This window comes from Alteromonas sp. S005 (genome assembly GCF_036864475.1).
Classification (GTDB): Bacteria; Pseudomonadota; Gammaproteobacteria; order Enterobacterales; family Alteromonadaceae; genus Alteromonas.
In genome coordinates this window covers 1-57,671 of sequence record NZ_JAZETN010000010.1, presented here as the reverse complement: position 1 = coordinate 57,671, position 57,671 = coordinate 1, and the positions used below count along the sequence as shown (strand labels likewise).

Sequence of the window (57,671 nt, the reverse complement as noted above, 5' to 3'; positions counted from 1 at the left end):
GCAGCACCCCGGTGTAGATATACGCCTTATTACCGGTGACCCTGCCCTTGCTATAGAAAAAGTTAAGAGTAAGCAGTGTGATTTATCTATTGCAATCTACACACCTGATATGCCAACAGATTTGCATTTCACAGCGCTTGATAACGTACCTTTGGTACTTATTGCCCCAAGAGAGTGGCGACTTACTCAACTAAGTCAGCTTGATTGGACCAAGCATCAGGTAATAATGCCTGAAACCGGGCCAACCCGTCGCACCGCCTATCACTGGTTTGCTGAGCACGGCATTCGCCCGAATGTTTATGCCTATGTAGGCGGTAACGAAGCAATTGTAAGCATGGTAGCGCTAGAGTGCGGTGTAGGTTTTGTGCCTAAAGTAGTGCTTGATCACTCCAGCATGGCTAATGCGGTGACCCAAATACCTGTTGAAGATATTGAGCCTTACGCGCTTGGTTTATGCTGTCTTCAAGACAAGCAAAACGAACCGCTTGTTAACGCTTTTATGCAGCTCAACATACAAGTGCGTGTTTAAGCTTGTGTTTTAACTACCCTAGCTGGCGCTTAGCTGTTTAATGAGGTTATCGAGGGCACGATAGCCCAGTGCTTCGGCAATGTGCGCCCGCGATACGGCGTTTGCCTCTTCAAGATCGGCTATGGTTCTTGCTACTTTTAAGGTGCGATGGAATACCCGCATAGACAAATTAAGCTGTTTAGCAGCGGCTTGTAGAAACTGCAAATCAGCGTCATCAAGTAAGCATATATCGGCTAATTCACCTGCGTGAAGGGCACCATTGGGTTTGCCTTGTCGTAGTCCTTGTTTGTGACGTGCCGAAATAACTCTCTCTCGCGTGGCATGTAACGAGTCGTCTGGTTTATTGGCAGGTTCTGGCAGATCGTAGTCTGGCAGTCGAGGCACCTCCACTTGTATATCTATTCTATCAAGGAGCGGGCCAGACAAGCGATTTAAGTAGTTGAGCTGCTGCTGTGGCGTTAACCGATTATCGTCAATATCCCCTGTCGGACTTGGATTCATCGCCGCGACTAACTGAAAGTTAGCAGGGTATGTCGCACTTCCTGAAGCGCGAGACAGATGCACGTCTCCGGTTTCAAGTGGTTCGCGTAATACATCCAGTGCTTTTCGCCCAAATTCAGGTAGTTCGTCTAGAAACAAAATTCCGTTATGAGCCAGCGAAATTTCACCCGGTACAGGGTTCGAGCCACCGCCAGTGAGCGCCACCGCAGAGCTTGTATGGTGGGGCGAGCGAAGGTGGCGAGTTAGAAAACGCTCTGCATGCAGCTTTTCGCCTTTCACAGAGTGAATGGCAGCAACTTCCAAGGCTTCTTCTTCACTCATATCCGGTAATAGCGACAGCATTCGACTGGCAAGCAAGCTTTTACCTGTACCTGGCGGGCCTACCATCAATAAGTTGTGAGCCCCGCTAGCTGCAATAATTAGGGCCCGTTTAGCTTGCTCTTGACCGATAATATCATCCCAACCAGTTGGGGAGTTGCGTGATGAGTGAGAAGTGAAAGGCTGCCCTTTGGCGAGCTTTTTGTTACCGGTAAGGTGTTCATAAACGGATAGAAGATCGAAGGCGGGAAACCGTGTTGCGTGGGAAACCAAGGCAGCTTCAACATCGTTATCTCCCGGGTACACAAGGGCTATATCTTCGTTCGCTGCCGTCATCACTACGGGAATAAGCCCGTTAACCGGTTTAATCTCACCGTTTAGCGCTAATTCGCCCACAAAGGCAATATTAAGCAGACTTATATCTGAAATGTAGCCCGATGCTGCTAAAATGCCAACGGCAATAGGAAGGTCGAACCGCCCTCCAAACTTCGGGATATCAGCCGGCGCTAAATTTACCGTTATACGCTTGGCAGGAAACTCGAAACCACTATTAATTAGCGCACTGCGCACCCGCTCACGGGCTTCTTTTACACTGGTTTCCGCCATACCTACCAATTGAAAGGCAGGCAGGCCATTAGCCAAGTGAATTTCCACACTTACCTCTGGTGCAGACACCCCCTGCCCCGCAAAGGTTTTAACAACAGCCATTCCCATATTGTGAAAACCCTCTCCTCTTACGCGCTCATTATTCGCCTTATTGAAATTTAAAAACTAAGGTGCGGCCAAATAGTCAGCGCACTAGGCATAAACTCTAGAGAGAGTGGAATGAAAATGTAACTGTACTAACGACGAGATTTATCGCGAATACTCAACGGCTTTGACCATTGGTTACCATGCTCGGCAAGGAACCTTAGATGCTAATGATGATCGCTGTAAAATACAGGCAGCTGCCAATGCCAGCGCATGGCGCCTAGCCTGAATAAAACGGTGGTCGCAAGAGCTGCAATACCACACCACTGGGTAGCAAGGTCAAATTCTAGTGCAATGCCATATACCACACCGCCAGCGATACAGGTCATCGCATAAAGCTCGCCGTTTAGTACCAGCGGTACTTCGCGACAGATAACGTCTCGTAACAACCCCCCAAATACGCCAGTAATGGTGCCCATTGCAACCGCCACTGCCATACCGGTATCGTTGGCTAAGGCTTTTTCTATGCCTACTACATTAAAAAGCGCTAGCCCAAAAGCATCGGCGATTAACAGGTAGTGAAAAGGGAAGCGTGGGCTGATTCGTAGCCAAACAATGGGTATAAAGGCAGCAATTAATGTGGTGTACAAGTAATCGGTATCGGCAATCCAAAAAACGGGTACATCTAACATCACATCTCGCAAAGTACCGCCGCCAATGGCTGTAGCGCTGGCAAGCACTACTACACCAAATCCATCCATGCGTTTTTGATAAGCCATAAGGGTGCCTGAAATTGCACACACGGCAACGCCTGCAAGGTTTAACCAGTGAAACCAATCGAACATGCTTATTACCCTTTTACTACTCTTAAGAACTCGCTATTTCTACCGCAAAAACTTGATCAAGCCGTGTGTTTCATGCTATTTCTTTGCATAATACCAATTCGCGGTTTACTGCGCATTGCTTGTAGGGGTAAAGCCATAACCCCAAACGAACAACATTTCATTTTTATAATGCCAAAGGAATACGGCATTGTAAGTCAAAGATATCATATAAAACAAAGCGCTACTGATCCGTGAGCAGTTGGGCTTTGTCGCCCTTCGCTTGAACGACCTAAGATGATTTAATACATCATCAGTATGACATGCAATTTTGAGTAAAACAGTGCGTATTGGAAAACAAGCCAAAGCATCACTGGTTTACCGCTGTTTTTAAGTTTCACATATAAGGTCTAGCATTAAACCCTAGCACCTAAAATTAACGGGAAGGATTTATGCCCAAGTTACGTTCTGCAACTACCACACAAGGTAGAAATATGGCCGGCGCTCGTGCGCTATGGCGTGCAACCGGAATGAAAGATTCTGATTTCGGCAAGCCTATTATTGCTATTGCTAACTCATTTACGCAGTTTGTACCTGGGCACGTTCACCTCAAAGACCTTGGTCAGCTAGTAGCGCGCAGCGTGGAAGAAGCTGGTGGTGTCGCCAAAGAATTCAATACCATAGCGGTAGATGACGGTATAGCAATGGGCCACAGCGGTATGCTGTACAGCCTTCCGTCTCGCGAGATCATTGCTGATGCAGTAGAGTACATGGTGAACGCACACTGCGCGGACGCCATCGTCTGTATTTCTAACTGCGATAAGATCACCCCTGGAATGTTAATGGCGTCTATGCGCTTGAACGTGCCAGTGATATTCGTATCTGGCGGCCCAATGGAAGCGGGTAAAACCAAGCTTTCGGACCAGCTTATTAAGCTTGATTTAGTTGACGCCATGGTAGCAGCTGCTGATGACAAAGTGAGCGATGCAGACACTGACGAGATTGAGCGCTCTGCCTGCCCTACCTGTGGTTCTTGCTCAGGAATGTTCACGGCGAACTCCATGAACTGCTTAACCGAAGCGTTAGGTTTATCATTACCGGGCAACGGCTCAATGCTGGCTACCCACGCAGACCGTGAAGGTTTGTTTAAACAGGCGGGTAAACAAATTGTAGAGCTTTGTAAGCGCTACTACGGCGATGATGATGAAAGCGTATTGCCACGTAACATTGCCAACTTTAAAGCGTTTGAAAATGCCATGAGCTTAGATATTGCCATGGGGGGGTCAACTAATACCATTTTGCACTTGCTAGCGGCAGCAATGGAAGGTGAAGTGCCTTTCACTATGGATGATATCGACCGCTTGTCTCGCAAAGTGCCTCACTTATGCAAAGTGGCGCCGTCTACACCTAAATACCACATGGAAGACGTACACCGTGCCGGTGGCGTATTGGGTATTTTAAACGAGCTAAATAAAGCGGGCTTACTAAATACCGATGTTAATCACGTCTTAGGCAAGCAGCTTACTGACGTTATCAGCGAGTGGGACATCACTAACCCCGAAAACAAAGACGCGATAACCTTTTTCCGTGCAGGTCCTGCGGGTATTCGCACTACTAAAGCTTTTAGCCAAGATTGTCGCTGGGATGAAGCCGATGACGACCGTGAGAATGGCTGTATTCGCTCTATCGAGAATGCGTTTAGCCAAGAAGGTGGCTTAGCGGTGCTTTATGGGAATGTGGCCGAAGATGGCTGCATTGTAAAAACCGCTGGAGTTGATGAATCTATTCTAAAATTCAACGGTACTGCCCGTATTTACGAGAGCCAAGATGATGCAGTGGCAGGTATCTTAGGTGACGAAGTAAAAGCCGGTGATGTCGTGTTTATTCGCTACGAAGGCCCTCGTGGTGGGCCGGGTATGCAAGAAATGCTATATCCAACGTCGTATTTGAAATCGAAGGGCCTGGGTAAGCACTGTGCGTTAGTAACCGACGGGCGTTTCAGTGGTGGTACAAGTGGCTTGTCCATCGGGCATTGTTCGCCAGAGGCCGCCAGCGGTGGCGGTATTGGCTTAGTTGAAGACGGGGACAAGATTGAAATAGATATCCCTAACCGGAGCATCAATATTGTTATTTCTGATGAAGCACTTGCCGAGCGCCGTGCAAAAATGGAAGCAAGCGATAAGCCTTGGAAACCGAAAGATCGCGTACGGGAAGTTTCTACATCACTTAAGACCTTTGCAGCGCTGGCAACCAGTGCCGACAAAGGTGCGGTGCGCGATGTCAGTAAGCTGGAAGACTTGTAATGGAAAACGAGCACGTTAGCGACCACGAGTATCTGAAAAAGATATTACTCGCTCCCGTTTACGATGTGGCGGTAGCTAGTGAACTGTCTTATATGTCGTTGCTTTCAGCGGAACTTGGCAATGAAATCTTTTTGAAACGAGAAGATCAGCAGCCAGTGAAAAGCTTTAAGCTGCGCGGTGCCTACAACCGTATTTGTTCGTTAAGCGAAGCACAACTGCAAGCTGGCGTTATTGGCGCATCTGCGGGTAATCACGCGCAAGGCTTAGCATACAGTGCAAAGATGAAGGGCATTCAAGCAACTATCGTTATGCCAGAAACCACCCCTGACATTAAAGTGGACGCAGTACGTCGCTTCGGTGGTGATAACGTAAATGTTGTCTTGCATGGCACGAGCTTCGACCAGGCAAGCAAACATGCCAAAGACTTGTGTGATACCCACGGCTATACTTTTGTGCCGCCCTTCGACAACCCAGATGTAATAGCTGGGCAAGGTACTGTTGCACGAGAGTTGTTGGAGCAAAACCCAAACCTGGATATTTTGTTTATTGCTGTTGGCGGTGGTGGCCTAGCCGCTGGCATTGCGGTGTACTTAAAGCAACTCAAACCCAGTATTAAGATTGTAGCCGTTGAGTCAGAAGAGTCGGCCTGTTTCATTGAAGCAAAAGCGCAAGGCGAGCCTACCGAGCTGGAAAGCGTAGGCATTTTTGCCGACGGCGTGGCTGTAAAAGTAATGGGGCAAGAAACTTTTCGTCTGTGTAACCGCTTAGTTGATGAAACCATTACGGTTACCAATGATGAAATCTGCGGGGCTATAAAAGATATCTTCGATGATACCCGTGTTATCGCCGAGCCTGCGGGTGCATTATCGGTAGCGGCAATTCGCAAATATGCCAAGCAACACGACCTTAAAGGTAAAAAGCTAGGCGGTATTTTATGTGGCGCAAACATCAACTTTCATACCCTGCGCTATGTGTCTGAACGCTGTGAATTAGGCGAGCAGAAAGAAGCGGTTTTTGCCGTTAAAATTCCTGAAACTAAAGGTGCGTTTAAACAGTTTTGTGAGTGCGTTGGCGCAAAAGCGATTACTGAATTCAACTATCGCTACGCAAGTGAGAGCGAAGCGCATATTTTTGTTGGGGTTAGGCTAAAAGGTGGTCAGCAAGAATTTGCGACACTACAACACGATCTTGAACACAAAGGATATGACTGCGTTAACCTCACTGATAACGAGTTAGCAAAGCTTCACGTCCGGCATATGGTAGGCGGCCGCCCGCCGACCATTTTAAACGAGCAGGTGTTCAGCTTTGAATTTCCTGAGCGCCCTGGTGCACTACTGAACTTCTTAAACACATTGGGTGAGCAGTGGAATATTACTTTATTCCACTATCGTAACCACGGTGCTGCGGAAGGCTTGGTATTGGCTGGTTTTGACATTGCGCCAGAAAGCCGGGATGACTTTAATCAGCATGTAGCTGAATTAGGCTATAAGGTCGAAGAGGTAACAGATAACCCTGCGTATCGCTTTTTTCTGTCGCAACCAGCGTAACGTTTTGTCGGCAATGCAGAAAAGCCTTTGATAGCAATATATTCAAAAGTGAATCATGGTCCACTTTAACCTGTTTTCGCTTTGTATTGCTTCACGTTAAGCGCAGGTTTACCGAGGAGCGATACAAAGCGGCACTATTACAGCCTCGCTATTTTAACCTCAATTTAAGAGGTACTGTCTCGGCGCCTATCGCGCTATAGACAGCGAGAGACACTATTTAGTTAGATAGATGGCTAATAAAAAACCCATGCTAATGCATGGGTTTTTTTACGCTTTTAAAAAAGCGGTAGCCAAAGGGCATACAATTTTAATTTGCCGTGTTTAACGCAACATTTTCTAGATGCTGAATCATCTCAGGCCATATCAGCGCCATCACATCAGCACGCAAAGCTTCACACTCTTCCGAGTATTTTAAGCTGCCGTCTTTTTCAGAATCTAACCAATGGTTATCTTTTAGTGCGCCGATGAAGCTAGAAAGCACGTTCTTATCGTAAAACTCAGGCGAGCTTAAACCATAAAGCGCTGATAAGCGCTCAGCGACCTGTTTACTTTCTCGCTCTAATGCACTGCGGCTTATCACCTTTTCTTTATCAAGAATTGTCAACACTACAGCATAACGCTGCAATGTTTCTTGCATACAGCGGCTTAATAACCAAGCAGAATGGAACTGTTTGCAGTGTGCATCTGGGGGTAAAAGCTCACCATCTTTTTGGCGCAACAGTCCGTTGTCTAACATGGCAGTGATCAAGGCATCAGTATGCGCAAGTGCTTCATCTTGCGTTAAATGCAAAAACAATTCTTTTTGTAGCAAAGGATAAAGCGCTGCAATGAGCTGGAAAATGCTGTTCTTGGTTGCGCCCTTCTTAGCGAAGATAGACGCCATGATAAGGCCTGGTATGGCGAACAAGTGCAAAATATTGTTGCGATAATAGGTCAGATATACAGCAGATTTAGGCTGAGGGCTGATCAAACGTCCGTAATCGTCTTCTTTAACATCAAAACGACCTAATTTTAATGTATCCCGAAGTAATTCTTGTGCCGATGAATCTGGAATAGTGGCATCATCACTGAAGGGCACTGTTTTGAACAAGTTCATGAAGTCATCCATGGCTTGTTGAAGTTCCACTTCACTCATTGTCTGCCTTTTAGAAGACAGCAGACATAGCGAAGCTAATGCCATGCCGTTAAGTGCTGCAGCGCGGTTAATGCGCGTCATGACGTTGTTAGCTAATTCATTAACTGCAGGCGTTAACCAAGCGGGCTTCTTCTCTGGTTCAGCATCGCGACAGTCGCGCCAGTTCGGTACATGACTTTCAAGGAACTGATTAAGCGCAATAGGCTCACCGAAGTTTACATAACCGTGCCCGTAATTTTTAAGTTTACGAATGGCAGAGAACACCTGAAGGTTAGATTCTTTTTTCTTCTTAGAGCCTTTAAGTTCGTTCAAATAGCTCTTCACTTCCATTACGTTTTCATAGCCAATGTAAACAGGGACAATACTAACAGGGCGGTTAACGCCTTTAAGCATTGCTTGAATAGTCATGGCTAACATACCGGTTTTAGGCGGAATTAGGCGACCCGTTCGGCTGCGTCCACCCTCGGGGTAGTATTTTACAGAGTAACCTTTGTTAAACAGCAACTCTAAATATTCTCTGAACACAGCCGTGTAAAGCTTATTGCCAGCGAAACTTCGGCGAAGGAAGAAAGCGCCTCCTCGGCGAAACATTTTTCCAACAGGCCAAAAGTTAAGATTGATACCCGCTGCAATGTGAGGCGTTACCATACCCTCATGATAAATCACGTAAGTTAATAACAGATAGTCCATGTGGCTGCGGTGGCAAGGCACGTAAATAATTTCGTGACCGTTAGCGGCTAGCTCACGTATGCGCTCAGCATGGCCTACGCTAATGCCGTTATAAATTTTGTTCCAAATGCGTGTGAGCAGTCTGTCACCAAAACGGATAAGTCCTTCGCGATAATCTGCAGCAATTTCGGTGATATAAGTTTGAGCCCGCTCTTTAGCCTTTTCATGGGTGACTTTTTTATTTTTTGACTCTTCGGCAATTGCACGGCGTACCGCATCTGAACCTAGCACACTGTTGTTGAGCTCTTGTCGCTCTAACAGTGTAGGGCCTGTCATACTCTGACGTTTTCGTTGAAAGTGAGTACTTGCTACGCGTACAAGCTTGTGGGCAATGCTTTGATCACTTCCGTGTTGATTTGACATTGCGCGTGCGGAGACAGCTTTAGAATAATTTATAAAGTTATCTCGGCCTAAAAATAGCACGATGAAAAGTTTACGTAGCCAGCTCGGTGCAGCATTGTCAGCAATTAAGTCGCTCAAGCCGGGGTTACCGCGCCCTGGTGCTCGGCCCCAAGTCACATACACAGGAACTACCTGTAGGTCGAGGTTTTCGTGGTCTCTGTGCAAGTGAAAAAGTTCAGTGAACACGTCTTCAATACCCGTATCTTTGGCTGACGAGCGAAAGAGAGGCTGAGTTTTACGTAAAAACAGAGTAGACGAATACTCTCTACCCGCCAGTGTAAGTGCGTCTGTTGGGCTCGGTAGACCTAGGTACTTGGTCGACATTCTCAGCGCAAGCTGGTCTGTCACTGAGTTAGTGGGAAGTAGATAGACAATGGGTTTGCTTTTATCTATTCCTAATTCGGTTTCAACGTTTACTGGAATACTGTGGGCTTTAACCAGTAACTTAACAGGATAATGAAATACCGACAAAAGGGCTTTTCGCATCCACGACATGAATTATGTAATCCTATGAAATAAAGACGAGTGAAGTGTAACACAATCGCATCGCAATCTCGCGATGGGCCAATGTTATTGATTTGCTTGTATTACAGACTCTCTACCTAGCTGTAAGTTCAAGAAGTTCAAAAGCGCCTGTGTTTTTATATTTTTCGGGGCATTTTCTAGGGTAAGGCTCACTGGCCTTTTTAGCAATGCAACATTAGCAGTATTTAAATTGCTATAAGCTAAGTCAGAAACTATTTTTATAAAGATAAATGAATGTGAGTTTGTAATAGTGGATGATCGAAAGCGATTAAAGACAATTGATGATATTTTGCTTGGTAATGATGTGCCGTTAGATCTTGACGATCTTATGGTTGTGTTAGCAGGAGCATACAAAGTACCTATTGCGCTAATAGGAATTGTTGGGGAATTTGAGGAGACATTCAAAGCACGGTATGGAACTGCACTTTCTAAAGTGAGTCGAGAGCATGCTTTTTGTAATCATGTTGTGCAAGAACGCAAACAAATTGTCGTAAACAATGCACATGATGACCCTAGGTTTAAGAATAATCCACTTGTGACTGGTGAACCGCACATCTGCTTTTATGCGGGAACCCCCATTGAAGTTAACGATGAAGTTGTTGGCGCCGTATGTCTTATTGATACGGTTCCTCGAGAAATTGAAGATAAATATTTAAAAGTCTTAGACAGAATAGGCGGACTTGTAAGCAAACACATTTCGCTTTCCAGAGAGCATGAGGCACTGAAGCGTGAACACGGACTGATCGAAAAGTCTCCCATAGTTTTGGCCACATGGCGGAGCACAACGTCCCTTCAGCTAGTTCATATTTCTCAAAATAGTGAGCGCGTATTGGGCATATCGGCGCAGGACTTACTCAGTGGCGCAGTCGAGTTTGGCGATGTGCTAACTCAAGTTGCTGAAAGCGATTTTACTTTTGCTATGCAGGCGCATATGGAAGGTGTTGAAACCCATTCATGCCGTCTTCAAATAGCCACGCCCACGCGTACCATTTGGGTAAGTATGATCTCAACGGCGAGTTTTCGTGAGGACGGGATGCTGTATTCAGTGCAAGCATTTCTTTTCGATACCAGCGATCAAAAATATGTTGAAGACAAACTTCACACAACAAACCAGCGCATGCGGCTCTTATTGGAGGCCTCTGAATTAGGTACGTGGGATTGGAATTTGGCCGCGGATGTAAATCAGGTTAACAAACGTTGGTGTGACATCGTCGGTCTTGAATATGAGTATTACGATACTAGCTCTCGCTTTTTCAGGCAGCTAATCCACCCTGCGGACTATGTAAAAGTAGAAAAGCAATTAAACGAACACATCACTGGAAAGAGCAAGGTTTTCAACACCACTTTTCGCATGAAACATACCAATGGTTCGTGGGTCTGGGTTGAAAGCTATGGAAAAACCGTGGAATTTGACATTACGGGTAAGGCTATCCGCGTTGCTGGTATTCATCGAGACATTACGCAAAGAATGGAAAGCGAGCTTCACGAGAAAAAGAAAACCCAGCTACTGCAATTTATCAATAAGACCCGTGCCTCCTATCTTCAGAGCAACGACTTAACTTTGGCCTGCCAAACGGTATTACCGGAGCTTATTGATATCTCAGATAGTCAGTTTGCTTTCATTGGCCAAATGAAAGGGGAAGGCGATGATTCAAAGCTGTTTATTCACGCCATTTCTGAAATAGTGTGGGACAGCACCAGTTTCACACAATATAACGAGTACAAAAAAAGGAACCTATATTTCAGTAGCTTCGACAACCTTTTTGGTACCACTATTTTAACCGGTGAAGTAACGATAAGTAATACTTCAGGGACCCATCCAAACTCAAAAGGGGTGCCGAAAGGACACCCGCGCATTAGTCGATTTTTAGGGCTGCCGATCAAGGTCAAAGATAGAGTGGTGGGCATGATTGGTTTAGCCAACAAATTTGAGACATACAATGTAGAAGATGCAAAGTTTTTACAGCCTCTACTCGATGCGTTAGCTGGCCTTTTCTATGCGGTAGAATTAGAAGATGCACGCGCCGTCGCAGAGGAAAAGCTACGGCAATTAGCTATGACGGACTCGTTGACGGGCTTGTACAACCGAAGGGCATTTATTGATGAATGTATAGCATTTTCGAAACAGCATTTAAGTGCCTGCGTTGCGATTGTTGATATTGATTATTTTAAGAAGGTAAATGATACCTACGGACATGATGCGGGTGACCAGGCGCTTATTACGCTTGCAAGGAAAATAGCTAAACAAAACAGCGAGCCGAATGTGGTTGCCAGACTAGGTGGTGAAGAGTTTGCTATTGTGAGAATGGGTAAAAATAAAAAAGAAATTAATACACAGTTAGAAGCGCTTCGTATCGCAGTGGAAGAAAGTCTTGTTACCTACAAAACCGACACAATAAAGCTTTCTATTAGTATAGGTGCAACCTTTATCGATAATACCTATGGCGCAGATTTCAGCGCGCTTTTATCTGCGGCAGATAAATGCCTCTACAAAGCAAAAGAGCAAGGCCGAAATCAAGTAGTATGGGATGATGACTGAGAATTTTTCTTTGTTAAAAGTCTTAGAGCCATGCTTATCCTTAAAAGTGATGATTGTGTGGTAAACAAAGATACGCTATAAGAAGATAATATTTCACTGTAGTTAACAAAATTAGGCGTGTTTTGAGCTTTTGACTAATGAAAAGCCATCATGCCTTACAAATCAGGGACGACGCATGAACACTTCGCGCTTGGGTTTTTCTGGCCTTTTTTCTGTTATAGCTCTAACGGCTTGTGGTGGCGGAGGAGGGGCTGACTCGTCTCCTAACCCAACGCCTGCACCTCCTCCTGAGCCTACCGCGTTAGAAATTCTGTCGAATCCATTAGACTACTCTACTGCACAACTAGATTCTGCAGCTAAGAGCTACGCTGACAATGGTTATACGGGCGCAACAAAAGTGGCAACAGCCGATCTTAGTGCTGTGCAAAACGTCTATGTGGCACTTTTCGGTGAAGATATCACGAGTTCACCTTATTTAGACCTGTTCGAGGTATCAGAGCTTGTAGATGCCAACGGCAATATTGAGGGTACCACACCGTGTTCGGATTCAGGCTCTATTTCTTACTCTGGAAACCTGAACTTGGAAACGGGTATAGGAACAATAGTTGTCGATTATGACCAATGCCTTCACTACTACCTAAATGCGTATCACGACGGCCAACTTTCAGTCGCTATTACTAAATCAGACGACGACAACTTTGAGGCCACATCATATTTCACGAGTCTTTCGGTAGGAAGAGGTAGCCAACGCGTAACGCTAAAAGGGCTAATGAAAGCTGATTTAAGCTACGACTCACGCACGGGTTATTACAACGAAGAATACACACAATATCTGACTGCTACGTTTAACGGCGAGACCTACAAAATAAACGCTACCTCTTTTGATGGTGTGAGAAGTATTAGTTACTCCTCTGAATTTGAGGGGACAATATATATCGGCTCTAAAGGTAAACTAGAGTTTTCTTACTTGTCTGAGGAAGGAGGGCTACCTTATGCTTACCAAGGTTCCCTTGTCGTAAAAGGCGATAAAACGGCAGGCATAGATTTAATGCAGGGCGCGGTTCGCTATGGTGAAGATTCCGACGGCGATGACACCTATGATGTTGGCGTGTTTTTCAGCAGTATCGAGACCTTTGCAAGCAGCAATATCGCGAATATTGTTCTATCCGATATAGAAACTATTTCAGCACCTCCCGTTGCAGGTGAACCTTATTACTTTGCTTATGACCCTGTTTACACGTCTGACGATATAACCGTTGATGAGGGGTATTATTACGACTCTGATACGCCTGAATCTGATTTGTCAGTATCCTACCGTTGGTATATTAACAACGTTGTTTTAGAAGGCGTTAGCGGTAATACATTGCCTGCATACAACGCGGTGTTCGGCGATGAACTTAAAGTAACTATGGTAGTGTCCGACGGTGTTAACGTTGTTGAGTCGCAACCATTGTTTATTACTATTAGTGACTCCCCAATGACACTTGCCGTTTCCAATATGCCTGAATCGGTAGCTGCTGGTGGTTACGTCGAGTTCACTGTGAGTATGACGGACCCCGATCAAATTAATAGTGACTCTGCAGGGCAGCTTGTATCAGCGCCTGAAGGCGTAACCCTCGATGATGAAGGCTTATTGACTTGGCAGGTACCTGAGAGTCAGTTGTTCAACGAGCAAACATATATTTTTAATTTTGCTAGCTTAGATGGCGAGGAGAATTTACAAACCCTAGAGATCAAGGCTTACGCAAATAAAGCCCCAGCGTACGCACGCGTAACGGCGATGACACCAATTTATAATCACGGATTTGCAGTCGCTTCATCTAATGGTGTAAAAGAGCTTGTATCAATTAATGAGCGAAATGTGGGTACTTTTTCGTTAGAGGGAAATTCGCTCAAAAATACCTACGTATACCCCTATAAATTGCCCACTAAAGGTGAAATTAGGGGCGTGCATTCCCAGGATGTTGACGGTGACAATAACGATGAGATCTACCTTCTTACACAACAGGGTTTGTCTGTTATAAAAGACCGTGAAAGTAATGCCGAAGCGGTGTTCGTTGTAGAAGGAAGTATAGTTTCTGGATTGTTTTATGACATCAATGGCGATGGAATTGATGAAGTCGCTTATTTATACGGTGATGACTATTATGATCCGAACGCGATTGTCATTGTTGATGTTCAAACGGGTGAACAGTTACAGCAGTATGATATCGACGGCGTTAATAATATTGCTTTTGGTAATGTAGATGATGACGCTTCGATAGAGATGGTGACGAACAACGGTTACGTATTTGACATTGACAGTGGTACCAACCAATGGCTGTATGGCAGCGGGTTTAGCAACATGTTTGTTGTGGTGGGCGATATGAATGACGATGGTGTCGATGAAATCATCGGTGCTGATAGTTGGAACCATATCTCAATTTACTCAGCAGTATCTAAAAACAGTTTAGCCACGCTGGAACATCCAGACATTTGCGATATAGCCTACACCAATGAAAGCTCAGCTGCTAAAGGGCTCGTGGTGGTATCCGAATGTCAGTGGGGACAGGTGAAAGGCTTTGCATTCGATGCGGGTCAAATTTCTGAGCAGTGGGCTATCGCTCACAACACGTACAGCGCTATGTCACTTCTTATCGATGATTTAGATAACGACAATGTGCCAGATATCATTTGGACTGGTGACAACCAAGTTTTAGTCGCACAACAGAACGCTAGCGGTGAGTATGCATTGGCAGATATTGAAAGTGCGCCGCGCGCTTATAAATATCACGCTGCAGGCTGGGCTCCCTACGGTGACAATGACGAAAGAGCTGTCTTTGTCAGTGACACAAGCAATTACGATTCATCTATTCAAATTTTATCAGTAAACAAAGACGATGAGTTTGCGATAAGTGGCGAAGTTGGTGAAGACGCCTATAACGACAGCAAGCCCGTTGTTACAGACTACAATAATGACGGTGTGGGTGAGTTATTTATAGGGGCGCTGGACTATAATTCGTCGTTCAATGTGGTGAGACTTTCGGATAATTCTGTTCAGTGGACACTGAGTCAAAATCACAACAGTCAAATATCATTTATTGAAGCACTAGATGTGAATAGCGACAGTTACGCTGATGCAGTTGTCGTGGAAAACGATCGACTTAAAGCGTTTGATATTGAAAATCAGGTGCTAATTGACGCGATCAACAACGATTTTTCAATCAACGCGCTGGCTGTTTCAGAAAGTAATGGAGTGCATTATTTTGCTGTCGGGGGGTATCGTTCGTTAAAGCTCTATAAAATGCAGGACGGTGAGTTTGTTGAGTTAAATGAGTTGGAAACTACTTGCGATCAACTGCTCACAGTAAATTTTGATAGCGATAGTGACCTTGAGTTTGTGTGTCTGGACAGAGATTATTCAACGATCAATGTGTATGACGTGACAAGCGAAGCATTAGCATTGAAAGAGACTATAGCGCTGTCTTTTTACCCTCAGAAGATAGCAGCTATACCAACGACATCGTCTAACCAGTCGATCCTCGCCATCCATCAGCCAGATGATTACGACTATTCGTATGATTACTATGACAGCATCGGGTACCAAGTAGTTGAGATTGATAATAAAGGGCATGCGGTATGGCACAGTCCGCTATTGGGGCTGCAAAACGTTGATGGTATGCGTACCCGCAAAAACAGTGATGGAGAGTTGGAGCTACAAATAGGTAACTCGGACATGGCCCTTCTGGCAAAATAAGGATACTGCACTTGTCGCAGACTCATGCGTGTAGCAAAAGACGCGGCAAGTGCTTGTTATTTGTTTTTAGGTGTATATACTTACAGGAACTGTATGAACAGACAGGTCTTTTATGCGCCCACTCACAGCTCGACAAACTGAAGTTTTAGAACTTATTAAAACAACCATGCAAGAAACGGGAATGCCGCCTACACGTGCGGAAATTGCTCGTCAACTTGGTTTTCGTTCTGCCAATGCAGCAGAAGAACATTTGAAAGCATTGGCGCGTAAGGGCGTAATTGAAATCTTACCTGGTACCTCCCGTGGTATTAAGCTCAATATCCCCCTTGAGGATACAGCATCAGAAGAAGAAGGTTTGCCTCTAATCGGGCGCGTAGCGGCTGGTGAGCCAATTTTGGCGCAAGAACATGTCGAATCGCACTACAAAGTCGATCCTGCTTTGTTTCAGCCTCAGGCAGACTTTTTGCTTCGTGTAAACGGCATGAGTATGAAGGACATCGGTATCTTAGATGGTGATCTCCTCGCGGTGCATCGCACGACTGATGTCCACAATGGTCAGGTCGTTGTGGCGCGGGTGGATGAAGACGTTACGGTTAAGCGTTTAGAAAAACGCGGTCGTGAAGTCCTACTTCATGCTGAAAATGAAGAGTTTTCGCCAATTAAAGTAGATCTTGCCAGCGAGCCTTTTGCCATAGAAGGTATTGCCGTGGGTGTCATAAGAAACGCCGACTGGATGTAAGGTTTTAACATCTTCAGCAAAAAGCGGCGCCCTAGCCGCTTTTTTAATGCCTTTTGTTGCTATATTTCTGCTAGTTTTCTTAAGTTAGCAGCGCGCAATACCTCGTCCAATCATGACCTAAAGTATAAATATTAAGCAGCACGCAAAAGCCATTCTGCCTGTGAATGAATTTTTAGGTATGCATTCATTATTTGAAAATTTGTTTGAAAATAAATATCGATAGCACGTTACTCGTTGATTTTTCGCTCAAATGATTGCTCGTAAGCTCACATGCCTTGTTCAAAATGCGCGTTTGATTTTACCCCGTCTCAACAGCTACCAATTTACTCCTTTATTCAAAGCGTAACGTTAGGCTGCCATTGCAAATGATTAAAAATTGAACGCTTCGTTAAATTTTTAACAGAAAAGACTAGACGGCACGGAATTATTGCGCAATTCTTAGACAAAGATTAACAAAATAATAACAATGACTCTAAATTTGTTTTACAAGTTGAGGTTATGGGTCAATCGTTCGCAAACCATTTGGTAGGGCATCGCGCAAAAAAATCAGCGTTTTTGGTCTTGCTATTACGGAGGTGCTGAGTGAAACAACTAACGACCATTATTGCAAAATGGTGTTCTAGTATACCTATTTTGCTTCTTTCCCCATTGCTTCTTGCGCAAGAAGCTAGTGAAGAAGTTTCTTCACTCAATTTAAGACGTGGTGCAACCGATATCAGCGGGCAGGTTTATGACCTTCATATGCTGATGTTCTTTATATGTGTAGGGATTGCGGTTGTAGTGTTTGGGGTTATGTTTGCCTCAATGTATCTACATCGTAAGTCTCGTGGAGCTAAGCCCGCTAATTTTCACGAAAACGTGAAGGTTGAAATTGCGTGGACCGTTGTTCCTTTTCTTATTCTAATCTTTATGGCTGTGCCTGCGGCGAACACCCTTATAGCAATGGAAGATACGTCTGAGCCTGACATGACCGTGTTGGTAACCGGCTCTCAGTGGAAATGGCACTACAAATATATGGACAGCGACGTAGAGTTTTACTCTCTGCTTGCTACTCAGCGTGAGCAAATAGAAAACAAATTTCAGAAAACCGACAATTACTTACTGGAAGTTGATCGTCCGTTAGTCATTCCAACAGGGAAAAAGGTGCGTTTTCTTATTACATCTGACGACGTTATCCATTCGTGGTGGGTCCCTGATTTCGCCGTCAAAAAGGATGCAAATCCAGGCTTTATTAACGAGTCTTGGGCTAAGGTCAACGAGCCAGGCATTTATCGGGGGCAATGCGCTGAGCTGTGCGGAAAAGACCATGGTTACATGCCAGTCGTGGTTATCGCTAAAGAGCCCGCTGAGTTTGATAAATGGATGGGCGAACAAGAAGAAATTGTTCGTAAAGCCAAAGAAGAAGAGCAGCGTCTACTTTCTATGAATATGTCTATGGACGAATTAATGAAAGAAGGCGAGCGCGTGTATAACGCTACGTGTGCAGCCTGTCATATGCCAAATGGTGAGGGGTTACCAGGTGTATTCCCAGCACTTAAAGGCAGCAAGATGGCGTTAGAAGATCAACAAGGTCACATCGACATTGTCCTACATGGTAAGTCGGGTACGGCTATGCAGGCGTTTAGCAAAATGCTTAGCCTTAAAGAAATTGCAGCGGTAGTCACTTACGAGCGCAATGCGTGGGGTAATAACACTGGCGATATGGTTCAGGCCAAAGACGTCAATGCAGTGGCAAACGGAAACTAGGAGCAGAAAAATGAGCAAAGCAACTGAAGTTATTTCGCCAGATACCTCTGCGCCTCACAGTGGTCACGTACATGGCGATCACCTACATGATGACCATGAGCACCACGATCATATTCCCAAAGGAATAACGCGCTGGCTGTTTACTACTAATCACAAAGACATTGGCACACTCTACCTGTGGTTTGCCTTTATTATGTTTTTAGTTGGCGGCGCAATGGCCATGGTGATCCGCGCTGAATTGTTTCAGCCCGGCCTACAAATTGTTGAACCAAATTTCTTTAATCAAATGACCACGGTGCATGGGCTTATCATGGTTTTTGGTGCCGTAATGCCCGCTTTTACGGGGCTAGCAAACTGGCTTATCCCGATGATGATTGGCGCTCCAGATATGGCGTTGCCGCGGATGAATAACTGGAGCTTCTGGATTTTACCTGGCGCTTTTTTAATTCTGCTTAGCTCACTATTTATGGAAGGTGGTGGCCCTGCTTTCGGGTGGACTTTCTACGCGCCGCTTTCAACAACCTACAGTGGCGATTCTACCGCGCTGTTCGTGTTCTCGGTTCACATTATGGGTATTTCCTCCATTATGGGCGCGATTAATGTGATCGTGACTATTTTCAATATGCGTGCGCCGGGTATGACCTGGATGAAAATGCCGCTATTTGTGTGGACGTGGCTTATCACCGCATTCTTGCTTATTGCCGTTATGCCTGTACTTGCCGGTGCGGTAACCATGGTATTAACGGATAAGTTCTTCGGAACGAGTTTCTTTGATGCTGCAGGTGGCGGCGACCCAGTTATGTTCCAGCACATTTTCTGGTTCTTTGGGCACCCTGAAGTGTATATCATGATTTTGCCTGCTTTCGGCATTATCTCGCAAATTGTTCCTACCTTTTCCAGAAAGCAGCTATTTGGCTATGCGTCTATGGTGTACGCCACAGCGTCTATCGCACTGCTTTCATTTGTGGTGTGGGCTCACCACATGTTTACCACGGGCATGCCAGTGTACATGGAGATGTTCTTTATGTTTGCCACCATGCTTATCTCGGTTCCTACTGGGGTTAAGGTGTTTAACTGGGTAGCGACCATGTGGCGTGGTTCACTAAGCTTTGAAATGCCAATGATGTTTGCTATTGCCTTTATTGTTCTGTTTACCATTGGTGGCTTATCAGGGCTAATGCTGGCGATAACACCTGTGGATTTCCAATATCATGACACCTACTTTGTTGTGGCTCACTTCCACTACGTTCTGGTAACTGGGGCAGTCTTTTCAATTATGGCGGCCGTGTATTACTGGCTGCCTAAATGGACAGGCAAAATGTACGACACTACCTTGGCTAAATGGCATTTCTGGTGCTCCTTGATATCGGTAAATGTCTTGTTTTTCCCTATGCATTTTGTTGGTTTAGCAGGTATGCCACGTCGTATTCCTGACTATGCATTACAGTTCGCTGATTTCAATAAATGGATAAGTTTGGGTGGTTTTGCTTTCGGCTTATCTCAGCTGATCTTTCTTGCCCTGCTTATCAAGGCGTGCAAAAAGCAAGGTGAAGCAGTATCGGCGCAAGTTTGGGATGGCGCCGAAGGGTTGGAATGGGAAATTCCATCACCTGCGCCTTACCACACGTTTGAAACACCACCTGTCGTGAAGTAACGGTAGGTGGCGTTTGTGAATTAGCCATTCTTGTAAAGCGCTAAACAGCAGCGGTAAGGATGGCATTCACATAGTGCTGACAGTGGAGTAAATAAGCGATTATACAAGCGTTTAACAAGCTTCACTATTGAAGTTACCCGGAGGTTGCGTAATGTCACAGCAAAGTGCAAATAACAAGATGGTTATCAAGCTTGTTGCTATTGTCATTGGCATGTTTGGCTTTGGCTTCGCCTTGGTCCCCTTGTATGACGTCTTTTGTGACGTAGCGGGAATTAATGGCAAAACTGAGAACACGGCAGCAGTTTACCAATCAGTTGAGATTGATGAGTCACGTGAAGTGACCGTAGAGTTTATCACTCGCACCAATACTGGAATGCCATGGGAGTTTCGCGCCGAAACTAAGCGTGTGAAGGTGCACCCTGGCGAGCTTAACACGGTATCGTTTTATGTGAGAAACCCTGCATCAAGTAATATCGTTGCTCAAGCAATTCCTTCTGTATCCCCCGGCACAGCGGCGCTCTACTTAAACAAGACAGAGTGCTTTTGCTTCAATCAACAGCCATTAGAGGCGGGAAGTGAGGCCTACATGCCCATGCAGTTCTACGTCGACCCGCAGCTACCCGAAGATATAACATTTTTTACCTTGCAGTACACACTCTATGACGTCACAGCGCGAGCCAGTGACCTAACGACAACACCGAATCCCTTTATGGCTTCAACCCCATCAACTGGTGAATAAGCAGAAGGGATAAGGAGAAGAAAATGCAAACCGAAGTACAGAATCACGAATACCAAAAATACTATGTACCCGCACAAAGCCCATGGCCCATCGTAGGCGCCGTGGCGCTGTTTCTTATCGCCGTTGGCGCAGGCAATTATGTGGTGCAGGCAACTAGAGGTGAAACCGGTTATGGGGGACATATCCTCTTGGCAGGAATAGCCGTGCTGCTAGTTATGCTAGTGGGCTGGTTTAAAAACCAAATTGATGAGTCTATGGCCGGGCTTTACAGCGACCAGCTAGGCCGTTCCTATCGACAAGGGATGAGCTGGTTTATTTTCTCTGAGGTGATGTTTTTCGCCGCGTTTTTCGGTGCGCTCTACTACGCAAGGTTTATTTCGGTTCCGTGGCTGGGTGGGGCTTCAAACAATGCTATGACCAATGAAGTCTTGTGGCCGACTTTTGAAGCCATGTGGCCGCTGGTATCAACGCCAGGAGGCATTACCACTCAAGAAATGAGCGCTGCTGGGCTACCGACTATCAATACAATTATTCTGCTCATTTCATCTATTACTTTGCACTTCGCCCATGTGGGGTTAGAGCAAAACAAGCGCAAGCAATTAACGCTAATGCTGGGTGTCACTATTTTACTTGGGTGTGGGTTTTTGTTTTTGCAGGTAGAGGAGTATATACATGCGTATCGCGATCTAGGGCTTACGCTTCAGTCAGGCATTTACGGTAACACCTTCTTTATGCTGACCGGATTTCACGGCATGCATGTGACTCTTGGCACCATCATTTTAATTGTACTGTTTTTTAGAGTATTAAAAGGTCACTTTACGCCAGAAAACCACTTCGCCTTCCAGGCGGGAAGCTGGTACTGGCACTTCGTAGATGTGGTGTGGGTCATGCTCTACATCTTTGTTTACGTCCTTTAGATATAAAGCCTCAAACTCAATACGGTCTTGGGTTTGGGGTAATTAAACCCGTACCAATAGCGATAAGAATGATAACAACGATGATGGCTGAAGTGAGCACACGTCGACCAATATACTTACTCATTGGCCCCTTAGATGTGTCGTTTTTGATCATGATGCGCATCGCCATGAACAAATTCACAATCATGTACAGCACCAAAGCAATAAGGATTATTTTTATCAGCATACTTACCTCTATTTTTATTCTCATTATGCAGGGTGCGAGATAATCATGTCCTCTCACACTCGCCATATTATTCCTTGGTTACTTACGGGCTTTAGTGTGGCGATTATGTGCGGTTTAGGTTACTGGCAACTAGATCGCATGGTCCAAAAGCAACAACGTTTAGCTAGCATAGCGCAAAAGCAAAGTAATGGAACCTTGAGTTTAGAAGAGGCACTGATTCACACTGACCCAAGGGATATCACCGTTTCTTTCAGTGGTTCACTAGATGCAAATCACGTATTGCTGTTAGATAACCAGATACACAACCAGCGTGTAGGGTTTGATGTAATAGCGCCGGTATATACTAATGCCGGATGGCTTTTAGTGAACTTTGGTTGGGTGCCCGCGCCAGATTTAACTCGCACCTTACCGGATATAAACTTTACCAGCGAACTACGCGATTTTACCGGCGTCATCAGTGTGCCGGGAAATAACCCTTTAGTTAAAGAAACTAATATGGCCTTGTCGCAAAGCCCCGCTCTTGTTCAGCACATCGAATTCCCTGCATTAAACGACGCTTTAGAGCGTAAATTTTTACCTTTTATTCTTCAACTTACTACGCCTGACCCTGCGTTTATTCGCGAACATCAGGCCGTTGTAATGTCTCCAGAAAAGCACCTTGGTTATGCAGTCCAGTGGTTTGGTTTAGCCATTGCCGCTGCGGCAATTGGTGGTTTTGCAATTAGCAAGAAAGGACGTAGTTATGAGTAACACTGCTTCGAAAAAAACATTAATTATTATGGTAGCTGTGTTTGTTTTGCCCGTCGTTATGGCAAAGCTTGCACTTGACAACGATTGGTTCACCAAAGGTGCTACTAACAAAGGTCAGTTGCTAGCGCCAACTATCGACATGAGTGCACTTTTAAAAGATGCAAAGCCCAAATGGCGTCTGCTTTATGTCATGCCTAATGAGTGTGATGCAGTGTGCGAAAACGCACTCTTTAGCATTAACCAAGTGTGGCTCGCGTTGGGTAAAGAGTCAGACCGAGCCCAAGCGGTGGTTGTTACTACAGCTTCAAGCGATCAAGGGGCGGTAGCCGCCTTAGCGGACTATCCTTTCGTAGAAACTTTGCCGGTGACCACAGCTACCGAACTTGCCTCTAGCAGTGTCTATATCGTCGATACCCAAAATAACGCTATGCTTTTTTACGAGATAAAAGACGATAGAAAAGACGCAGTGATGGAAAGCCGCAACATGCTGGCAGACATGAGAAAGCTATTAAAGCTATCACGCATAGGATAAACGCTATGAAAAAGTTAACCCTATTCAGTATATTTCTAGCGGCTGTTGTTATTATTTTGGGTGCCTATACCCGATTGACCGATGCAGGGTTAGGCTGCCCCGATTGGCCTGGGTGCTACGGTAATTTAACTGTGCCTTTAAGTGAAGAAAAGGTGGCACAAGCCAATGCCGCCTACCCTGAGCGTCCAGTTGAAGCATTTAAGGCGTGGAATGAAATGATTCACCGCTACTTTGCAGGAACGCTGGGGCTATGTGTGCTAGCTATTGCGGTTATCGCCGTTCGGCAGCGCGATAAAGGGAGGCCCGTTAAGCTGCCGCTTTTACTTTTGGGACTCATAGTATTTCAGGCGGCCCTAGGCATGTGGACAGTGACGCTCAACCTGCTTCCCGTTGTCGTAATGGGGCATTTATTGGGTGGTTTCTCTGTGCTTTCTTGCTTGTTTATTCTTTACTTGCGTTTGCGCGAGAGCGCCAACGATGAACTTGGGTATAAAGAGCGCTCCACTGTGTCAGCGTTACATGGCGATGAAGCTGGCAATTCAGCACAGGCAAAGACATTTCAGCGAAACCTTAAATTCTTTGCTTTTATTGGGCTTGGTGTACTTGTTACGCAGATTGCGCTGGGAGGCTGGACTTCCGCAAATTATGCAGCCTTAGCTTGTACCGAAATGCCGGTTTGTGAAAGCGGATGGCAGGATAGAATCGATATCGCAGGTGCATTCAGCGTACCTGACGCAGACAACTATGAATTTGGCGCTCACGATTACGGCGAGCGGGTCACTATGCATATAGTGCACAGGTTTGGCGCAGTGATTACGTTTTTATACTTGTTAGCATTGGGTATAAACGTGTTAGTTAGCCGTTCCGCCACCAATAAACAAAAGTATGTGAGCGCATTTATGTTGGTTGCGCTGTGTACTCAAGTGGCTTTGGGGCTTAGTAACGTTGTTTTTATGCTGCCACTGGCTGTCGCCGTCATGCATAACGCGGTTGCAGCAGTATTGCTCCTATCCTTGCTAAACCTTATTTTTACCGTTTTCCGAATTCTGGAAAACGATCAGGTTTTCGATTTAGAGAAGCAAGGTAACGCGCCATTCTCGGTGTCTAAACCGCTGCAAGGCGCTTTTAGAAACCAGCAAGCTCGAACTTCATCACTACACGAATCTGAATACGCATCTTTACGCGACTCTTATCAAGATCCTATGAGCGGGTCTACGTCCTCGCACATTCTTCCTAAAGCCCCAGGAGGTTTCCATGGCTAAATCGGTCTCTTTACATGCTCGTACTTCCCGTCAACACGATACAGTAACGTGGCGCGATTATTACGAAATGACTAAGCCAAACGTGGTTATGTTGCTGTTGTTAACTGCGCTGGTGGGCATGTGTTTAGCCACGCCTACATGGGTAAATGCAACCGTACTCATCTGCGGCCTATTGGGTATTGGTATGTTATCCGCATCTGCAGCTGTAATTAATCACGTTGTCGACCACAAAATAGATAGCGTCATGGCGCGTACGTTTAATCGGCCTGTCGCCAAAGGCAAAGTCAGTGTAAATAATGCGCTTTGGTTTGCCGGTATTTTAGGTGTTATAGGGTTTGTGGTATTGGCTTTGTTTGTAAATATGCTCACCGCTTGGTTGACCTTAGCGAGCTTAGTTGGGTATGCGTTCATCTATACCATGTATTTAAAACGCGCTACGCCTCAAAATATTGTGATCGGTGGTTTGGCAGGTGCTGCACCGCCACTTTTAGGCTGGACGGCAGTCACCGGGGAAATACATGCCCATGCACTACTTTTGGTACTGATTATCTTTACTTGGACCCCGCCCCATTTTTGGGCCCTAGCCATCCATAGAGAAAAAGACTATGCCAAAGCGAAGGTGCCTATGCTGCCGGTAACACACGGTGTTTCATTTACGAAAACGTCAGTATTGTTATATACAGTGTTACTAGGGCTTGTGTGCTTGCTTCCCTACCTTACAGGTATGAGCGACCTCATTTATTTAATTGGCTCAAGCGTGCTTAATATTGGATTTTTATATTATGCATTAAAACTAAAATTTGATGCTCAGCCTCAAACGGCAATGAAAACTTTTAGGTTCTCTATTATTCATCTCATGGTATTGTTTGTAGTATTACTCTTAGATCACTACATTCCATTGAGTTTATGAACCAACGAACTATTGTCGGTCTTGTTGCATTTTTAGCGTTATGTGCGGGCATTGTAGGGGCGCTTTATATCGCGCCCCCAAGTGTTGATAGTCAGCCTGAGTACTTTCAAACCTATCCTGAGCCAAGAGCATTATCACCTTTTGAGCTAACGTCACATGCAGGTGATGTATTCGATAACGCCTCGCTTAAAGGACAGTGGAGTTTAGTATTTGTAGGCTATACATTTTGCCCGGATATTTGCCCAACAACTATGGCCGAGCTAAGCGGAATATACCCTGAACTAAAAGCGTTAAATACTGTCAAACCAATTCGAGTTGTATTTGTATCCGTTGATCCGAATCGTGATTCAATAGAAAGACTTTCAGAGTATGTAAGCTATTTCAATGAGGAATTCATTGCGGTTACTGGAGAGCATAAAGTGCTATTCCCGTTCGTACGTAATTTAGGGATGATGTATGCTATCGCTGAAAGTACCGACAATCCCAACTATTTAGTTGATCACAGCGCATCAGTCGTACTTGTCGACCCAAAAGCTAGAGTGATAGGAAGATTCAAACCAAAAAGAGAGCCTGGAAAGCTATCGATAAGTGATGCCCAGCAAATATTGGCAGATATGCCGATAATTACCTCGAAGCAGTAGTATGGAAATAGAAATTAGGCAAGGTTTGGCATCTGATGCCGCGCAAACTACGCCGCTCATATTAAATGCGGCACAGTCATTATTAACGTCTATTTTTGGACATAATAAAAATAAAACGGCCGATGGTTATCTCTCTCATGCTTGGGAATTGGGTGGCGGTCAGTATGGCTTCAATAATCATTGGGTGGCATGCACTGGAGACGAAGTGTTAGGTGTGGTGACTGCCTGGCATAGTAAACTAGGTGCAGCGTTTGATAGGGCAACCCTAGACAGTATAACGTCATACTTTACGCTTGATGAAGCTATGACAGTACTCATGCGTAACCAAACAGTAGCGGTGAACCTTACGCCCCCCACCAATACAGAGCTTATGATTGGTCATCTCTCGGTAGAAGAGAGTGCTCGCCGTACGGGGGTAGGCTCAATGTTGATAGACGCGATGCACGAACGAGCGAAAAAGTTAAATAAACGTAAGCTTGTGCTTGATGTTGAAGTATCAAACGTGTCTGCCATTCGTTTTTATCAACACCATGAGTTTGAAGAAGAGTCGATAAATAAAGGCTTTATACGCTTTGCCCGCAAAGTGTAGGTAAACGTTTTCTTATATAAGCGCGAGTTCATTGATGAGAACTCGCGCGAGCCCTACATCAGACTAATTCCGTTTCAACATTTCTAATTTGCTTAGTCAGGATAATTGCCACTTTCATCTGCTACAAAGAAAGGCACAGAGTACCAATAATAGCGACCAGCTTGTTTATTGGATGGTGCTGTGCAGTTCACCCGTGAGCGACCTACGGGAAGCGTCTTATTTAAGGCGAATGTAAGCACATTACCTTCAAGACTGGTTGAGATGGTATTGCCCCCGAAAAAACAATTAACCTGAGAAAGGCGCACATCTTTACTGTCTATCGTCAAGCTTATAGGTGAAGACAAGGTCCGTGTCGTCATGCGAGGGTTTTCGTGTGAACTGTGTGTTACTGGCATTGCCAGACTGTTTAGTTTGGTCTTAAGCGTTGCTAGATTAGCGTAAGGGCCTGCTGCTGGAAACCGTGGAAGGGCCTGCATGTCGCTACTTGGGCCTACAGCCCCAGAGTGTTGGCCGAACCCAATATAACCTTCAGTTTCGAGCTTATTGGCAAGCGCTGTATTGTATTCCCCAAAGGGGTACGCTAAATATTTAAGGCTTATATTTAGCTTGGCTTCTATCTTCTTTTCAGCACTTTCTACGTTTTCCCACACTTTTTCCAGCCATGCGGGCTCGCCCATCGCTTGCTCACCGTTTAGCATGTGAAGATGATCTAGCGTGTGATTGGCAAAAACAACACCATCGTTATGCATTGCCGTCACTTGCTCCCATGTCAGTTGCTTCGGGCCTACGCCAATTTCATCAGGGTTGATAAAAACCGTGTACGGGAAGCCCAAGTCTGCCAGTATTGGGTGAGCATTGTGTAAGATATTCGCGTAACCATCGTCAAAGGTGATTGCAACTGCTTTCTCTGGCAGTGTTTTGTTGTGTTGTATGGCTGAAACAACGTCTTGAAGCGACACCACGGTGTGATGTGCATGCAAGTATTCCATATGAGATTTAAATGCTTCAGGTGAAATGCTGGTACTCGCTGGTGTAGATGAAGACACATGGTGATAAAGCAAGATAGCGGCGTTGGGCGCAGTGTTTATACTCGTCTTGCTAATTTCATCGCCCTGTTCTTTCGTATTGGATGCTCTACTCAGTGCAGAGTATTCGCCCGAATCTGATGCAAAGCTAGACGCGCTCAATAATACACTGCAAAAGCCCATCAACATTGAGGATAAAAGCTTCAAACCCGTGGATGGCTTTGTTCTTTTTTGAATTAGATTGTTGTTTTTCATATCATCATCCACTGAGTGCCTGATCAAATTCAATAGCATGGTAAACTCCCAAATAAAAGCGACTTGCCCAACGTGATACTTAAGCAAGCAAGTACGCTTTTTACTTATGCTGCTGCATAGGCTGCATAGGCTGCATAGTATATAGCGAAACTTACCCTTTTTGAGATCATTTATGTCCCGTGCCCAAGTAACTCAGCGCTCCTTTTTTGACGATCATACTCGTCTGTTAGCGTTAGCGCTTCCCATGATCTTAGCGAACATTACTACGCCGCTTTTAGGCTTAGTGGATACCGCGGTCTTGGGCCATATGTCGTTACCTGCAATGCTTGCTGGGGCCTCAGTAGGCGCACTTATATTAACGCAAATATACTGGGTGTGTGGGTTTCTTCGCATGTCTTCAACAGGTTTGAGTGCACAAGCGAAAGGCTCACCCAATAATACGTTAGAATCTGCCAAAGTATTGTGGCAAACGGTGGCTGTGGCATTTTTGTTGGGTGCAGTAGTACTTGTTCTGCAATCACCCATTCTTTCTTTAGGATTAACCTTAACTCAACCTAATGACGAAGTAGCTCTGCACCTTCAAAGCTACTTTTCTGTGCGCGTATGGGGCGCGCCTGCTGCAATGCTTAACCTTGCGTTAGTAGGGTGGCTGGTGGGGCAGCAAAAAACGCGCAGCGTAATGACTATTCAAATTGTGGGAAATTTACTGAACGCTGCACTTGATGTGGTATTTGTATTTGCTCTGAATATGTCAGTAGCTGGCGTGGCATTAGCCAGTGTGATAGCTGAATATACTATGGCCATAGTGGCGCTTATTGTGGCATTTAAACACGTTGGCGGTGTTGCGGTTAGTGCGTCTTGGTTTAATCGGGCGGCCCGCAAGGTGCTAATGAAGTTAAACGGCGATATGTTACTACGTAATCTTGCACTGCAAGGCTGCCTAGCATTCCTCACTATTCAAGGGGCCCGTTACGGTGAAACGTCGGCGGCAGTCAACGCTATACTTATGCAGTTCTTTGTTTTAATTGCATTGGGGCTTGATGGCATTGCCTATGGTGTTGAAGCACTGGTGGGGGAAGCTAAAGGGGCGTCTGACAGCGGTGAAATAAAGCGACGCACCTATCAAGGACTAGCCTGGTCGAGCGTTTTTGCTCTTATTTATAGCGTGATATTTTTCGCAGGTGGTGAGGCTATTATTACGTTGCTTACTGAGCATGGTGACATTGTAGACGCTGCGCTACCTTATCTTAGTCTTATGGTGTTACTTCCTTTATTAGCCCACTGGTGCTTTTTATACGACGGCGTGTTTGTTGGTCTTACCCGAGCAAGCGCGATGAGAAATACCATGATAATAAGTGCGTTAGGTGTGTATTTCCCTGTTTGGTACCTTACGCAAGACCAAGGTAACGTTAGCTTGTGGTATGCTTTACTTGCCTTTTTACTTGCTCGCGGCGTGACATTGGCTTGGAGTTTTTATCGATTAGATAAGTGTAGTGAGTTAGCCTCATCAAAAAGCTAATTCCACCGCGCTTTTATTTAGCGCTTATTTACCTGAATTTTGCCCAGCCTTCCTCTACTCAACACGCTTTTGCACAATGATAATGGTGTGAAGCTCTGGGTGTTGGTCGAACTCAACATGACGAACAAAGCATCCCGCATCCATTAATAATGCTATGTATCCATGCAGCCCGAGAGAGGCATAATAAACTTCAGGGCCCATCACTTTGTTTGTGTGCTCTCCACTTTCTGTTGTGCCCCCACAGCTAAAAAGTAACACGCCATCGTCGACTAAGTGATCCACCAGTTTTTTTAGCAAAGGTGCTTGTTGCGCTAAGGGAATATGCCAAAAGCTATCCCATGCGCTAATGAACGAATAGTGCTTAGTTAATGTGAATGTGCAAACGTCGGCGCAATAGAAGGTGTGGGCAGGTAACTGCGACTTAGCTATAGCCAGCATATCGTTAGAAACATCGATGCCTTCGTACGTTAGCCCATTACTTTCGATAATGGGAACAAAGCGATTTGTACAGCCGCAACCAATGTCTAGTGCGTAGCCGTATTCCTGTGTTTTTCTTTTACTGTGCGCATCTCCCTCATTAGGCGCTCTACTATGCACTCTATCCTGCTCTGATTGTGGGGTGTGTGGCAGAAATGACAGGGCTTTTTGATAGGCAGTTATGCCATTTTTTTGATTAAACTCGGGTCGAGTCCAGCGGTGAGTTATGGTGTCGTAGGCCTTGCCAGTTTCTTCAGGAGTCATATGCTATCTGTTAGCTGAAATTTTACTACTTTAAGGTTAATTCATCTAACCAAAATGTATAGTGGGAAGTGCATGCCGGGAGGGGAAAGACGCTACCTGCCTTGGTCATAAACTGCCAACAGATAACGCCCATACTTTTTCGCATTATTTCAGCCTATTAGGCCGCTCAATATAAAATCAGGTACGATGCGTTCTATTTTCTTACTATGTGCGTAGCGCAGAGTTTATTACCTGAAGGATCTCGCAGGTAAGCGAGGTATAATTGGCGTTCGCCATTTCCCCGGATGCCTGGTGGGTCTTCACATGGAACTCCCCCATTCTCGCTTCCAACTTTATGCCATTCATCTACAATGTCCGGTGTACGGGCTGCAAGACCAAAGGTTGTTCCATTACCGTGTGTCGCTTCCTCGCCATTAATCGGCTTAGTTAGGGCTAAAATACCTTTGGGCGTGTAGTAAAACACGCGGCCATATTCATCAAAAACGCCTGGCTCGTAACCCAATACCCCTAAAATAGCGTCATAGAATTTCTTAGACGCCTCAAGGTCGTTTGCACCTAACATCACGTGGCTAAACATAGTTGTGTCCTCTGAAAAAGTAGGGGTAACCCCTTTTATCAAATTAGGTTATTCGCGCCCTGCTTTAGTGTCTTTATTGCGCTAAAGCGAAGTTCACCGCAGCTGAAGCATGGATAGCTGTAGTGTCGTATAACCTAACCTTGGTATGCTGTTGTTGCACTAATAACGCAATTTCTGTGCAGCCTAGAATAATGCCTTCAGCACCCTCAGCCGCTAGCGCGTTAATTACTTCAATATACGCCTCACGAGAATCAACACAAATCACGCCCTTGCATAATTGTTCATAAATAATGTTATGAATTGTGTCTCGTTGTTGTGCATTTGGAATAACAACCTCAATATCAAAAGCCTCTTCAAGACGGGATGTATAAAAGGTTTGCTCCATGGTAAATCGCGTACCCAGCAGCCCGACCTTTTTAACTCTGTTTTGCTGCAATACACGGCCCGTGGCGTCGGCAATGTGAATAAGCGGAATGGTAATATTTTGCTCGATATGAGCGGCCACTTTGTGCATGGTATTGGTACAAATTAATATTGCTTTTGCACCTGCTGCCTCTAAATGCTTTGCCTCATGAATTAAAATATCGGCAGTTTTATCCCATTCGCCTTTATGTTGAAGCTGCTCTATGTAAGCGAAATCAACGCTGCTTATTATCATCGGGGCACTGTGCAGGCCGCCAAGCTGTGCGTTGACGCCGCGATTTATAGCTTGGTAATAACTGACCGTAGACTCCCAACTCATACCGCCAAGCAGACCTAGCTTCTTTAGTTTGTTTTCCACGATTTGGCTTCCTTTTTCAAACACTAAGCACAAACGCTAAGTTACAGACAAAATGCGTCCGCTACTAGTGGCAGGAAGTTGGCAAGTCATACAAAAAACAAATTATAACGATGTTATGTTTTGGTGGCATAAACAGGTGCCCTTGCGCTTTCTGAATATTTTAATACTAAAAAGTGTTTGGAATTAAGTAGATAAGTTCAATGACTAGAACTTAGGCGGCGGCTTCTTATTTTTGATGAACGAGAAACGCTGAATGAAAATGCCCCAGTAACCTAACATGGCAATAGCAAAGCCAAGAAATAGCACTAAAAGGCTTAGGTAGCGCAGCGCGACATGAAGTTCGCTAAGAGTAAATAACAGCAAGACGCCGACAACGAAAATAGCTAAGCCTATTTTGAATCGTTGCCAGCTCTTGAGTGGATCTTGCGTCAGCATAGGGACAGCATGGTAAAGTGCACCTAAATGAGCGCAGTATTGCGCTTAGTAGTAAGAGTGCTCACCAGCTTGGTGTTCAGTTGCATCGCGCACGCCTTTAAGCTCGCCAGCAAACTGTTCAATCATTTGCTTCTCTATACCTTCTTTAAGCGTCACGTCTACCATTGAGCAGCCATTACAGCCACCGCCAAATTGAAGAATAGCGTAGCCATCTTCAGTTAACTCGGTCAGTACAACATTACCCCCGTGGCTAGCAAGCTGCGGGTTGATTTCTGACTCGATCATATAGTTGATTCGCTCAACCAAAGGGGCATCGTCAGCCACTTTACGGGCTTTAGCATTAGGCGCTTTGAGCGTTAATTGAGACCCCATTTGATCGGTAACATAGTCAATCTCCGCTTCATCAAGGTACGGCGCACTTTCTTCGTCCACCACGGCATCAAAACCGTTAAACGGAAGGCGAGTATCCGTCTCTTCCACAGCATCTGGCGGACAATAGGACACGCCACACTCAGCTGACGAGGTGCCTGGGTTTACGACGAATACACGAATATTCGTGCCAGACTCTTGTTTACTCAACAGTTTTACGAAGTGAGCCTGGGCTTCTTCTGATATAGTTATCATCAGCAAGTCCTACATATTTTGAAAATTTGAATTATTGTATCAAATTTACCTGAGTAAAACAGTCAGGTATTAATTAAATAAATTATTCCAGTGAATCGAATTTGTTAAGAGCGACGTACTTCGGTATTACTCTCAACCATAACAACAAGACGGGAAGCGCTATGTTAGCGAAACTTAAAAACTCCGCCAAAAATAACCCATTATCACTTACAGTATTGTTGGCGCTTGGCACCATCGGCTTTGGGGCGACAACCAGCCAGCAAGCATTGGCACAGCCAGCCTTATCATCAGTGGTTACTATTACCCCTGATAAAGGCGGGCAGCCAGTTACAGCATACTTACCAAATACCGTATCCTACAACCCAGCTATTCCTACGCCTGAATCTGTACTTGGTGCCAGCATTGGTGAGTGGCACGTACGTCACGACCAAGTCGTCAACTATATGCAGCTTCTTGCCGAGAAGTCTGACCGCATCACTATCGAAGAAACCGGTCGTACCCACGAAAATCGCCCGCTTTTGTTGATGACAATCACCGCATCTTCAAATAGAAACAATGTTGAAGCCATGAGGCAGCAGCATATTGATGCCATGGAAAGTGGCAAAAAAGTAGGTAGCGACGCGCCCTTGATTTTTTATATGGGTTACAGTATTCACGGTAACGAGCCTTCCGGTACCAATGCCTCCCTTGCGCTGGCTTATTACTTAGCCGCCGCTGAAGGTGAAGAAATCGATGCCTTGTTGAACAACAATATTGTGCTGTTTGATCCGTCTTTCAACCCCGATGGACTCTCTCGTTTTGCTCAGTGGGCAAATATGCATAAGGGCAAGCAGTTAGTTTCTGATAGCCGACACCGTGAACATGACGAGGGTTGGCCGTCAGGACGAACCAATCACTACTGGTTCGATCTCAATCGCGACTGGTTATTGCTGGCGCACCCAGAGTCGCAGGCGCGTATTAAACAGTTTCATAAATGGCGGCCTCATATTCTGACCGATTTTCATGAAATGGGCACAGACAGTACCTATTTCTTTCAGCCCGGCGTACGCTCGCGCAAAAACCCGCTAACGCCGGACGAGAACGTTACCTTAACTGAAGCGCTAGCGCATTACCACGCGGCTGCATTTGACGAACAGGGCGAGCTGTATTTCACCGAAGAAGCATTCGACGACTTCTACGCTGGAAAAGGGTCTACCTATCCAGATTTACACGGCAGTGTAGGTATTCTGTTTGAGCAAGCCAGCTCGCGGGGCCACCTTCAAGACTCTATAAATGGCAAGCTTGCTTTTAAAGACACCATAGCTAATCAAATTACCACATCTCTTAGTACCTTTAGGGGCGCATTGGCAAATAAGGCTGCGATCCTTGATTACCAGTCGGGCTTTGTGAAGAGTACGCAGTCTTTGGCTAAGCAAGACGCACAGGCTGGATTTGTGGTAAGTGCATCGAATGATACCGCTCGGTTTAACGCATTTATCGCATTACTTGAGCAGCACCACATTGAATATGAAGTGCTTACAAAGAACTTTGACGTAAGCAAGGTTAGTTACGAAGCTGGAAAGGCGATATTTGTTCCTACAAGCCAACCGCAATACCGTCTAGTAAAGTCAATTTTTTCTACGCAAACCTCATTTGAAAATAACACCTTCTATGACGTTTCAACGTGGAATTTGGCTCTGGCCTTTAACTTGGATTACGCGCCTTTAGACAAAGGCGATGTGCGAAGCCTTACGCTAAGTGACAATACTTCTTTGGCACAAATAGCACTTAATGATATTCATGAAGACGCTTATGCCTATGCGTTTTCATGGCAGCATTACTATGCGCCTGCCATGCTTCAAACCTTGCTGGAAGCCGGTGTGAAAGTGCGCAGTAGTGAAAAAGCGTTTTCCGCTATTAAATACGATGGCAAAAATGTAGACCTACAGCCCGGTAGTATTGTGGTGCCTAAAGGTTTGGGGCAGCCCGAAAACTTAGCAGCCATTTTTAGCAAAGCGCAACAACAACTTCAGGTACCTGTGTTTAGCTTGCGTAGTGGGTTAACGCCGACAGGTAACGATTTAGGCAGCCGGAGTATGGCGCCCGTGGGCTTACCGCAGGTATTAATTGTAGGTGGTGAAGGGACAAGTGAATACGAAGTGGGAGAAATGTGGCACTACTTCGATACAAAAGTCGGCTTGTCTGCAAGCATCGTAGAGCAACAACATTTACTACGTGCGCTTAATGACCCTAGCATTGCATACACTCACATTCTATTTCCAAGTGGTCGCTATAGCTTTACAGAAAATGACAGAGCAAGAATTGAAGACTGGGTGAAGGCCGGTGGCGTGATCGTAGGCCAAAAATCTGCACTGCGTTACTTTGCTAAACACAAGTGGCTAGATGCGGAGGTTGTCAGTAGAGAGACCATAGATAATGCTTTTGATGAAAGCGATTTAAGCTACGAAGATGGTTCCTCGCTCTATGCTAAAAAGCTTGTGGCAGGTGCTGTATTTGAAGCCGATATTGATAATACTCATCCGCTTTTTTACGGCTACAGCGATGACACGCTACCTATGTTTAAAACGAACAATATGATCGTTGAAGCAAGTAGTTCGCCGTTCGTCACGCCAGCACGCTACACCGACGAACCACTCGTAGCAGGGTTTAGTGATAAAAGAATGGTTGCGCTAATGGCTGAGTCAACTGCGGTGACGACTCAGAAGATGGGGCGTGGAGTTGTCATTGGTTTTACCGACAACACGCAGTTTAGAGGCTACTGGTACGGCACGAACAAAATGCTGGCCAATGCAATTTACCAGTCGCACTTTATCCGCTAAATCAGTTTATAAGGCGCGGTGAATGCCGCGCCATAAAAGCGCATCTTTTCGTATTCTTCTTCGAGCATCATGCCCTTTGATATAAGCTGCTTTTTGGAGGCGGCGTGAATGCCGCCGCCCAAACTTGTATTTGAATTTTGGGGTAGCGCTGCTTAAGTCTTTTACTTAGTGTGTTCACTGTCACGCCTGTGGTGAGCACGTCATCTACAATCGCAACGGTAAAATCGCTGCCATCTTTATCACATTGCGCTGCCGCTATTTCGTCGTCGATACACTGTTTCGATAGACTAAATACACGGTTTGCGTTCTCTGCTCTGGCTAGCTTTGATAAGTGATGCTGCACACTAAAGCCTTTGCGGCTAGCCCACGCTTGATTAATGGGTATATCTAGTTCGCAGCTAAAGCCGTCACACAAAAGCGTAGCTTGGTTGTAGTGCCGCTTTGCAAGCCGCCATGCACTAATTGGAACCGGAAGCAATACATCTGGCACTGGTAGAGTGCACTGTCGCTTTTTATGGACAAACCAGTTACTTAATACTTTCCCTGCCGTCAGTGAATGCGTAAACTTCAACTGGTGAACCAGCGATGACATGGGCCATGTGTGGAGTCCCAGCACGGATAGTGCGTCGTAGTGGCTATGCTTGACGTGGCCCGCCACAGGGCCGTATTGAAGTAGGTTACTCCCATGTAATGGGGCTTCGAAAAAAAACATGTCATCTTCACACCAGTGACATACTGGCGTAGGACTTGCCTGATAACATAGCAAGCATGAAAGGTTCATAGTGTTGATTCCATCAACTTCCTTGAATTGTCGAACGTCGACCTGTTTTCATCATTTCGTGTTTTTTCAAAAAGCACGTGTCTGCCTAAGGAGGTGTAAATGGAAATTTTGCATACAAACGGCGAGCTTGTCACCCGTACTCAGGGTACAGGCGTAGATGTAGTATTTCTTCATGGGTGGGGTATGAACAGCGGGGCGTTCACATCCTTTATTCCATATCTTAGTGATAATTTTCGCGTTACTACCATTGACCTTCCTGGGTTTGGCGAAAACGCGGGAATCGTGCCCTCACCTTACAATGTAGAATCACTTGCCCAAGCTGTTGTAGATAAACTGCCAGAGCAGTGTGTCTTGGTCGGATGGTCATTAGGGGGATTAGTAGCCCAAAAGCTCGCGTTATTAGCACCAGAAAAGCTCACAGGACTGGTTACCATTGCTTCAACGCCTCGTTTTATAGCCGGACCATGCTGGCCGGGCATTGCGGGTGACTTACTTACTATGTTTGAAACGCAGCTGGAGAAGAATTACCAAAAAACACTGGAACGATTTTTGGCAATTCAGGCTATGGGCAGTGAAACGGCTAAGCAAGATATTAAGTCAATTAGAGAGCAGGTTACGCAGTTTCCAGAACCTGCAGAGGAAGCGCTTAAAAAAGGGCTACGAATACTCTCTACAGAGGACATGCGACAAGATGTAGGGCGAATAACTACGCCTACATTACGATTGTATGGCAGATTAGACAGTTTGGTGCCTACAAGCGGTATAGACCGAATTTGCGAACTGCATCCGCAGGCGGATACGGTGGTGCTGCCACACGCTTCTCACGCCCCGTTCATTTCTCATCCTCAGCAAACCGCCGATATTCTATTTCGCTTTGCAGCAGGTATTTACCAACAGAAAGCGTCTTGAACTAGCGTCTCAACAGGCTTCAAACCTATCTAAATTGGTGGTTTGAAGCTTTTTCTTTCGTCACAGCCAAATAAAAGTCGCCAGCTAACAATAAGTTAATGGCAGTGCCTGATACACGCCTTTCCATTTGTGTGAAATTGGTCAATAATTACACATGAGAGGTTAGAGGTAGTGTATGACAAGTGTTGATGGTTTAGGTGTAGGCTCTGCATTTGCAGCGGCTCAATATGGATTACAAAGTGCAAGCGATGGCGTATCGCAGGCAGCGGCTAATATTGCTCAGCGGACGGCTGAAGATGCTGTTGCTCCCGCTCAACCTACTGTGGCTACCAGCGAAACAAACAACACTTCTTCTAACTCAGCTTCTAGCACTACCCGTTTAACCGACGATTTAATTGCGCTAAATGTAAACGAGCGCAATGCCCAAGCTTCCGCCAAAGTTTTAGGGGTGGCCGACGAGATGCTTGGAACTATCATTGACGTATTGGCTTAGGTGGAGCTGCTACGGTGAATATTGTAACGCCAATCCTTACCGCCATTGCTTATCCCACGGCGAATGTAAATACAGAATCTGCCCGCAGAGATAACGTGCAGCGGGAAACTATTCCCCAAGCGTCAGATTCCCAGCAAGGTGCTTCTCAAAAAGGTTTAGGTTCTGAAACTGATAAGGCTAAAAGCCCGGGTCAGCCGCCAGCTCCTGTCACCTATGAACGTCCTCAAATACAAACCGAGCTTCAAGCGGCTTTCCAAAACGTGTTTGGACAAGAAAAAGACAATGCTCAGGACGAGAGTGCCGGTAAGCAAGACGCGAAAGACAGGCAGCAAGCGCAACAAGAAAAGCAAGAAGCCGCGGAAATTGAACAGCTAAAAGCCCGTGATCAGGAAGTAAGAGTTCACGAACAGGCGCATGCGGCAACAGGTGGACAGTACGCTGGTGCACCGCGCTATGAATACACTACAGGCCCAGATAACAAGCGCTATGTCACCGATGGCGAGGTGTCTATCGATGTTTCGGAAGAAAAAACACCAGAAGAAACCCTGCAAAAAATGGAGCAGGTGCGCGCCGCAGCGCTCGCTCCAGCTGAGCCTTCCTCACAAGATTTAAAAGTAGCCGCAGAGGCCTCTCAAAAAGCCACAGAGGCACGAAGCGAGATTGCCAAAGCACAAGCTGAGAACCTATCAGCAGGGGAAACCGCAACAGCGCAGACTTCAACTGATAGTGTTAATAAAGCTTCAGGTATTGAATCTATCACTGAGTCCGAAATTGGTATAAGCCCTGCGACAGGGACGGCTGCAGACGAAGTGTTGGACGTTGCGTCTAACACCGCAAACGCTATACCTTCGCAAGGTTTAGAGGCTAACGCGGCTGACGCCATGCAAACAAGAATAGGCCGCATTCAAAACGCCTATTTGCAAGCCTATACTCCGTCAAGAGAAGGCTTATCGCTGCAAGCATGATACCGTAAGTTAGCGCTGGCTGCTTCACGCTACGCCAGCACTTTATTGACGCAGAATAACTCACGAACTAGCTCAAGGAAATTTCGGAGCACGGCCTTTTTATTGATGCAAAGGTCTCTGCAAATAAGCAAGCATTAATAATCCAATATTGCCTTTGTAAACGGATATTTAGGTGAACCGCCAGTGATATCTGATAGCACCGAATTCATGGTATCTACATCGCTATCGAATCCACCATGGGTTGTAGCTGCCGTCGCATCACCCTCTTTTCCTTCGCTGTACTTGAACGTTACGTTGGACAGTGGCTGATTAAACACGGCCATACCCAATAATGGCATCTCTGGTTTGGCTTCAAAGGCATTTGATACTAAATAAAGCAGCGATTTTTGGTAAATACGCGCCACGTGATCATCTTTTTCTAACGCTTCAGATAAGTTATAAATCGTAGTCGACTGGATATGTTCTCCCTCTATAAACTCAGAAAGCTTTTCGTTGAATAGAGAATAGCTGATGGCCGGGGCCATTAAATGCAGGCTTTCAACTTTTATATTTTCATCAGCTTTGAATAACCTTGATAGACTGTGAGCATGAAAAATAGAGCCTGCAGAATGGCCCACAACGTGCAGCTGTACCCTTGGGTTGTTTCTAAGATAGTCGGCTAACTTCGTTAAAAAGTAGGTGCCGTCGGACGTGGTGCGGGAAAAAGGCGTACAAGCGTCTGATTTCATTTCACGCCACAGCGCGCCGCCTACTTTACGTGTTGCCCATTCTAAAATGCGGTCGGTGTAGTCGGTAAATGCTCCAACTTTGGTGCTAATTTCTTTATTTTTAAAGCCTAAAATGTCTTTTAGCTCTTCAAGCATACCTGTGTCATACATGAAGTGAATGGGATATACATCGTTTTTGAGAAAGGTGTCTTTCATGGCGGCAATGCGTTTAGCCGAGGCTTTAATGCTATTCAGGCCACCGTGAGCGTACAGCATTACATGTTGATGACTACTGTCAGCAAGCTTTTCAATAATGGCATCGACGTGGTTTTTATTGCTCCAATATTTACTTCTGGTATCAAAGTGCCCATCATCAAAATGAACGAAGTGATCTTGAATGCTTACCCGAGGTGTGGAGCGAGAAAACAGCCCCTGTGCAATAGAGCGCGTAACCTGATGGTAGGTACCCGTACCTGAAATAGGAAGTGCGAGTTGTACCACCCAAGCATCCATAACATTTAACGCCCAGTCATCGTATCGCCAGAGTGCCAGCCCTGACTTTTTCCAATCCGTACCCCACGAGTTCTGAATCCAAAAGCCTTCATCGTTGTAGCCAACTATGGCGAACGCATGGCCGCCCATGGGTTCAGGCCTTAAATTTATTACATCACCCTCACTATCTTTCCAACCTTCATGGATTCTGGCAGACACAAAGATGACACCCACTTCATTAAGTGCAGCATGAAAATCGCTAATTTCCCGTTCAAGCCGATAGTATGCGCCGAGTCTATGATCACTGGCGTTATCAGCTATGGCGAGGGTCATTTCAAACTCGTTGCTGTGATTAATATCTTTCGTTAGTGAATCGCTACACACCCCGCTGTTATACCAGCCTTTAATAGCGCCGCGGCAACTAGAGCCATCATAGGCTTCGCCCAACCATTCATCGTGACGCTTTGCCATGGCGTAGAGCATCCATGGGCTCACGGTATGTTTTCGGCCTTGTTGGCGATAGATAAAATTTATGGTGGCGGCCAAGGCAAAGCCTGTACAGGCGCCGTCTTTACCTTGGTCTAATATAACCAAGTTACCTGGCGGGTCGATAAAAGGTTTAAGTGGGGTGAGGTTGGGTTGGTAATAGCGATCCCGAAGGTCTGGATAGTCTGCGCTGACATTCAGCATACTTTTTGAAACAGGTAAGTTCATAGCATCATCCTCTGATTAGAGCTGGTGATCTTTGCTGTACAACCAGATGAAACTTGCGTTCATCAAAAGTCGGTAGCCTTTAACTCATTATGGTCGTCCGAAAGTACTGCCTGGAAAAAGGCTGAGGTCAAATGAGCAACATTACCTTCGTTAAACGCGAATAACATACGAACTTCGGTTTCGGTGTGACCCACACCTTTTCATTGTTTCGGTATCTTAATGCTTTTTAAGCAAGCATTGGTGAGCGCTAATACTCTCCATTGCACCATGACTAATGTAGCAAAAGCGAAAGGATAAATGGAAGAGCAATAAAAAAGGCCTGTCTTGCGACAAGCCCTTTATAAGACAAATTAAGCGACGATAAACAGCTAAGGTTTACTTTTTCGCTTTAGCAAACGCGTCAGCAAAGGCATTGCCCATGGCGCTATTTTGAGGCTGACTGTTGCGATTGCCGCCTCCCTTATTTGAGCGCGGATTTGCTTTACTGTTAGCACGTCCAGCCCCTTTGTTTTGAGCTTTACTTGAGCCTTGGTTATTCGCGCCCTTACCTGAAGAGCCATAGCCACCGGCATTATTACTTTGGCTTGGTGTATCGTCTAAGCGCATGGTGAAGGAAATACGCTTGCGCGGTACGTCTACTTCCAGCACTTTTACTTTAACAATATCACCGGCTTTAACTACCTCGCGAGGGTCTGAAATAAACTTGTTAGTCAAGGCAGAAATATGTACCAGTCCGTCTTGATGCACGCCCACATCAACAAATGCGCCAAAGTTAGCTACGTTGCTCACCACGCCCTCTAAAATCATGCCTGGTTTAAGGTCGTTAATGGTTTCAACGCCTTCTTTAAACGCGGCAGTCTTAAACTCTGGACGCGGATCGCGGCCTGGTTTATCTAGCTCTTTTAGAATGTCTTTAACAGTTGGTAAACCGAATGCATCGCTGATAAATGTATCTGGCGATAAGCTTTTGAGTAGCTCGGTATTGCCGATGATGTCGTTAACCGCAACAGCGGTAGTATCAACAATCTTGTCGACCACTGGGTATGCTTCGGGATGAACCGCAGAGGCATCAAGTGGGTTGTTGCCGTTTACAATACGCAAGAAACCCGCCGCTTGCTCGAAGGCTTTAGGCCCTAAACGCTCAACTTTCAGCAGTGCTTTACGGTCTGGGAAAGCGCCATTAGTGTCTCTGAAGTTAACAATGTTGTGCGCTAAAGTTTTGTTTAAGCCTGATACATAGCTCAATAGCGCAGGCGATGCGGTGTTAAGGTCAACGCCAACAGCGTTTACACAGTCTTCAATAACACGGTCTAGCGACTTGCCTAACTGGCTTTGGCTTACATCATGCTGATATTGGCCTACACCAATGGCTTTAGGCTCAATTTTAACTAGTTCTGCGAGTGGGTCTTGCAGGCGGCGTGCGATAGACACGGCTCCACGAATTGAAACATCCAGATCAGGCAGTTCTTTAGAGGCAAGCTCAGACGCTGAATACACAGAAGCGCCAGCTTCACTTACCATAATTTTCTGTGCTGTAAGTTCGCTATTGTTCTTAAGCATTTCACCGACAAGTTTGTCGGTTTCACGAGAACCTGTTCCGTTGCCAATGCTAATTAAGTCTACTTTGTATTGTTTGCACAAGGTTGTTAGCGTGCGAATAGACTTATCCCATTGGTTTTGCGGTGCGTGTGGGAATATGGTGTTGGTCGCTACAACCTTACCTGTACTGTCTACTACCGCTACCTTAACGCCGGTTCTCAAGCCTGGATCTAAACCCATAGTAGTTTTGGCACCTGCAGGTGCAGCCATCAACAAGTCGTTTAAGTTTTTAGCAAATACTTCAATGGCTTCTTCTTCAGCACGCTCTCGAAGGGCGCTGAATAGCTCAGTTTCCATGTGTAAACCAATTTTGATCTTCCACGTCCACTGTACAACCTGGGCTAAGAAATCATCAGCGCCCCGGCCGCGGTGCATGATATCGTAGTGGCTAGCGATAATGTGCTCGCAATGAGATGGGCCTTTTTCTTCTGACTGCGGGTCGGCATCTAGCTGAATATGAAGCATGCCTTCATTGCGACCTCTAAACATGGCCAATGCGCGGTGCGATGGTACCTTTTTGTATTTTTCGCTGTGTTCAAAATAGTCTTTATATTTAGCGGCTTCTTGTTCTTTACCCGGTACAACCGTACTTTTTATATGTGCATTTTCAGTAAGGTAATGACGCACTTTAGCTAGCAAGGAGGCATCTTCAGCAAACCTTTCCATAAGGATATAGCGAGCACCCTCTAGCGCGGCTTTAGTATCAGCCACGCCGTTGTCTGCATTTACAAACTCCTGCGCTTTGCTTTCAGCGTCTGTGTCAGGGTTGCTAAATAAGGCATCGGCCAGCGGCGCTAAACCAGCTTCAATAGCAATTTGCCCTTTAGTGCGTCGGCGAGGCTTATACGGTAAGTACAAGTCTTCAAGGGTTGTTTTGCTGTCAGCACTGGCAAGGCTGCTTTTAAGCTCGTCAGTGAGCTTGCCCTGCTCTTCGATAGATTTAAGAATAACGTCGCGGCGCTCTTCTAGTTCGCGTAAGTAGGTCAAGCGCTGCTCTAGATTACGCAGCTGCGTATCATCAAGGCCTTGGGTTACTTCTTTACGGTACCGGGCTATGAAAGGTACGGTTGCCCCTTCATCGAGAAGTTTTACTGCGGCAGTTACTTGCGAGGGTTGGACGCTAAGCTCTTCTGCAATTTTATTGGTAATCATAAGTCGCTCTAAGATACTAAAAGTTCGCGCTAGGCAATGGCGAATAAACGGTGTGTGACAGGCTTGTATACACAGCGTTAGTAGTGAAAATAAGAGCGGTGAGTATATCACCGCGGTGTAGGGAAAGTCGTCTGATCATTGCGTTACAACTGAGTAGTTAAGTAGACCATCTCTTTTTTCAAAGCTTATCTGTTGCGTCGTACCAAATACGGTTTATCCACCACTCTTTAGTACCCGCCTCAGTTTTGACAATAAACTCATCGTCCTCTTCTTTGCCAAGTAGAGAACGGGCCATGGGTGAATCAATAGAAATGTAGTCTTTGCGGCCAAAGATTTCATCATAGCCAACTAAGCGAAGCTCCATAACAGCGCCCGATTCGTTTTCAATTTCAACCCAAGCGCCAAAGAACACTTTGCCTTCTTGCTGTGAATCATAATCAACAACTTTTAGGTTCTCTAAACATTTGCGTAAGTAACGAACCCGACGGTCAATTTCGCGAAGCTTCTTTTTATTGTATTGGTAGTCAGCGTTCTCACTCCTATCGCCCAGGCTGGCTGCCCAAGTTACCTTGCGAGTGATTTCTGGCCGTTCTTCACGCCACAAGAAATCCAGTTCTTGTTTAAGCTTTAAATAGCCTTTTCGAGTGATAAGCGGTGTTTTCACAATGTCCTATAAATAATCTAGCTAATTACCCCTACTTTATGTGGGTAATAAGGCAAAACGCAATCTTTGAATAAGGTAAAAAGTGACAAAGCAGGCAGATTGAATAATTATTGAACATAAACCTTTCTGCCAGTGTCGTAGTATAAATAACATACTAGCCATTAGGGGAAATGAATGCGTAACAGAATGCCTGTGTTGAACCGCCGAAGGTCGGGGAGCGATCCGCTTCAAACCAGCGGTACTATCATAGGTTTTATGCTGTTTTTGAGCGGCGCGCTGTTATTGTTGTATGCCTTACTTGATATAGTTGTTCGCTTAAATAGTGTACGAACCGTGATATACCTTATCTTAGCGTGTGCCATGTATAAAGTAGGGCACTCACTGCTGAATCACTTTGCAACGTTTAAAGTCCATACGGAAAGACGACGCGCACCTAACCGTTAAAACCTTTAGTTTTAAGCCCTAGTTTTTAAGGTTTAATTGTTCCTAAAAAACCTTGTTAGGGCCGTGAAATATTTCAACTTTGAGCTAAGCTTAAAAGTGTAATTCGAGGCACCAAGCATATTGAATAGCCCATTTTACTATCTGGGTACGCGCGTGGTGAAAATCCACTAGCTCGTAGGGAAAAGGTAGGCAAGGATCACGCTGACTCACTAAAACAAAAAAGCCGACGCTGTGCGTCGGCTTTCTCTTATGCTCAATTCGCTGATTTATTCAGCTTGCGCTTCGGCTTCAGGTTTAACCACTTCTAGAAGCTCAACATCAAAAATTAGTGTTGAGTTAGGCGTGATCGCGCCTGTTGAGCGTGCGCCATAAGCAAGCTCTGATGGAATGTGGAAGCGGTATTTCGCGCCTTCTTTCATCAGCTGTACGCCTTCAGTCCAACCCGCGATTACGCGATTAAGAGGAAATTCAGCTGGCTCGCCGCGCTTATAAGAAGAGTCGAACTCTGTACCATCAAGCAAGGTACCACGGTAGTGAACTTTTACCATGTCTGTTGCTTCTGGGCTTGCGCCTTCGCCTTCTTCAAGTACTTCGTATTGAAGACCAGACTCTGTTGTCGTCACGCCTTCTTTCTTACCGTTTTCTTCTAGGTAAGCAAGACCTGCTTCAATGTTTTTCTCAGCAGCTTGTTCAGCCATTTCTTGCTGTTTAGCACGTAATACTTCTTCGCCCTGTTGAGCGATTTGCTGAATTTGCTCTGGCGTGAACTTAAGGGTGTCGTTTAGGCCGTCTTTAAAGCCCTGTTGTAGCGCATCTTGGTCTAGGGTTAAACCAAGCTGCTCTTGTTGTTCGGCACGGTTGCTAACAAACAAACCCATGCTTGCGCCCATGGCGTAAGCTTGCTTTTGTGTATCTGTCATTTCTTCTGCTGCAACAGCAGTTGTTTTTGCACTATCAGCGCTTGTAGAAGCGGCCTCATCAGATGTGTTTGGCTGGCAAGCGAAAAGGCCTAGCGCAGCGATAGTAGATAAGGCAACGAGCGACTTCTGCATAAAAACGTCTCCATTAATTATTATCATCATGCGTCTATGTCTATACTGCTGCATCTAAGGCAGTTTGCACGATAGTTAAAGATGCGTGATCCATGCTATGTTAAACCTAGCGTTTACAAAGCGAAACCCATTTGATTATGTTTAGGCCTCAAATGTTCCATAGAATAGTGTTACTCACCTTACTTATTGGCAATTCCATGGGATGCTCTGTCCCTGATACTACGCCAATACAGCAGTGGCGTCATGTAGAAGAAGGCGCATACGCGGCAGATATATCCACCGACGGTACGTTAGCGGTGGTATCTGGCGTAAATAATGGTGTCAATGTATGGCGAATTGGGCAGAGCGAGCCCCTCTATCATTGGAGTCATCAAGGGGAAGGTAACAACTTAGTGATGTCAGTACACATTAGTGCAGATAAGCGCTATGTGGTCACTGCCGACCGTGAAGCGTTTGCCTTGTGGAGTTTGGAAACCGGTGAGCCAGAAGGGTTTTGGCGTATAGACGAGTCCTCTATTCGCGATGTGGTAGTCACCAATAATGGTAATGGCATACTCGTCGCTCGTTCAAATGGTAAGGTGATGTATTTTGAGCCGCGTACCTCTCGTCGTCTGGAATTTTTTGGGCATCAGGAAAAAGTTAATTCCATTGATATCTCACCTAATGGCAAGTTTGCCCTTACAGGTGGCAATGACTATATTGCCTATTTGTGGAGTACAGACACTGGGCAGATCATCCACACCTTCACGCACCCTACCCGAGTGACAAAAGTTGCGCTAGATGATGAAGGGCGATTCGCCTTTACTGCCGACAGTCAAAGTAAGTCGCAAGTATGGGATGCACAAACCGGGCAGCCCGTTACTTCACTCAAGTTTGCATCAAGACAAAAAATCTTCACAGATGTCGAGTTTTCAAAAGATGGTCAGTATTTACTGACAGGATCTCCAGCTAGGAAGGTATATCTTTGGAATTTGCAAAACGGTGAACAAATCCAGTCAATTCAAGTTGCATCAAGAGAGTCTATTTCACCGCCAACCGCAGTTGTTTATGGCGTCGGCTTCCTTCCCAATGGTAATATATTGTCTATAAGCAGCAGTGGCCTTGCCGAAGAATGGCAACGAGAGAGATAGAGAATTTACATGACAGACAAAAGCGCTGAGCAGTTAGAACAGCAAATAGATAGCGCCAATAGCTATATTGAAGAGTTACAGATGAAAGTAGCCTTTCAAGAACACACTATCGAGGCACTTAATGAAGCGCTGGCTTCACAACAAAAACAGCTCGATGATTTAGCATTTAAAGTAAGTCACGTAATAGACCGTGTTAAAAGCATAGAACCGTCTAATATTGCTAAGCAATCAGAAGAAACCCCGCCTCCGCACTATTAATTGTAGCTATTCTTAAATGGCATCGGCACCACTTAGGTTTGAATGGGGTGCCTCATAGGAAGTCGACAAATAAGTAAAATCAAAGGTTTATAAAACTAAGCTGCATAAGCTTCGGGTTAAACACTAGTTTATCTTGTTATGAGTTAGGCTAAGACTGCATTTATCCTGACGATTTAATTGGATTACACTTGCGCCCCGATACAAAGGCCTCAGTTAGAGAAGCCTTTTTACTATTTAAGAGAGAAAATTATGAGTGATTTTGATATGGATGCCTTTGACAGCATCGATTTTGACTCAGTTGAGCAGTCAGTAGCCGAAAAGCAGGCTGAAAAAGACAAGCAAGAAAGCCAAGAAATTGAAGGCATGCGCGACGGTGCCAACGATTGTGGTGATAGCTGTACCATATAAGTACCTTATAACGGCAGCTATAACGGCTAGGGCTCATGCAGAGCCCTCAGCGGGTAAATAAGCCCTCAGCGATTAAACAGCCCTCAGCGGTTAAATAAGCCCTCAGCGGTTGAACGGGCCCTTAGCGATATATAAGCCCTCAGCGTTTTTAATTAGACCTTTCAGGATTTTCTAGTCTGTCTAACTCCAACCGGTCAAGCTCTACACTTTCCTCCACATCGCCTTGAAACGCTTTGATAAATGCGTTCTTTAATATCGCCGTAAATGCCTCCCAAGTCTGAGTTTCTGGGCTAGATAAATCGCCCTCAATAGGAATACGTGTGGCGATTTGGTCCTCGCTCTGATTTTCAAATAGTTCGGTGACAAAAGCAGAAATCGCTTCAATACTGCCTTCAATAAAACCGTCTCCGTCACGTTCAATGTCGCCTTTCCAAGAAAATACTTCAACGTTATGCAAAATAGGTTTTATATAGCCTTTTACCTGCCCTTCGTTAGACGCGACCTCGGCAGCAAGCGTAAGCGTTCCGGCTTCTAAGTCAAAAGGTGCATAGGTATCAAGCAGGTTTTTAAAATTCACCAGACCAACGTTGTCAGCTTGAATGTCTAAATCAAAGGTAGGAGCTTTGGTTGCTGGATTAAGCTTGGCGTTTAATGAAATAGTACCTTGCTCTGCCGTCTGGCCCTTCGCTGTAGCTGTAGCCACGCGGGTGTCTGATAAATCGTCGCTGTTAACCAAATTATTCACTTCAAGGTGAATGTCGTGCAGCGCAATATCGATAGCCGGAGAAGTATCAGGGTTGTGAAAGGCAATTTTCCCTTCGTTAATGGTGAGTTTATCTATGCGCAGAGGAAACAATTGGTCGGCAATAGACAGCCAATTTTCGTTCTTACCCGACTGACTCTTTTCTTCCGTGTTTCCGTCTACAAAGTTAATTTCGGGAGAATTTACCACCACCCTGCCAACGGCCGCACCTTTAAAAAGCTGTGACCACGATAGTGTAAATTCCACATAGTCAGCCTTAAACAACGGTTTATCTATTTGTCCATTCGCTTTATACAGCAACACATATTCTAAGCTGTAGGCACCTCGCCACAGCATTAAATCAACATCACCCACACGACCATTGTATTGGTCCGATTGGCTTAGTGTGTTGTTAATATATGTGGCTGCCGCATAAGGAAGGTACAACCTAAATGCGATGAGCATGAGCAATAGCCCTGCTACTACATAGCAAAATCGTTTTTTAGCGTGTTTCATATTTCACTCCTTAGGAAGAGGAATACAAAAAACATGCCTTGGAGAGCGTTTTTCCTCGGTAAGGGCGTTAGCCAAGACTAGCGCGGTATCCAGAGGAGGTTTTAAAAAGCCTGAGTACAGTATGATAAGGTGTTACACAGGCCTGATGGTAAGATTTTCTTAACAGTGAGTAGGAATGCTAGTGAGGTTTGAAAATACCAATCACGTTTTCGTTAGAGCGAGTAGCGGCACTGACCTTTTCGTCAGTTTGCGCTTCGTTGTACCCACATGCGACGCATTCCAGCTTTTCCACGTTATTTTCATAATATAACGAAATAGTATCTAACTCTTGGCATTTTGGGCACGTAGCCCCTGCTACAAAGCGACGTTTTACACGTTTTGACATACATACACCTTTGGGGAATTTCGCCAGTATTATACCTCGAAATAGCATGTGTTGATCAGCTTTTACCTTAAGTTTTTGATACTATACGCGCCCTAGATTGTTCTATCACAGGTTAGTCATGATTAAGCTTTCAAATGTATCGCTACTTCGCGGCCGCAAAATGCTGCTGGAAGAGGCGTCGGCACAGGTTTTTCCAGGCCACAAAGTGGCGCTTATAGGCAGCAATGGCTGCGGAAAGTCCACGCTGTTTGCACTGCTGCGCAGTGAACTAAGCGTCGATGCCGGAGATTGCAGCGTACCAAGTGATTGGCGAATTGTGAGCGTGGCTCAGGAAACGCCAGCAACCGATCGAACTGCGATAGATTACGTGATAGACGGTGACAAACATTTACGTGATTTACAGGCTAAGCTGGACGCCGCTGAAAAAAGCGGCGACGGTGTGAAAATAGGCCAAATTCATGGACAACTAGAGCAGGCTGGGGCCTACGATGTAGAATCACGTGCAGCGACTATACTTTCTGGCCTCGGATTCACTAATGTGCAGCTAAGCGCACCGGTGAGTGACTTTTCTGGTGGTTGGCGCATGCGCTTGAACCTTGCACAAGCACTACTTTGTCCATCAGATTTATTGCTGCTTGATGAGCCCACTAACCACTTGGATTTAGACGCCGTGATTTGGTTAGAGAAATGGCTCCAGCGCTATGCAGGCACCTTATTACTTATTTCTCACGATAAAGCCTTTATCGATAATACGGTGGCGCAAATTATCAGTGTTGAGCAACAAAAGCTTGTTACTTACACAGGTAATTATTCCTCTTACGAAACCCAGCGTGCCGAGCGTATACGCTTACAAAACATTGAGTATGAAAAGCAGCAACAAAAGGTAGCCCATCTAAACTCGTTTATTACGCGGTTTAAAGCCAAGGCTAGTAAAGCAAAGCAAGCGCAAAGCCGTATTAAGCAGCTAGAGAAAATGGAAACCTTAATGCCAGCCCATATGGCTAGCCCGTTTAGCTTTTCCTTCGCGCCGCCAACAGCGCTTCCTAACCCGCTGGTTCAAATGGAAAAAATACAGCTGGGGTACGATGACCATATCGTTCTTCAACAGGTAAAACTGAACTTAGTACCCGGTAGCCGAATAGGTCTTTTAGGCAGAAATGGCCAAGGTAAGTCAACGTTAATTAAGCTGTTAGCGGGCGTTCATGCGCCCAAGCAAGGTATTTTTAATACCGCTAAAGGTCTTAAAATTGGCTATTTTGCGCAGCACCAGTTAGAAACACTAGACGCTAACGCCACTCCCCTTTTACATTTGCAACGCATTGATGAAAAAGCTACTGAACAGCAGCTTCGCGATTATCTGGGCGGTTTTGGTTTTAACGGCGATGAAGCATTGGCGCCGGTGGCACCGATGTCAGGTGGCGAAAAGGCGCGCTTGGTGTTGGCACTAATTGTTTATCAAAAACCTAACTTATTGCTGCTGGATGAGCCTACCAACCATCTAGATTTAGAAATGCGCCATGCGCTAAACATTGCGCTTCAAGGTTTTGAAGGGGCTATGGTGCTGGTATCGCACGACCGCTTCTTACTTTCCTCGGTTTGTGAAGATTTCTATTTGGTAGACAGCGGTGAAGTTGAGCCCTTTAAAGGCGATTTGGATGACTATCGGGACTGGATTTTAAAACAGCAGGCGGCAGAAAAAGCCAAGGCCAACAGCGAGGCTAAAAGTGCCAACAGCGACGCTAAAGACGGCGCGCAGCAAGAGACAGAGGCGCACAGTAAGCCAGAACGCAAGTTAGATCGTAAAGAAGAAAAGCGCCGCGAAGCAGAGTTCAGGCAAAGCGTAGCGCCACTTAAAAAAGCCATCGAAAAGCACGAAAAAGCCATGGAGAAATGCGGTACCGCTTTGGCTGAGGTAGAAGCGTCACTCGCCGATACCTCGCTTTACAGCGATGACAAAAAAGCAGAACTCATGGGCTTGCTCGACAAGCAAACTCAGCTAAAGCAACAGCTTGAAGAAGAAGAGATGGCATGGCTAGATGCCCAAGAGCAGATAGAGCAAAAACGAGAAGAGTATGACAATGTCAGTGCCCAATATTAATAGCAGCGACTTTTGGGAGTACAGCGTATCTCGCTATACGAAAGGCGATATGGCACCGCTCGCGCTTTTACTTCAAGACAACCACAAGGTGAATGTAAACGTTCTCTTGCTGATTTGCTGGTGTTTAGAGAATAATGTCATTATAAATTTGCCCCAGCTTAAGTCGGTTATGGCGGCATCAGCGAGCACTGACGAAAAGTTAAAGCAGCATCGCGAGAAGCGTAAAGCAGCAAGCCTAGAGAAAGGTGGTGAGCAAACAACCTACGATGCACTTAAAGCGCAAGAATTAGAGCTTGAAAGGCAACAGCAGCAAGACATCGTTGCGTCTTTTAATGAGCAGGCGGTTACGCACTTGGGTCAGCAGGCCTCGCCAGCGAATATATTTAACGCGTCTATCGCTGCGTTCATTAATGCATACGAGTTACGCGACAACAACGAGGCGCGCCAGCTAGTGAGCCTTGTGGTTAATCAATTATCGTAAAAACACAATAAGAAAATACAATGAGCAAATCAGCGCTATCGCATGGAAAGATAATAAAAAGTAGCTTTAAAGTACCAGGATGGGCAAAGAACCGACATGTGCAAACCATATGGCCGCGTTTTATTCAAAAGCGCTTACCCCTTTCTTATAACATGGAGCGTTTAACCTTACCGGATGACGACTTTGTTGACGTAGCATGGGGCCCCAAACCACAAGAGACATCAGGAATAGTGGTGATGTTTCACGGATTGGAAGGCAGCATTAAATCACACTATGCGAATGATATGATGGCCCAACTGTCTGTGAATGGTTGGCAGGTGGTAATGATGCATTATCGCGGCTGTAGCGGTGTGCCCAATCTAAAAGCGCGGGCCTATCACAGTGGCGAAACAGAAGACCCCAGCTTTTTCTTAGAGTGGCTGCACGATAAATTTCCTCGTATTCCCAAAGTAGCGATTGGCTTTTCGCTTGGTGGCAATATGCTGTTGAAGCTGTTAGGTGAAAATCCAGCACAAAAGTGGCTAAAGGCTGCTGTTGCCATCTCTTCTCCACTTAAACTATCTGAGTGTGCTAAGTCAATTAACCAGGGTTTTTCGCGGGTATATCAAAAGTATTTACTTACTAGCATGAAAGACACTTTGCGTAAGAAGATGGAATACATTGATTATCGCAAGCTTATTCAGCTAACAAAAAGTGATGTAGAAGGGATCACGAGCTTTACTCAATTTGACGAAAAGATCACGGCTCCGCTGCACGGTTTTGCAGATGCGCAAGACTATTATGAAAAGTGTAGCGCGTATCACTTTTTAAGCGCTATCCACTGCCCAACATTAGTATTGCATAGCATTGATGACCCCTTTATGAACCACTTAATTGTGCCGAAAGAAGAAGAGCTTGCGCGTAACGTCACCGTGGAGTTGAGTGAACGCGGCGGTCATGTCGGCTTCATGCAAGGCTCTGTGTTAAACCCGAAGGTTTGGCTGCACGAGCGCGTCAAACGCTTTGTTAGCGAAGCCTTACCGGTAAACTCAACCTGTGGTTATGTTAGTCGCTAATACCGCGTTAATGTTGGTGTGATTTAAGTTTTATAAATCGTTTTTCAAGGAGTGTGAATGATAATTCCCATCGACGCGTTAGAAGCCGATACGCTTTATAGCTTGGCTGAGTCTTTTGTATTACGCGAAGGCACCGACTATGGCGCTGAGGAAGTTGAGCTGGAGGTAAAAGTTCAGCAGGTGCTAGACAGGTTAAAGTCTGGCGAGGCAGTACTAGTATACTCAGAGCTTCACGAAAGTGTGGATATAAAAAGAAAAGAAGATATTGAGCCCAGCGACACAGCCGAATAGAAAACGAAGCGAAAGAATAGCTATCTTCTTGAAATACAGGCACAAAAAAGCCGGGTCGAGCAACCCGGCTACCTACCTGAGGAGAGGAAGGCTTAAAACGCGTAGCGTGCAGTTACCTGCATAATGTCTAAATCATCAATGATTTTGTAGTTTGCGCCAACAGCCCACTGTGGCGTTATGTAGTAGTTAGCGCCCACTTTAAATGTGGCCTCACCGTCGTCTACATCGTAATAGCCTACTTCACCAGCAAGCTCTACTTGCTCTGTAATCATTGAGCGAAGACCTGCATTAATGCTGTAACCAGTCTCGTCATCTACGTCACCATCAATACGCTCTAGGTTGGCACCGAAGTAGGCGTCTGTCGTGGCGTTAACAGGTAAGCGGTAACCTGCACCCAAAGTAAGCATATCAAAATCGAAGTTACCCTCTTCAAAGAAGCTGTACTCGCCGTTTAAGTACCAGTTGCTGTTTAAAAGGTACTTACCATTAACGGTTAGGCCGTCTGGCTCGAAAGACTCGTTGTCGTCAAAGTCCATTTTGGTGTAACCACCTTCTACGTAACGCCAGTCTGGCTTGTCGGCCATTGCTGTAAGAGGAATTGATGCCGCAGTAAGTGCCGCTGCAATAAGTGTGATTGATTTACGCATGTGATAACTCCTTAGTATGTTCAGTAGCCCACTGTCTGCAGCGCAAACGTTAAATGTGTTTGCAAAGCGTGTTGGGAGTCAGCGCTTCTGCATCGCGCTGCCCTTATACGTCGCTCTGCAGGGGCCTACTTAATTGATGAGCACAAAGTTAAAAACGTCTTCATGTCATCTCAATTATTTCTTTTCAGAAATCGTGTCCGATGTATTTATCAAAGTGATGAAGTGCAAAGCGTCTGCCAACTTCGAAAAAAGTTCAGCTGAAAAACAAAGGATAAGCCGCTATCTATCTAATAAATAAAGATAAAATAAAAGTGAAAAGAGAGTCTGTACAAATGCCGAAGCCGATAACATCTGGGGGGAGTTCATAAAGTGAACATTTTGGCATGGAGAACTGTCTCTAAAAAACAACAGTTAACCTTTTGGCTAGCTCATCGGACAAATTTACAACAACGAAATTGTCTGCCACCTTCAATATCGATGTTTTTAAGTTGTTGTAAATAAATGTAAATTTAATTAATGCGTCCGTGTTTTTAGTATTGGAACAGCTTTTGCTCAAGTACTTGTGTGTTATCCAGCAGTCACTTTTGCCAACAGGCACGGAATTCGACTTTTTTGCGATACCAGTGAATAAGGAAAGGAATAGAGCGCCTTTCTTGAATGGTTTCAATGAATACTTTTTCTCATCATCGTTTTAAAGCAGCAGATAATCTGTTGCTCGCTATGTATAGCTGAGCGATAAAGCTAAGAGATTGACGACCATCTGGATAACCATTGTTTTCATAAGGAGAGGACGAATGGCTAAGCCAGTTTCAATTTTCGGAAAAAATTTACAAACTAATGCGTTCCAGCAACGAAAGCTGTCGCGCGTTCTTTTAGCGATGACCAGCGTGATTGCCCTATTTGCATTTCACCAAGCGGGCGCTGTCGAGGTCAATGACAACAATCAGCCTCAAAAAGCATCACCCGTTCTTCAATCTATTATTGATGCCGCTCGCAAATCAGCAACAGAAAGCTATGAACAAGACGATCATGGATTAAACAGCGAGTTAAAAGAAATTGATTACACCACCTATCGTTCTATTCGTTTTAAGCCTGAGCAAAGTCTTTGGCACGGTGAAAACGACTACGAACTTCAGTTCTTTCACCCGGGTTTTCTATACGAATATCCGGTCACTGTTCACACTATCGGTGAAAACAATAAACCTGAGCGCTTAGCATTTGATAGTGACATGTTTAATTACGATGGTTCTGCAGCAGGTTTAGCAGGCATGACAGATGAAAAGTCGGGGTTTGCAGGCTTTCGTGTTCACTACCCTATAAAAACCGACGAGTACAAAGATGAATTTGCCGTTTTCCTAGGTGCTTCATATTTTCGTTTGGTAGGTAAAAATCAAGTCTATGGTATTTCTGCACGTGGCTTGGCAATTGATACCGCTTTAGCAAAAGGCGAAGAATTCCCTCACTTTACAGAGTTTTGGGTTATCGAGCCTGGTGAAGGCAAGCCAATTACTATTTATGCCCGCCTTGAAAGTCCTTCGGTAGCTGGCGCTTATAAGTTTGTTATCCAGCCTGATATTGATACCAGTGTAAAAGTGGAAAGCTGGTTATTTGCGCGAGACGATGTGAGTAAGCTTGGTATTGCGCCATTTACCAGTATGTTTTTGTATGGCGAGAATACAGAAAAGCGTCATGACGATTATCGCCCAGAAGTGCACGACAGCGATGGTGTGTTAATGGTAACTCACGCTGATGAAGAGATTTGGCGTCCACTGACTAACCCAGCACGTCTGCAGGTAACGTCACTGAGCGATGCTAACCCCAAGGGTTTTGGCATGCTTCAGCGCGACGGCGAGTGGGATAATTACCTCGATGCAGAGGCCAACTATCATATACGTCCAGGACTTTGGGTTACTCCAGAAGCCGGGTTTGAAAAGGGCCGTTTAGAAGTTGTTGAAATCCCTACTAAATCTGAAATTCACGATAATATAGTGGCCTTTTGGACGCCTGAGAAGCAGTTTAAATCGGGTGAATCTCTGTATTTCGCTTATGAACTTAAAACCGTAGAACAGAATCCTTTTGTCAGTGAACTGGCTTCAGTTGTACGTACCCGTCAGGGAAAGGCCGTGCTACCTGGCGATGAATTTAAAGACGATAGCTTGAACACTACCCGCCAGTTCAATGTGGACTTCAGTGCACCTTCTGACATTTCTTTTGACAACGAGACCATGAAGCTGGTGGTGCAGGGTACTAACGGCACGATTTCGCAACAGCGCCTTTACCCGGTAGCCGATGGCCAAGAGTGGCGTGCGTCCTTTTTTGTGAAGCCGAAAGAAAATCAAACGGTAGATATGCGCGCTTACATTGAAAAAGACGGTGAGCGCGTTAGCGAGGTTTGGAATTATGTCTACCAGCCAAAATAATCGCACTCTCACATTAGTATCGAACGAGGCTAAAGCCGTGCCTCAGGTTAAACGTGACAGCACAGCACGTGCTTCACACTTCATCTTAAAAGGAGAGCATATGCGTTTGTTTATCATGGCAATGCTAGTAATTCCAAGCACGGCATTGGCCGGTTGGAGCTTGTACGAGATATTTTTACCGAATGGCCTTACAAACTTAGAAATTGCGCAGTTAGGTTTAGGATTAACCCTATTCGCTTGGCTGTGCATGGCATTTTGGACCGGAATCATTGGTTTCTTTTTGCAGCTTTTTAATATAGACCCATTGAGTTTAAGAAGTAACCAAGTAAAGCCTGACGCTTCGTCACCAATAAAGCAAAAGCACGCTGTAGTAATGCCGGTTTATAACGAAGATACCCGCCGCATTATGGTGGGCTTCGAAGCCTGTATTCGCGAGTTAATGGAAAGTGACAACAGTTCTAAATTCGACTTTTTCATGCTAAGCGACACCCGAGATATGGAAAAAGCGGACGCTGAGCTACGTGCCTTTACCCGATTAAAGAAACGTTTAGGTGCCTTCTCTAACCAAGTGTTTTACCGTCGTCGCGAACAGAATCTGCATAGAAAAGTGGGTAACCTTAAAGAGTTTTGCGAACGCTGGGGCGCTAATTACGAGTCGATGATTGTGTTAGATGCCGACAGCGTAATGACTGGAGAGCGCATGCAGGACTTGGCCCGTCGTATTGAGCAAAACCCCGATACGGCCTTAGTCCAGACTATTCCTATGCCAGTACGTCAAAACACCTTCTTTGGTCGTTTTGTGCAGTTTGCTGCTCACCTTTACAGCCCAATGTTGGCGACAGGTCTATCGTTTTGGCAAACAGACAGTGCAAACTACTGGGGGCATAACGCCATTATTCGGATTGCTCCTTTTATGCAGCATTGCGGTCTACCCACCCTCGAAGGGCGTGCGCCTTTCGGTGGCGAAATACTAAGTCACGACTTTGTAGAGGCTGCGCTGCTGCGCCGTGCCGGTTGGCAGGCTTACTTACTTACCGATACAACAGGTAGTTATGAAGAAGTGCCTAGCAACATCGTCGACTACGCTATTCGCGACCGCCGCTGGGTACAGGGCAACATACAGCACTTAGGGCTTTTAAACGTGAAAGGTCTTAAATTGGCGAACCGTCTGCACTTCTTATTTGGTGCATTTGCGTACATATCTTCATTAATACTATTTTGCATGTTGGCGCTTGGGACGGCAGATGCGCTAATACGCGCTACGTCGGTTCCCGAGTTCTTTGTGTCTGAATATCAGCTTTTCCCGAGCTGGCAGGTAGCCCGCCAAGACATGATGATGGTAACCATGTGGGGTACGGCGGCCTTACTATTCTTGCCTAAACTTCTAGGTATTACCTTAGCTTTAATAAAACGTCGTGGCGAATTTGGTGGCGCGTGGTCTTTACTCAAAGGGGCAGTAATTGAATTGGCTATGGCCGTGCTTATTGCGCCGCTGATGATGTTCTACCACAGCTATTTCGTGATAAGTGTTCTTATAGGCCACTCAGTAAAATGGGAAGCGCAAGAGCGTGAAGGTCGCAAAGTACCTTGGACTGTCGCAATCAAACACACGCAAATTATGAGTTGTTTAGCCGTAGCGTGGGGTGTAACTACCTTTTACTTCACACCATCGCTGTTTATGTGGCTGCTACCTGTATTGGTTGGCATGGTGTTGGCGGCGCCGGTGATTCGCCTTACAAGTAGTGATAAGTTAGGTATAGCAATGCGCCAGTGGGGTATATTCGTTATCGACCAAGAAGTAAATGAGTGTAAAGCGCTTAAGCGCTTACGTGTTGCGATGGGATATTTTACTATTTCTCAATACAAAGCAGAAGTACCTGCACTACCTGAAAACGCGTGGCAGAGCATGCCAGAGCAAGCGTTAAGCCAAAAGCCATTGCCCATGCGTTACAGACTTCCTAACAGCGCATAATAGATTCACGCCAGATATAAAACAAAAAACCGCACGAGTG

General features: G+C 45.4%; 49 protein-coding genes (1 of these 49 running past the window's edge). 31 read left to right on the top strand and 18 right to left on the bottom strand.

Annotation, left to right across the window (positions count from 1 at the left end):
* Nucleotides 1-529 carry the 3' portion of an HTH-type transcriptional activator IlvY gene (gene ilvY, locus V7R55_RS12605; protein ID WP_334059776.1) on the top strand. The gene continues 344 nt to the left of window position 1, outside the view, so the window shows 529 of its 873 coding nt (coding positions 345-873); its start codon lies off the left edge, out of view; it ends in the stop codon at nt 527-529.
* An 18-nt stretch (nt 530-547) separates the two neighbouring features.
* Here the strand turns inward: ilvY and V7R55_RS12600 are convergent, their stop codons facing one another.
* Together V7R55_RS12600 and V7R55_RS12595 are read right to left on the bottom strand one after the other, a co-directional pair.
* Nucleotides 548-2,062 carry a YifB family Mg chelatase-like AAA ATPase gene (locus V7R55_RS12600; RefSeq protein ID WP_334059775.1) on the bottom strand — a complete coding sequence of 505 codons (1,515 nt, stop codon included), beginning with the start codon at nt 2,060-2,062 and terminating at the stop codon, nt 548-550.
* 203 nt (nt 2,063-2,265) lie between these two features.
* A complete protein-coding gene (locus tag V7R55_RS12595) occupies nt 2,266-2,883 on the bottom strand; it encodes a trimeric intracellular cation channel family protein (protein WP_334059774.1) in 618 nt (205 codons plus the stop codon).
* Nucleotides 2,884-3,311: 428 nt separating this feature from the next.
* Here V7R55_RS12595 and ilvD point away from each other — a divergent pair, with 428 nt between their 5' ends.
* Together ilvD and ilvA are read left to right on the top strand one after the other, a co-directional pair.
* A complete protein-coding gene (gene ilvD, locus V7R55_RS12590; RefSeq protein WP_334059773.1) occupies nt 3,312-5,162 on the top strand; it encodes a dihydroxy-acid dehydratase in 1,851 nt (616 codons plus the stop codon).
* Entirely contained in the window at nt 5,162-6,709 is a 1,548-nt protein-coding gene (gene ilvA, locus V7R55_RS12585) for a threonine ammonia-lyase, biosynthetic (RefSeq protein ID WP_334059772.1), read from the top strand. The genes ilvD and ilvA overlap by 1 nt, the downstream gene beginning before the upstream one ends.
* A 307-nt stretch (nt 6,710-7,016) precedes the next feature.
* Here the strand turns inward: ilvA and plsB are convergent, their stop codons facing one another.
* Nucleotides 7,017-9,470 (bottom strand): glycerol-3-phosphate 1-O-acyltransferase PlsB, encoded by a 2,454-nt coding sequence (gene plsB, locus V7R55_RS12580; protein ID WP_334059771.1) that lies wholly within the window; start codon nt 9,468-9,470, stop codon nt 7,017-7,019.
* Nucleotides 9,471-9,750: 280 nt separating this feature from the next.
* Between plsB and V7R55_RS12575 the strand changes: the two genes are divergently transcribed.
* The 7 genes from V7R55_RS12575 to V7R55_RS12545 all read left to right on the top strand — a co-directional run bounded on the left by V7R55_RS12575 (nt 9,751) and on the right by V7R55_RS12545 (nt 21,570).
* Nucleotides 9,751-12,039, top strand: coding sequence for a diguanylate cyclase (locus tag V7R55_RS12575; protein ID WP_334059770.1), 2,289 nt, complete (start codon nt 9,751-9,753; stop codon nt 12,037-12,039).
* 175 nt (nt 12,040-12,214) lie between these two features.
* Nucleotides 12,215-15,775 carry a hypothetical protein gene (locus V7R55_RS12570; RefSeq protein ID WP_334059769.1) on the top strand — a complete coding sequence of 1,187 codons (3,561 nt, stop codon included), beginning with the start codon at nt 12,215-12,217 and terminating at the stop codon, nt 15,773-15,775.
* A gap of 112 nt (nt 15,776-15,887) precedes the next feature.
* Nucleotides 15,888-16,514 carry a transcriptional repressor LexA gene (gene lexA / locus V7R55_RS12565; RefSeq protein WP_334059768.1) on the top strand — a complete coding sequence of 209 codons (627 nt, stop codon included), beginning with the start codon at nt 15,888-15,890 and terminating at the stop codon, nt 16,512-16,514.
* Nucleotides 16,515-17,096: 582 nt separating this feature from the next.
* Nucleotides 17,097-18,260: a cytochrome c oxidase subunit II gene (gene coxB, locus V7R55_RS12560; RefSeq protein ID WP_334059767.1), complete on the top strand. Its 1,164-nt coding sequence runs from the start codon at nt 17,097-17,099 to the stop codon at nt 18,258-18,260.
* 10 nt (nt 18,261-18,270) lie between these two features.
* The gene (gene ctaD, locus V7R55_RS12555; RefSeq protein ID WP_334059766.1) at nt 18,271-19,914 is read left to right on the top strand and encodes a cytochrome c oxidase subunit I; all 1,644 of its coding nucleotides are present in this window, start codon (nt 18,271-18,273) and stop codon (nt 19,912-19,914) included.
* Nucleotides 19,915-20,065: 151 nt separating this feature from the next.
* Nucleotides 20,066-20,653, top strand: a complete 588-nt coding sequence (locus tag V7R55_RS12550) for a cytochrome c oxidase assembly protein (RefSeq protein WP_334059765.1) — start codon at nt 20,066-20,068, stop codon at nt 20,651-20,653.
* Between the two features lie 23 nt (nt 20,654-20,676).
* Nucleotides 20,677-21,570 (top strand): cytochrome c oxidase subunit 3, encoded by an 894-nt coding sequence (locus V7R55_RS12545; RefSeq protein ID WP_334059764.1) that lies wholly within the window; start codon nt 20,677-20,679, stop codon nt 21,568-21,570.
* Nucleotides 21,571-21,586: 16 nt separating this feature from the next.
* Here V7R55_RS12545 and V7R55_RS12540 read toward each other — a convergent pair whose 3' ends face one another.
* Nucleotides 21,587-21,796, bottom strand: coding sequence for a DUF2909 domain-containing protein (locus V7R55_RS12540; RefSeq protein WP_334059763.1), 210 nt, complete (start codon nt 21,794-21,796; stop codon nt 21,587-21,589).
* A gap of 45 nt (nt 21,797-21,841) precedes the next feature.
* Here V7R55_RS12540 and V7R55_RS12535 point away from each other — a divergent pair, with 45 nt between their 5' ends.
* Genes V7R55_RS12535 through V7R55_RS12510 form a run of 6 tightly spaced genes read left to right on the top strand, consistent with a single transcriptional unit; the run spans nt 21,842 to nt 26,480 of the window.
* Nucleotides 21,842-22,546 (top strand): SURF1 family protein, encoded by a 705-nt coding sequence (locus V7R55_RS12535; protein ID WP_334059762.1) that lies wholly within the window; start codon nt 21,842-21,844, stop codon nt 22,544-22,546.
* Nucleotides 22,539-23,078 (top strand): hypothetical protein, encoded by a 540-nt coding sequence (locus tag V7R55_RS12530; protein ID WP_334059761.1) that lies wholly within the window; start codon nt 22,539-22,541, stop codon nt 23,076-23,078. The genes V7R55_RS12535 and V7R55_RS12530 overlap by 8 nt, the downstream gene beginning before the upstream one ends.
* 5 nt (nt 23,079-23,083) lie before the next feature.
* The gene (locus tag V7R55_RS12525) at nt 23,084-24,340 is read left to right on the top strand and encodes a COX15/CtaA family protein (RefSeq protein ID WP_334059760.1); all 1,257 of its coding nucleotides are present in this window, start codon (nt 23,084-23,086) and stop codon (nt 24,338-24,340) included.
* Nucleotides 24,333-25,250, top strand: coding sequence for a heme o synthase (gene cyoE, locus V7R55_RS12520; RefSeq protein WP_334059759.1), 918 nt, complete (start codon nt 24,333-24,335; stop codon nt 25,248-25,250). Before V7R55_RS12525 ends, cyoE begins: the two co-directional genes overlap by 8 nt.
* Nucleotides 25,247-25,891, top strand: coding sequence for an SCO family protein (locus V7R55_RS12515; RefSeq protein WP_334059758.1), 645 nt, complete (start codon nt 25,247-25,249; stop codon nt 25,889-25,891). Before cyoE ends, V7R55_RS12515 begins: the two co-directional genes overlap by 4 nt.
* 1 nt (nt 25,892) lies before the next feature.
* Nucleotides 25,893-26,480: a GNAT family N-acetyltransferase gene (locus tag V7R55_RS12510; RefSeq protein WP_334059757.1), complete on the top strand. Its 588-nt coding sequence runs from the start codon at nt 25,893-25,895 to the stop codon at nt 26,478-26,480.
* Between the two features lie 92 nt (nt 26,481-26,572).
* Here the strand turns inward: V7R55_RS12510 and V7R55_RS12505 are convergent, their stop codons facing one another.
* Nucleotides 26,573-27,799, bottom strand: a complete 1,227-nt coding sequence (locus tag V7R55_RS12505) for a polysaccharide deacetylase family protein (RefSeq protein ID WP_334059756.1) — start codon at nt 27,797-27,799, stop codon at nt 26,573-26,575.
* 133 nt (nt 27,800-27,932) lie between these two features.
* Here V7R55_RS12505 and V7R55_RS12500 point away from each other — a divergent pair, with 133 nt between their 5' ends.
* Entirely contained in the window at nt 27,933-29,279 is a 1,347-nt protein-coding gene (locus tag V7R55_RS12500) for an MATE family efflux transporter (RefSeq protein WP_334059755.1), read from the top strand.
* 54 nt (nt 29,280-29,333) lie between these two features.
* Here the strand turns inward: V7R55_RS12500 and V7R55_RS12495 are convergent, their stop codons facing one another.
* The 5 genes from V7R55_RS12495 to nfuA form a co-directional block, all read right to left on the bottom strand.
* Complete coding sequence (locus tag V7R55_RS12495) at nt 29,334-30,020, bottom strand: class I SAM-dependent methyltransferase (RefSeq protein ID WP_334059754.1); 687 nt, start codon at nt 30,018-30,020, stop codon at nt 29,334-29,336.
* A 193-nt stretch (nt 30,021-30,213) separates the two neighbouring features.
* The gene (locus V7R55_RS12490; RefSeq protein ID WP_334059753.1) at nt 30,214-30,597 is read right to left on the bottom strand and encodes a VOC family protein; all 384 of its coding nucleotides are present in this window, start codon (nt 30,595-30,597) and stop codon (nt 30,214-30,216) included.
* A 73-nt stretch (nt 30,598-30,670) separates the two neighbouring features.
* Complete coding sequence (locus V7R55_RS12485; RefSeq protein ID WP_334059752.1) at nt 30,671-31,378, bottom strand: aspartate/glutamate racemase family protein; 708 nt, start codon at nt 31,376-31,378, stop codon at nt 30,671-30,673.
* A gap of 204 nt (nt 31,379-31,582) precedes the next feature.
* The gene (locus V7R55_RS12480; protein WP_334059751.1) at nt 31,583-31,813 is read right to left on the bottom strand and encodes a hypothetical protein; all 231 of its coding nucleotides are present in this window, start codon (nt 31,811-31,813) and stop codon (nt 31,583-31,585) included.
* Nucleotides 31,814-31,858: 45 nt separating this feature from the next.
* Nucleotides 31,859-32,437, bottom strand: a complete 579-nt coding sequence (nfuA, locus tag V7R55_RS12475; protein WP_334059750.1) for a Fe-S biogenesis protein NfuA — start codon at nt 32,435-32,437, stop codon at nt 31,859-31,861.
* A 161-nt stretch (nt 32,438-32,598) separates the two neighbouring features.
* Between nfuA and V7R55_RS12470 the strand changes: the two genes are divergently transcribed.
* Nucleotides 32,599-35,256: a M14 family zinc carboxypeptidase gene (locus tag V7R55_RS12470; RefSeq protein WP_334059749.1), complete on the top strand. Its 2,658-nt coding sequence runs from the start codon at nt 32,599-32,601 to the stop codon at nt 35,254-35,256.
* 67 nt (nt 35,257-35,323) lie between these two features.
* Here the strand turns inward: V7R55_RS12470 and V7R55_RS12465 are convergent, their stop codons facing one another.
* A complete protein-coding gene (locus tag V7R55_RS12465; protein ID WP_334059748.1) occupies nt 35,324-36,037 on the bottom strand; it encodes a ComF family protein in 714 nt (237 codons plus the stop codon).
* 99 nt (nt 36,038-36,136) lie between these two features.
* Here V7R55_RS12465 and bioH point away from each other — a divergent pair, with 99 nt between their 5' ends.
* The 3 genes from bioH (at nt 36,137) to V7R55_RS12450 (ending at nt 38,404) form a co-directional block, all read left to right on the top strand.
* On the top strand, nt 36,137-36,946 hold the full coding sequence (gene bioH, locus V7R55_RS12460; RefSeq protein WP_334059747.1) for a pimeloyl-ACP methyl ester esterase BioH: 810 nt from the start codon (nt 36,137-36,139) through the stop codon (nt 36,944-36,946).
* A 175-nt stretch (nt 36,947-37,121) separates the two neighbouring features.
* Nucleotides 37,122-37,439, top strand: coding sequence for a hypothetical protein (locus V7R55_RS12455; protein ID WP_334059746.1), 318 nt, complete (start codon nt 37,122-37,124; stop codon nt 37,437-37,439).
* A gap of 14 nt (nt 37,440-37,453) precedes the next feature.
* A complete protein-coding gene (locus V7R55_RS12450) occupies nt 37,454-38,404 on the top strand; it encodes a putative metalloprotease CJM1_0395 family protein (RefSeq protein ID WP_334059745.1) in 951 nt (316 codons plus the stop codon).
* Between the two features lie 134 nt (nt 38,405-38,538).
* Here the strand turns inward: V7R55_RS12450 and V7R55_RS12445 are convergent, their stop codons facing one another.
* From V7R55_RS12445 to greB, 3 genes are all read right to left on the bottom strand, one after another.
* On the bottom strand, nt 38,539-40,317 hold the full coding sequence (locus V7R55_RS12445) for a C1 family peptidase (protein WP_334059744.1): 1,779 nt from the start codon (nt 40,315-40,317) through the stop codon (nt 38,539-38,541).
* 375 nt (nt 40,318-40,692) lie between these two features.
* Nucleotides 40,693-43,068 carry a Tex family protein gene (locus tag V7R55_RS12440; RefSeq protein WP_334059743.1) on the bottom strand — a complete coding sequence of 792 codons (2,376 nt, stop codon included), beginning with the start codon at nt 43,066-43,068 and terminating at the stop codon, nt 40,693-40,695.
* Nucleotides 43,069-43,246: 178 nt separating this feature from the next.
* Nucleotides 43,247-43,732: a transcription elongation factor GreB gene (greB, locus tag V7R55_RS12435; RefSeq protein ID WP_334059742.1), complete on the bottom strand. Its 486-nt coding sequence runs from the start codon at nt 43,730-43,732 to the stop codon at nt 43,247-43,249.
* 174 nt (nt 43,733-43,906) lie between these two features.
* Here greB and V7R55_RS12430 point away from each other — a divergent pair, with 174 nt between their 5' ends.
* Nucleotides 43,907-44,176, top strand: coding sequence for a hypothetical protein (locus V7R55_RS12430; protein WP_179985024.1), 270 nt, complete (start codon nt 43,907-43,909; stop codon nt 44,174-44,176).
* 266 nt (nt 44,177-44,442) lie between these two features.
* Here the strand turns inward: V7R55_RS12430 and fkpA are convergent, their stop codons facing one another.
* Complete coding sequence (fkpA, locus tag V7R55_RS12425) at nt 44,443-45,228, bottom strand: FKBP-type peptidyl-prolyl cis-trans isomerase (RefSeq protein ID WP_334059741.1); 786 nt, start codon at nt 45,226-45,228, stop codon at nt 44,443-44,445.
* A gap of 197 nt (nt 45,229-45,425) precedes the next feature.
* On the opposite strand from fkpA, the gene V7R55_RS12420 reads away from it, so the two are divergent.
* From V7R55_RS12420 to V7R55_RS12410, 3 genes are all read left to right on the top strand, one after another.
* Nucleotides 45,426-46,358, top strand: a complete 933-nt coding sequence (locus tag V7R55_RS12420) for a WD40 repeat domain-containing protein (protein WP_334059850.1) — start codon at nt 45,426-45,428, stop codon at nt 46,356-46,358.
* 9 nt (nt 46,359-46,367) lie between these two features.
* On the top strand, nt 46,368-46,616 hold the full coding sequence (locus V7R55_RS12415; protein WP_334059740.1) for a SlyX family protein: 249 nt from the start codon (nt 46,368-46,370) through the stop codon (nt 46,614-46,616).
* A gap of 249 nt (nt 46,617-46,865) precedes the next feature.
* A complete protein-coding gene (locus tag V7R55_RS12410) occupies nt 46,866-47,024 on the top strand; it encodes a hypothetical protein (RefSeq protein WP_012520154.1) in 159 nt (52 codons plus the stop codon).
* 148 nt (nt 47,025-47,172) lie between these two features.
* Here V7R55_RS12410 and V7R55_RS12405 read toward each other — a convergent pair whose 3' ends face one another.
* Entirely contained in the window at nt 47,173-48,282 is a 1,110-nt protein-coding gene (locus V7R55_RS12405) for a DUF748 domain-containing protein (RefSeq protein WP_334059739.1), read from the bottom strand.
* Nucleotides 48,283-48,460: 178 nt separating this feature from the next.
* A complete protein-coding gene (locus V7R55_RS12400) occupies nt 48,461-48,667 on the bottom strand; it encodes a YheV family putative zinc ribbon protein (RefSeq protein ID WP_025257262.1) in 207 nt (68 codons plus the stop codon).
* A 118-nt stretch (nt 48,668-48,785) separates the two neighbouring features.
* On the opposite strand from V7R55_RS12400, the gene V7R55_RS12395 reads away from it, so the two are divergent.
* Genes V7R55_RS12395 through V7R55_RS12380 form a run of 4 tightly spaced genes read left to right on the top strand, consistent with a single transcriptional unit; the run spans nt 48,786 to nt 52,592 of the window.
* Nucleotides 48,786-50,765: an ATP-binding cassette domain-containing protein gene (locus V7R55_RS12395; RefSeq protein ID WP_334059738.1), complete on the top strand. Its 1,980-nt coding sequence runs from the start codon at nt 48,786-48,788 to the stop codon at nt 50,763-50,765.
* The gene (locus tag V7R55_RS12390; protein ID WP_334059737.1) at nt 50,740-51,246 is read left to right on the top strand and encodes a TIGR02444 family protein; all 507 of its coding nucleotides are present in this window, start codon (nt 50,740-50,742) and stop codon (nt 51,244-51,246) included. Before V7R55_RS12395 ends, V7R55_RS12390 begins: the two co-directional genes overlap by 26 nt.
* A gap of 20 nt (nt 51,247-51,266) precedes the next feature.
* A complete protein-coding gene (locus tag V7R55_RS12385) occupies nt 51,267-52,301 on the top strand; it encodes a hydrolase (RefSeq protein WP_118491212.1) in 1,035 nt (344 codons plus the stop codon).
* A gap of 57 nt (nt 52,302-52,358) precedes the next feature.
* On the top strand, nt 52,359-52,592 hold the full coding sequence (locus V7R55_RS12380) for a YheU family protein (RefSeq protein ID WP_025257266.1): 234 nt from the start codon (nt 52,359-52,361) through the stop codon (nt 52,590-52,592).
* A gap of 92 nt (nt 52,593-52,684) precedes the next feature.
* On the opposite strand, the gene V7R55_RS12375 is transcribed toward V7R55_RS12380, so the two are convergent.
* On the bottom strand, nt 52,685-53,239 hold the full coding sequence (locus V7R55_RS12375) for an outer membrane beta-barrel protein (RefSeq protein ID WP_334059736.1): 555 nt from the start codon (nt 53,237-53,239) through the stop codon (nt 52,685-52,687).
* A 794-nt stretch (nt 53,240-54,033) separates the two neighbouring features.
* Here V7R55_RS12375 and V7R55_RS12370 point away from each other — a divergent pair.
* Nucleotides 54,034-55,659, top strand: coding sequence for a glucan biosynthesis protein (locus V7R55_RS12370; protein ID WP_334059735.1), 1,626 nt, complete (start codon nt 54,034-54,036; stop codon nt 55,657-55,659).
* A complete protein-coding gene (gene mdoH, locus V7R55_RS12365; RefSeq protein WP_334059734.1) occupies nt 55,640-57,631 on the top strand; it encodes a glucans biosynthesis glucosyltransferase MdoH in 1,992 nt (663 codons plus the stop codon). Before V7R55_RS12370 ends, mdoH begins: the two co-directional genes overlap by 20 nt.
* Nucleotides 57,632-57,671 lie beyond the last annotated feature (40 nt).

Coding starts and splice junctions, on each gene's coding strand:
- V7R55_RS12410 (WP_012520154.1), top strand. CDS start 46,866: ATGAGTGATTTTGATATGGATGCCTTTGACAGCATCGATTTTGACTCA.
- V7R55_RS12540 (WP_334059763.1), bottom strand. CDS start 21,796: ATGCTGATAAAAATAATCCTTATTGCTTTGGTGCTGTACATGATTGTG.
- V7R55_RS12515 (WP_334059758.1), top strand. CDS start 25,247: ATGAACCAACGAACTATTGTCGGTCTTGTTGCATTTTTAGCGTTATGT.
- V7R55_RS12535 (WP_334059762.1), top strand. CDS start 21,842: ATGTCCTCTCACACTCGCCATATTATTCCTTGGTTACTTACGGGCTTT.
- fkpA (WP_334059741.1), bottom strand. CDS start 45,228: ATGCAGAAGTCGCTCGTTGCCTTATCTACTATCGCTGCGCTAGGCCTT.
- V7R55_RS12430 (WP_179985024.1), top strand. CDS start 43,907: ATGCGTAACAGAATGCCTGTGTTGAACCGCCGAAGGTCGGGGAGCGAT.
- V7R55_RS12465 (WP_334059748.1), bottom strand. CDS start 36,037: ATGAACCTTTCATGCTTGCTATGTTATCAGGCAAGTCCTACGCCAGTA.
- V7R55_RS12545 (WP_334059764.1), top strand. CDS start 20,677: ATGCAAACCGAAGTACAGAATCACGAATACCAAAAATACTATGTACCC.
- mdoH (WP_334059734.1), top strand. CDS start 55,640: ATGTCTACCAGCCAAAATAATCGCACTCTCACATTAGTATCGAACGAG.
- nfuA (WP_334059750.1), bottom strand. CDS start 32,437: ATGATAACTATATCAGAAGAAGCCCAGGCTCACTTCGTAAAACTGTTG.
- V7R55_RS12455 (WP_334059746.1), top strand. CDS start 37,122: ATGACAAGTGTTGATGGTTTAGGTGTAGGCTCTGCATTTGCAGCGGCT.
- V7R55_RS12385 (WP_118491212.1), top strand. CDS start 51,267: ATGAGCAAATCAGCGCTATCGCATGGAAAGATAATAAAAAGTAGCTTT.
- V7R55_RS12595 (WP_334059774.1), bottom strand. CDS start 2,883: ATGTTCGATTGGTTTCACTGGTTAAACCTTGCAGGCGTTGCCGTGTGT.
- V7R55_RS12420 (WP_334059850.1), top strand. CDS start 45,426: ATGGGATGCTCTGTCCCTGATACTACGCCAATACAGCAGTGGCGTCAT.
- V7R55_RS12395 (WP_334059738.1), top strand. CDS start 48,786: ATGATTAAGCTTTCAAATGTATCGCTACTTCGCGGCCGCAAAATGCTG.
- ilvA (WP_334059772.1), top strand. CDS start 5,162: ATGGAAAACGAGCACGTTAGCGACCACGAGTATCTGAAAAAGATATTA.
- V7R55_RS12510 (WP_334059757.1), top strand. CDS start 25,893: ATGGAAATAGAAATTAGGCAAGGTTTGGCATCTGATGCCGCGCAAACT.
- lexA (WP_334059768.1), top strand. CDS start 15,888: ATGCGCCCACTCACAGCTCGACAAACTGAAGTTTTAGAACTTATTAAA.
- V7R55_RS12445 (WP_334059744.1), bottom strand. CDS start 40,317: ATGAACTTACCTGTTTCAAAAAGTATGCTGAATGTCAGCGCAGACTAT.
- plsB (WP_334059771.1), bottom strand. CDS start 9,470: ATGTCGTGGATGCGAAAAGCCCTTTTGTCGGTATTTCATTATCCTGTT.
- ctaD (WP_334059766.1), top strand. CDS start 18,271: ATGAGCAAAGCAACTGAAGTTATTTCGCCAGATACCTCTGCGCCTCAC.
- V7R55_RS12405 (WP_334059739.1), bottom strand. CDS start 48,282: ATGAAACACGCTAAAAAACGATTTTGCTATGTAGTAGCAGGGCTATTG.
- ilvD (WP_334059773.1), top strand. CDS start 3,312: ATGCCCAAGTTACGTTCTGCAACTACCACACAAGGTAGAAATATGGCC.
- V7R55_RS12415 (WP_334059740.1), top strand. CDS start 46,368: ATGACAGACAAAAGCGCTGAGCAGTTAGAACAGCAAATAGATAGCGCC.
- V7R55_RS12480 (WP_334059751.1), bottom strand. CDS start 31,813: ATGCTGACGCAAGATCCACTCAAGAGCTGGCAACGATTCAAAATAGGC.
- V7R55_RS12375 (WP_334059736.1), bottom strand. CDS start 53,239: ATGCGTAAATCAATCACACTTATTGCAGCGGCACTTACTGCGGCATCA.
- cyoE (WP_334059759.1), top strand. CDS start 24,333: ATGGCTAAATCGGTCTCTTTACATGCTCGTACTTCCCGTCAACACGAT.
- V7R55_RS12525 (WP_334059760.1), top strand. CDS start 23,084: ATGAAAAAGTTAACCCTATTCAGTATATTTCTAGCGGCTGTTGTTATT.
- V7R55_RS12495 (WP_334059754.1), bottom strand. CDS start 30,020: ATGACTCCTGAAGAAACTGGCAAGGCCTACGACACCATAACTCACCGC.
- V7R55_RS12550 (WP_334059765.1), top strand. CDS start 20,066: ATGTCACAGCAAAGTGCAAATAACAAGATGGTTATCAAGCTTGTTGCT.
- bioH (WP_334059747.1), top strand. CDS start 36,137: ATGGAAATTTTGCATACAAACGGCGAGCTTGTCACCCGTACTCAGGGT.
- V7R55_RS12440 (WP_334059743.1), bottom strand. CDS start 43,068: ATGATTACCAATAAAATTGCAGAAGAGCTTAGCGTCCAACCCTCGCAA.
- V7R55_RS12600 (WP_334059775.1), bottom strand. CDS start 2,062: ATGGGAATGGCTGTTGTTAAAACCTTTGCGGGGCAGGGGGTGTCTGCA.
- V7R55_RS12505 (WP_334059756.1), bottom strand. CDS start 27,799: ATGCTATTGAATTTGATCAGGCACTCAGTGGATGATGATATGAAAAAC.
- V7R55_RS12400 (WP_025257262.1), bottom strand. CDS start 48,667: ATGTCAAAACGTGTAAAACGTCGCTTTGTAGCAGGGGCTACGTGCCCA.
- V7R55_RS12370 (WP_334059735.1), top strand. CDS start 54,034: ATGGCTAAGCCAGTTTCAATTTTCGGAAAAAATTTACAAACTAATGCG.
- V7R55_RS12390 (WP_334059737.1), top strand. CDS start 50,740: ATGACAATGTCAGTGCCCAATATTAATAGCAGCGACTTTTGGGAGTAC.
- V7R55_RS12470 (WP_334059749.1), top strand. CDS start 32,599: ATGTTAGCGAAACTTAAAAACTCCGCCAAAAATAACCCATTATCACTT.
- V7R55_RS12500 (WP_334059755.1), top strand. CDS start 27,933: ATGTCCCGTGCCCAAGTAACTCAGCGCTCCTTTTTTGACGATCATACT.
- V7R55_RS12570 (WP_334059769.1), top strand. CDS start 12,215: ATGAACACTTCGCGCTTGGGTTTTTCTGGCCTTTTTTCTGTTATAGCT.
- V7R55_RS12530 (WP_334059761.1), top strand. CDS start 22,539: ATGAGTAACACTGCTTCGAAAAAAACATTAATTATTATGGTAGCTGTG.
- V7R55_RS12490 (WP_334059753.1), bottom strand. CDS start 30,597: ATGTTTAGCCACGTGATGTTAGGTGCAAACGACCTTGAGGCGTCTAAG.
- V7R55_RS12380 (WP_025257266.1), top strand. CDS start 52,359: ATGATAATTCCCATCGACGCGTTAGAAGCCGATACGCTTTATAGCTTG.